The 56,235-nt window shown below is 57.1% G+C and carries 58 protein-coding genes (1 of these 58 only partly in view); 28 read left to right on the forward strand and 30 right to left on the reverse strand.

Annotation, left to right across the window (positions count from 1 at the left end; genetic code table 11):
- The coding region (locus Z946_RS0100005) for a GntR family transcriptional regulator (RefSeq protein ID WP_037968936.1) at positions 1-587 on the reverse strand (587 nt) is incomplete at its 3' end.
- A gap of 478 nt (positions 588-1,065) precedes the next feature.
- Here Z946_RS0100005 and Z946_RS0100010 point away from each other — a divergent pair.
- From Z946_RS0100010 to Z946_RS0100040, 7 genes are all read left to right on the forward strand, one after another.
- The gene (locus Z946_RS0100010) at positions 1,066-2,160 is read left to right on the forward strand and encodes a TRAP transporter substrate-binding protein (RefSeq protein WP_025053697.1); all 1,095 of its coding nucleotides are present in this window, start codon (positions 1,066-1,068) and stop codon (positions 2,158-2,160) included.
- A 112-nt stretch (positions 2,161-2,272) separates the two neighbouring features.
- A complete protein-coding gene (locus Z946_RS0100015; protein WP_025053698.1) occupies positions 2,273-2,863 on the forward strand; it encodes a TRAP transporter small permease subunit in 591 nt (196 codons plus the stop codon).
- A 30-nt stretch (positions 2,864-2,893) separates the two neighbouring features.
- Positions 2,894-4,261: a TRAP transporter large permease gene (locus Z946_RS0100020; protein ID WP_025053699.1), complete on the forward strand. Its 1,368-nt coding sequence runs from the start codon at positions 2,894-2,896 to the stop codon at positions 4,259-4,261.
- Positions 4,258-5,595 carry an amidase gene (locus Z946_RS0100025; RefSeq protein WP_025053700.1) on the forward strand — a complete coding sequence of 446 codons (1,338 nt, stop codon included), beginning with the start codon at positions 4,258-4,260 and terminating at the stop codon, positions 5,593-5,595. The genes Z946_RS0100020 and Z946_RS0100025 overlap by 4 nt, the downstream gene beginning before the upstream one ends.
- Positions 5,596-5,609: 14 nt before the next feature.
- A complete protein-coding gene (locus Z946_RS0100030; RefSeq protein ID WP_025053701.1) occupies positions 5,610-5,804 on the forward strand; it encodes a hypothetical protein in 195 nt (64 codons plus the stop codon).
- Positions 5,801-6,760 carry a 2-hydroxyacid dehydrogenase gene (locus Z946_RS0100035; protein WP_025053702.1) on the forward strand — a complete coding sequence of 320 codons (960 nt, stop codon included), beginning with the start codon at positions 5,801-5,803 and terminating at the stop codon, positions 6,758-6,760. The genes Z946_RS0100030 and Z946_RS0100035 overlap by 4 nt, the downstream gene beginning before the upstream one ends.
- A 20-nt stretch (positions 6,761-6,780) precedes the next feature.
- On the forward strand, positions 6,781-7,650 hold the full coding sequence (locus Z946_RS0100040; RefSeq protein WP_025053703.1) for an NAD(P)-dependent oxidoreductase: 870 nt from the start codon (positions 6,781-6,783) through the stop codon (positions 7,648-7,650).
- 21 nt (positions 7,651-7,671) lie between these two features.
- Here Z946_RS0100040 and Z946_RS0100045 read toward each other — a convergent pair whose 3' ends face one another.
- From Z946_RS0100045 to Z946_RS0100100, 12 genes are all read right to left on the reverse strand, one after another.
- A complete protein-coding gene (locus Z946_RS0100045; RefSeq protein ID WP_025053704.1) occupies positions 7,672-8,469 on the reverse strand; it encodes an ABC transporter substrate-binding protein in 798 nt (265 codons plus the stop codon).
- Complete coding sequence (locus tag Z946_RS0100050) at positions 8,466-9,182, reverse strand: ABC transporter ATP-binding protein (protein ID WP_025053705.1); 717 nt, start codon at positions 9,180-9,182, stop codon at positions 8,466-8,468. The genes Z946_RS0100045 and Z946_RS0100050 overlap by 4 nt, the downstream gene beginning before the upstream one ends.
- Positions 9,176-9,880: an ABC transporter permease gene (locus Z946_RS0100055; protein WP_025053706.1), complete on the reverse strand. Its 705-nt coding sequence runs from the start codon at positions 9,878-9,880 to the stop codon at positions 9,176-9,178. The genes Z946_RS0100050 and Z946_RS0100055 overlap by 7 nt, the downstream gene beginning before the upstream one ends.
- 31 nt (positions 9,881-9,911) lie before the next feature.
- Positions 9,912-10,040, reverse strand: coding sequence for a hypothetical protein (locus Z946_RS21870; protein WP_260168930.1), 129 nt, complete (start codon positions 10,038-10,040; stop codon positions 9,912-9,914).
- 1 nt (position 10,041) lies between these two features.
- A complete protein-coding gene (locus Z946_RS0100065; protein ID WP_025053707.1) occupies positions 10,042-11,349 on the reverse strand; it encodes a c-type cytochrome in 1,308 nt (435 codons plus the stop codon).
- The gene (locus Z946_RS0100070; RefSeq protein WP_025053708.1) at positions 11,350-12,546 is read right to left on the reverse strand and encodes a formate dehydrogenase subunit gamma; all 1,197 of its coding nucleotides are present in this window, start codon (positions 12,544-12,546) and stop codon (positions 11,350-11,352) included.
- Positions 12,547-12,625: 79 nt separating this feature from the next.
- Entirely contained in the window at positions 12,626-13,219 is a 594-nt protein-coding gene (fdh3B, locus tag Z946_RS0100075; protein ID WP_025053709.1) for a formate dehydrogenase FDH3 subunit beta, read from the reverse strand.
- A 12-nt stretch (positions 13,220-13,231) separates the two neighbouring features.
- On the reverse strand, positions 13,232-16,300 hold the full coding sequence (locus tag Z946_RS0100080; RefSeq protein ID WP_025053710.1) for a formate dehydrogenase subunit alpha: 3,069 nt from the start codon (positions 16,298-16,300) through the stop codon (positions 13,232-13,234).
- A 117-nt stretch (positions 16,301-16,417) separates the two neighbouring features.
- The gene (locus Z946_RS0100085) at positions 16,418-16,609 is read right to left on the reverse strand and encodes a twin-arginine translocation signal domain-containing protein (RefSeq protein WP_025053711.1); all 192 of its coding nucleotides are present in this window, start codon (positions 16,607-16,609) and stop codon (positions 16,418-16,420) included.
- Positions 16,610-16,664: 55 nt separating this feature from the next.
- On the reverse strand, positions 16,665-17,270 hold the full coding sequence (locus Z946_RS0100090) for a TorD/DmsD family molecular chaperone (RefSeq protein WP_025053712.1): 606 nt from the start codon (positions 17,268-17,270) through the stop codon (positions 16,665-16,667).
- Positions 17,267-17,890: a DUF3306 domain-containing protein gene (locus Z946_RS0100095; RefSeq protein ID WP_025053713.1), complete on the reverse strand. Its 624-nt coding sequence runs from the start codon at positions 17,888-17,890 to the stop codon at positions 17,267-17,269. Before Z946_RS0100095 ends, Z946_RS0100090 begins: the two co-directional genes overlap by 4 nt.
- Positions 17,887-18,417, reverse strand: a complete 531-nt coding sequence (locus Z946_RS0100100) for a DUF3305 domain-containing protein (protein WP_037968951.1) — start codon at positions 18,415-18,417, stop codon at positions 17,887-17,889. The genes Z946_RS0100095 and Z946_RS0100100 overlap by 4 nt, the downstream gene beginning before the upstream one ends.
- A 408-nt stretch (positions 18,418-18,825) precedes the next feature.
- On the opposite strand from Z946_RS0100100, the gene Z946_RS0100105 reads away from it, so the two are divergent.
- Positions 18,826-20,715: a 4Fe-4S binding protein gene (locus Z946_RS0100105; RefSeq protein ID WP_375782157.1), complete on the forward strand. Its 1,890-nt coding sequence runs from the start codon at positions 18,826-18,828 to the stop codon at positions 20,713-20,715.
- Here the strand turns inward: Z946_RS0100105 and Z946_RS0100110 are convergent.
- Complete coding sequence (locus tag Z946_RS0100110; protein ID WP_025053716.1) at positions 20,709-21,434, reverse strand: cytochrome c family protein; 726 nt, start codon at positions 21,432-21,434, stop codon at positions 20,709-20,711. The two genes, Z946_RS0100105 and Z946_RS0100110, sit on opposite strands and share 7 nt — an antisense overlap.
- 94 nt (positions 21,435-21,528) lie before the next feature.
- Here Z946_RS0100110 and Z946_RS0100115 point away from each other — a divergent pair, with 94 nt between their 5' ends.
- The 4 genes from Z946_RS0100115 to Z946_RS0100130 are packed head-to-tail and all read left to right on the forward strand — an operon-like array spanning position 21,529 to position 23,973.
- Complete coding sequence (locus Z946_RS0100115; protein WP_025053717.1) at positions 21,529-21,720, forward strand: DUF6494 family protein; 192 nt, start codon at positions 21,529-21,531, stop codon at positions 21,718-21,720.
- Positions 21,721-22,776 carry an Mrp/NBP35 family ATP-binding protein gene (locus Z946_RS0100120; protein ID WP_025053718.1) on the forward strand — a complete coding sequence of 352 codons (1,056 nt, stop codon included), beginning with the start codon at positions 21,721-21,723 and terminating at the stop codon, positions 22,774-22,776.
- On the forward strand, positions 22,773-23,477 hold the full coding sequence (locus Z946_RS0100125) for a biotin/lipoate--protein ligase family protein (RefSeq protein WP_025053719.1): 705 nt from the start codon (positions 22,773-22,775) through the stop codon (positions 23,475-23,477). Before Z946_RS0100120 ends, Z946_RS0100125 begins: the two co-directional genes overlap by 4 nt.
- Position 23,478: 1 nt before the next feature.
- Positions 23,479-23,973: a DUF6505 family protein gene (locus Z946_RS0100130; protein WP_025053720.1), complete on the forward strand. Its 495-nt coding sequence runs from the start codon at positions 23,479-23,481 to the stop codon at positions 23,971-23,973.
- A 153-nt stretch (positions 23,974-24,126) separates the two neighbouring features.
- Here the strand turns inward: Z946_RS0100130 and mazF are convergent, their stop codons facing one another.
- From mazF to map, 3 genes are all read right to left on the reverse strand, one after another.
- Positions 24,127-24,453, reverse strand: coding sequence for an endoribonuclease MazF (gene mazF / locus Z946_RS0100135; RefSeq protein WP_025053721.1), 327 nt, complete (start codon positions 24,451-24,453; stop codon positions 24,127-24,129).
- Between the two features lies 1 nt (position 24,454).
- Complete coding sequence (locus Z946_RS0100140; protein ID WP_025053722.1) at positions 24,455-24,697, reverse strand: AbrB/MazE/SpoVT family DNA-binding domain-containing protein; 243 nt, start codon at positions 24,695-24,697, stop codon at positions 24,455-24,457.
- Between the two features lie 100 nt (positions 24,698-24,797).
- Entirely contained in the window at positions 24,798-25,652 is an 855-nt protein-coding gene (gene map, locus Z946_RS0100145) for a type I methionyl aminopeptidase (protein ID WP_025053723.1), read from the reverse strand.
- A gap of 85 nt (positions 25,653-25,737) precedes the next feature.
- Between map and Z946_RS0100150 the strand changes: the two genes are divergently transcribed.
- Positions 25,738-25,944 carry a ParD-like family protein gene (locus Z946_RS0100150; RefSeq protein WP_025053724.1) on the forward strand — a complete coding sequence of 69 codons (207 nt, stop codon included), beginning with the start codon at positions 25,738-25,740 and terminating at the stop codon, positions 25,942-25,944.
- Positions 25,945-25,973: 29 nt separating this feature from the next.
- On the opposite strand, the gene Z946_RS0100155 is transcribed toward Z946_RS0100150, so the two are convergent.
- Genes Z946_RS0100155 through Z946_RS0100175 form a run of 5 tightly spaced genes read right to left on the reverse strand, consistent with a single transcriptional unit; the run spans position 25,974 to position 30,919 of the window.
- On the reverse strand, positions 25,974-26,564 hold the full coding sequence (locus tag Z946_RS0100155; protein ID WP_025053725.1) for a LysE family translocator: 591 nt from the start codon (positions 26,562-26,564) through the stop codon (positions 25,974-25,976).
- 17 nt (positions 26,565-26,581) lie between these two features.
- Positions 26,582-27,505 carry a 2-hydroxyacid dehydrogenase gene (locus tag Z946_RS0100160; RefSeq protein ID WP_025053726.1) on the reverse strand — a complete coding sequence of 308 codons (924 nt, stop codon included), beginning with the start codon at positions 27,503-27,505 and terminating at the stop codon, positions 26,582-26,584.
- Positions 27,498-28,346, reverse strand: coding sequence for a fumarylacetoacetate hydrolase family protein (locus tag Z946_RS0100165; RefSeq protein ID WP_025053727.1), 849 nt, complete (start codon positions 28,344-28,346; stop codon positions 27,498-27,500). The genes Z946_RS0100160 and Z946_RS0100165 overlap by 8 nt, the downstream gene beginning before the upstream one ends.
- An 18-nt stretch (positions 28,347-28,364) precedes the next feature.
- Positions 28,365-30,161, reverse strand: coding sequence for an IlvD/Edd family dehydratase (locus Z946_RS0100170; protein ID WP_025053728.1), 1,797 nt, complete (start codon positions 30,159-30,161; stop codon positions 28,365-28,367).
- Positions 30,158-30,919, reverse strand: coding sequence for an SDR family oxidoreductase (locus Z946_RS0100175; protein ID WP_025053729.1), 762 nt, complete (start codon positions 30,917-30,919; stop codon positions 30,158-30,160). The genes Z946_RS0100170 and Z946_RS0100175 overlap by 4 nt, the downstream gene beginning before the upstream one ends.
- Before the next feature lie 249 nt (positions 30,920-31,168).
- On the opposite strand from Z946_RS0100175, the gene denD reads away from it, so the two are divergent.
- On the forward strand, positions 31,169-32,134 hold the full coding sequence (gene denD, locus Z946_RS0100180) for a D-erythronate dehydrogenase (protein WP_025053730.1): 966 nt from the start codon (positions 31,169-31,171) through the stop codon (positions 32,132-32,134).
- Positions 32,135-32,172: 38 nt separating this feature from the next.
- Here the strand turns inward: denD and ggt are convergent, their stop codons facing one another.
- From ggt to Z946_RS0100200, 4 genes are all read right to left on the reverse strand, one after another.
- Positions 32,173-33,762, reverse strand: a complete 1,590-nt coding sequence (ggt, locus tag Z946_RS0100185; RefSeq protein WP_025053731.1) for a gamma-glutamyltransferase — start codon at positions 33,760-33,762, stop codon at positions 32,173-32,175.
- A 104-nt stretch (positions 33,763-33,866) separates the two neighbouring features.
- Positions 33,867-34,541 (reverse strand): nitroreductase, encoded by a 675-nt coding sequence (locus tag Z946_RS0100190; protein ID WP_025053732.1) that lies wholly within the window; start codon positions 34,539-34,541, stop codon positions 33,867-33,869.
- Between the two features lie 97 nt (positions 34,542-34,638).
- The gene (locus Z946_RS0100195) at positions 34,639-35,730 is read right to left on the reverse strand and encodes a ParB/RepB/Spo0J family partition protein (RefSeq protein WP_025053733.1); all 1,092 of its coding nucleotides are present in this window, start codon (positions 35,728-35,730) and stop codon (positions 34,639-34,641) included.
- Positions 35,714-37,114: an AAA family ATPase gene (locus tag Z946_RS0100200; RefSeq protein ID WP_025053734.1), complete on the reverse strand. Its 1,401-nt coding sequence runs from the start codon at positions 37,112-37,114 to the stop codon at positions 35,714-35,716. The genes Z946_RS0100195 and Z946_RS0100200 overlap by 17 nt, the downstream gene beginning before the upstream one ends.
- Before the next feature lie 519 nt (positions 37,115-37,633).
- Between Z946_RS0100200 and Z946_RS0100205 the strand changes: the two genes are divergently transcribed.
- Positions 37,634-38,845 carry a replication initiation protein gene (locus Z946_RS0100205; RefSeq protein WP_025053735.1) on the forward strand — a complete coding sequence of 404 codons (1,212 nt, stop codon included), beginning with the start codon at positions 37,634-37,636 and terminating at the stop codon, positions 38,843-38,845.
- 36 nt (positions 38,846-38,881) lie between these two features.
- On the opposite strand, the gene Z946_RS0100210 is transcribed toward Z946_RS0100205, so the two are convergent.
- From Z946_RS0100210 to Z946_RS0100220, 3 genes are read right to left on the reverse strand one after another with little or no spacing between them, the layout of a single operon-like run.
- Positions 38,882-40,282, reverse strand: a complete 1,401-nt coding sequence (locus Z946_RS0100210) for a hypothetical protein (protein ID WP_025053736.1) — start codon at positions 40,280-40,282, stop codon at positions 38,882-38,884.
- Positions 40,283-40,311: 29 nt separating this feature from the next.
- The gene (locus Z946_RS0100215) at positions 40,312-40,782 is read right to left on the reverse strand and encodes a MaoC family dehydratase (protein WP_025053737.1); all 471 of its coding nucleotides are present in this window, start codon (positions 40,780-40,782) and stop codon (positions 40,312-40,314) included.
- Between the two features lie 10 nt (positions 40,783-40,792).
- Positions 40,793-41,797 carry an NADP-dependent oxidoreductase gene (locus tag Z946_RS0100220; RefSeq protein ID WP_025053738.1) on the reverse strand — a complete coding sequence of 335 codons (1,005 nt, stop codon included), beginning with the start codon at positions 41,795-41,797 and terminating at the stop codon, positions 40,793-40,795.
- 39 nt (positions 41,798-41,836) lie between these two features.
- Between Z946_RS0100220 and Z946_RS0100225 the strand changes: the two genes are divergently transcribed.
- Positions 41,837-42,490, forward strand: coding sequence for a histidine phosphatase family protein (locus tag Z946_RS0100225; protein WP_025053739.1), 654 nt, complete (start codon positions 41,837-41,839; stop codon positions 42,488-42,490).
- A gap of 7 nt (positions 42,491-42,497) precedes the next feature.
- Here the strand turns inward: Z946_RS0100225 and Z946_RS0100230 are convergent, their stop codons facing one another.
- Positions 42,498-43,496, reverse strand: coding sequence for an NADPH:quinone oxidoreductase family protein (locus tag Z946_RS0100230; protein WP_025053740.1), 999 nt, complete (start codon positions 43,494-43,496; stop codon positions 42,498-42,500).
- Between the two features lie 139 nt (positions 43,497-43,635).
- Here Z946_RS0100230 and Z946_RS0100235 point away from each other — a divergent pair, with 139 nt between their 5' ends.
- The 12 genes from Z946_RS0100235 to Z946_RS0100290 all read left to right on the forward strand — a co-directional run.
- Entirely contained in the window at positions 43,636-44,802 is a 1,167-nt protein-coding gene (locus Z946_RS0100235) for an acyl-CoA dehydrogenase family protein (protein WP_025053741.1), read from the forward strand.
- Entirely contained in the window at positions 44,799-45,914 is a 1,116-nt protein-coding gene (locus tag Z946_RS0100240) for an acyl-CoA dehydrogenase family protein (RefSeq protein ID WP_025053742.1), read from the forward strand. Before Z946_RS0100235 ends, Z946_RS0100240 begins: the two co-directional genes overlap by 4 nt.
- A gap of 3 nt (positions 45,915-45,917) precedes the next feature.
- Complete coding sequence (locus tag Z946_RS0100245; RefSeq protein ID WP_025053743.1) at positions 45,918-46,739, forward strand: SDR family NAD(P)-dependent oxidoreductase; 822 nt, start codon at positions 45,918-45,920, stop codon at positions 46,737-46,739.
- On the forward strand, positions 46,739-47,665 hold the full coding sequence (locus Z946_RS0100250; RefSeq protein ID WP_025053744.1) for an SDR family NAD(P)-dependent oxidoreductase: 927 nt from the start codon (positions 46,739-46,741) through the stop codon (positions 47,663-47,665). The genes Z946_RS0100245 and Z946_RS0100250 overlap by 1 nt, the downstream gene beginning before the upstream one ends.
- 25 nt (positions 47,666-47,690) lie before the next feature.
- Complete coding sequence (locus Z946_RS0100255; RefSeq protein WP_025053745.1) at positions 47,691-48,887, forward strand: acetyl-CoA C-acyltransferase; 1,197 nt, start codon at positions 47,691-47,693, stop codon at positions 48,885-48,887.
- A gap of 54 nt (positions 48,888-48,941) precedes the next feature.
- Positions 48,942-49,955 (forward strand): NAD(P)H-dependent flavin oxidoreductase, encoded by a 1,014-nt coding sequence (locus tag Z946_RS0100260; protein ID WP_420911438.1) that lies wholly within the window; start codon positions 48,942-48,944, stop codon positions 49,953-49,955.
- Positions 49,952-50,602: a histidine phosphatase family protein gene (locus Z946_RS0100265; protein ID WP_025053747.1), complete on the forward strand. Its 651-nt coding sequence runs from the start codon at positions 49,952-49,954 to the stop codon at positions 50,600-50,602. The genes Z946_RS0100260 and Z946_RS0100265 overlap by 4 nt, the downstream gene beginning before the upstream one ends.
- Positions 50,603-50,611: 9 nt before the next feature.
- Positions 50,612-51,643, forward strand: a complete 1,032-nt coding sequence (locus Z946_RS0100270; protein WP_025053748.1) for a phosphotransferase family protein — start codon at positions 50,612-50,614, stop codon at positions 51,641-51,643.
- Positions 51,644-51,652: 9 nt separating this feature from the next.
- A complete protein-coding gene (locus tag Z946_RS0100275; protein WP_174416541.1) occupies positions 51,653-52,465 on the forward strand; it encodes an IclR family transcriptional regulator in 813 nt (270 codons plus the stop codon).
- 390 nt (positions 52,466-52,855) lie between these two features.
- Entirely contained in the window at positions 52,856-54,100 is a 1,245-nt protein-coding gene (locus Z946_RS0100280; protein ID WP_025053750.1) for a branched-chain amino acid ABC transporter substrate-binding protein, read from the forward strand.
- A gap of 85 nt (positions 54,101-54,185) precedes the next feature.
- A complete protein-coding gene (locus Z946_RS0100285) occupies positions 54,186-55,142 on the forward strand; it encodes a branched-chain amino acid ABC transporter permease (RefSeq protein WP_025053751.1) in 957 nt (318 codons plus the stop codon).
- Positions 55,139-56,235, forward strand: the 5' portion of a protein-coding gene (locus tag Z946_RS0100290) for a branched-chain amino acid ABC transporter permease (RefSeq protein ID WP_025053752.1). Its footprint extends 226 nt past the window's final position; only the first 1,097 of its 1,323 coding nucleotides appear in the window; it begins with the start codon at positions 55,139-55,141; its stop codon lies off the right edge, out of view. Before Z946_RS0100285 ends, Z946_RS0100290 begins: the two co-directional genes overlap by 4 nt.

A 56,235-nucleotide genomic window follows, 5' to 3' on the forward strand; every position in this document is an offset into this window, starting at 1 on the left:
GCATCCAGGATCGCGCGATGTTGATGCTGTGCGTAGCTCAACGAATTCTGGAAATCAGGGATCGCCGCCTGATCGCTGAGAAAGGCAGAAGGGGAGGCCAGCGGCAGCAAGTTCATCCGTTGCGCCTCTCGCCGGATCAGGGGGCTGCCCGGGAATTCGGTCAGTAGCTCATGAAACCTCGCGTTCAACTGAACATATTGTTCGAAATCCGGTGCCTGACCGGTCGCGAGGGCCGCGTCAATCTGATCAAGAACCAGCACTGCCTGCGTCATCAGATCGGGGGTTACGCCACGCTCTGCGGCCATCCGCGCGGCAGTACCCTCGATCACGCCACGCAACTCTATCGCATCGGCAATATCTTCTTTGGTAAATGTCGCAACACGGCAACCACCTGTGCTGATCCGCTCCAGAAGGCCTTCAGCAACCAACCGGTCCATCGCCTGTCGCAAAGGGGTGCGTGAGATACCAAGTTGGGCGGCCATCGCCACTTCTGACAACCGCTGCCCTTTCGCAAAATCGCCCGACATCACAAGAGACCGCAAGCCGAGCAAAGCCTTCTCAGATTGCGTAAGACTTCGATTGGGCAAGGGCTGTCTCCTTAACCCGGCAGTGCCGGATCGCTACGTTTACTATGAGTCTCTGTATACAGAATCGCGTAGATACGGCGTGATTCGCCGAGGTAAGCGGATTTTTGGCAGGTTCTGTATACATTTGAAAGAACCCGATTGGCCTGACACGTTACTTCTGGATTTGCTATACGACAGAATATCAATGCATGAGATTTCACCAGCAGTCTTTCGAGCCATATAAATTCCCACCTTATCAGATAGTTAAGTCAAACCCTACCGCGCGCGCTCGGTCGAGGTCGCTCAAGATCGAATTTCAAACCGCCTAAATCGGGACCACTATGCTCAAAAAACACCAAAGTAGCGCTTGCCTAACTTCAGGTTTGAATTAACTTCGCTCCGAGGTCTGGAAAAGCGCGAAGAATACGCGTGGTCCGGGCGTCTAAAAATGGATGTGGCAAAAACAAAAACCGCTGCATCAAATTCCTTGGGAGGAAACATGACAAATACTGTAAACCGCAGAAAATTTCTGCGCGGTTCGGCTGTTGCCGGCGCCGCAGCACTCGCCACGCCTGCCCTTGCGGACGGTCACGGCACGACGATCAAGATGCAGGCAGCCTGGGGCGGCGGCATCTTCTTGGAAAACGCACAGTCGTTTGCGGCACGCGTTAACGAGATGTCCGGCGGTTCATTGACCATCGAAGTTCTGTCTGTCGACGCCGTTGTGAAAACAAGCCAGATGCAGGATGCGGTCCACCGCGGTGTTCTGGATGCGGCGCACTATGTGCCTGCTTACTGGTATGGCAAATCCAAGGCCGCGTCCCTGTTCGGCACCGGTCCTTGCTTTGGCTGGTCATCTCAGGAAGTGCTGGGTTGGGTCCATGCAGGTGGCGGTCAGGAACTCTTTGACGAATTGATGGACAGCCTTCGCTTGAATGTTGTCTCGTTCTTTAACTCGCCGATGCCTGCGCAGCCGCTTGGTTGGTTCCAGGAGCAGATCACAGACGCAAGCCAGATGAACGGCCTCAAGTACCGGACCGTTGGTCTGGCGGCTGACGTGCTGCTTGAAATGGGTATGTCTGTTGTTCAACTGCCCGGCGGTGAAATCCAGCCGGCGATGAAATCCGGCCTGATTGATGCGGCGGAATTCAATAACCCGACGTCTGACCGTGACTTTGGTATGCAGGATGTTTCCAAGCACTACCACCTTGCGTCCTATCACCAGTCGCAGGAATTCTTTGAGGTTACGATCAACAAAGACAAGTTCAACTCCCTGTCGGATGAGCACAAGGCGATCATCAAGAACGCTTCAATGGCAGAAAACTCCGGTTTCTACTGGGGCAACACCAAGCGTTATTCCGATGACCTGCTGAAGCTGCAGGAATCCGATGGTGTTAACGTTTACCGCACGCCGGACAGCGTTATGGCGGCCCAGCTTGAGGCATGGGACAAAGTCACTGCGCGCATCGCAGAGGATGACCCGTTCTTTGCCAAGGTGATGGAATCACAAAAGGCGTACGCCAAGGATGTGATGAACTATCTCAACCTGAACCAGCCTGACTACAAGCTGGCCTACAACCACTACTTCGGTTGAGTTTAGAAACCTGAAAAGACGTCCGGGTGCCCTGTGCGGTGCCCGGACATTTTACGCTTAAGGAAGTGCCACAAAACTTTCGGGCGAAGTCTGTTAGGGGAGCGACAGATAAATGAGATTTGTTCACGCTATCGAAGGCCTGAGCCTTTGGACGGGGCGCGCCTTTGGCTGGTGTATCCTGATCCTGACGCTCTCTGTGTCATACGAGGTTTTCGTCCGTTATGTGCTGAATGCTCCGACGGTCTGGGCCTTCGACATGATGATCCAGATGTATGGTGCCCTGTTCTTGATGTGCGGCGCGTATGCGTTGGCGCAGGACACGCATGTACGCGCCGATGTGGTCTACCGGTTGTTTCCGGTTCGGGTGCAGGCAACGCTCGATTTCGTTCTCTATTTCCTGTTCTTCTTTCCCGGTATCATCGCGCTGGTTTGGTACGGATACGAAATCGCCTCGGACAGCTGGCGGTATAAGGAAGTGAGCTTTAACAGCCCCGCTTCCATCCAGATCTATTTCTTCAAATCCCTGATTCCGTTGGCCGGTGGATTGCTTGCCATCCAAGGTATCGCCGAGCTGGTGCGCTGTATATTTGCCATGCGGTCCGGCGTCTGGCCCGAACGGCTGGCGGATGTGAAAGAAACCGAAGACCTGCTCACCGATGTTGACCTTGACGCCATCCGCGCGGTCTCACCGGGCAAGAAATAAGCCACACGGCAACTTCAGAAAGATAAAAAGATGACAAATCCCGAAGTCGCCCTGTTGATGCTTGGACTGTTCATTGTCCTTGTTCTACTTGGTTTTCCAATCGCTTTTACACTGCTCGCGATGGGCGTGGCCTTTGGCTACTACGCCTACCATCAAGGCGGATCGATCGACAGTTTCAGCGACATTTTCAACAACAATATCTTCTATCTGGTGAACCAGAACACCTATTCGGTGATGGAGAACCCGACACTTGTCGCTATCCCTTTGTTCCTGTTCATGGGCTATGTGGTGGAACGCGCCAACATCGTCGACAAGCTCTTCTTCTCTCTCTACATGGCCGCGCGCAATCTGCCGGGTAGCCTTGCCATTGCCGCTCTTTTGACCTGCGCGGTCTTTTCGACCGCGTCCGGCATTGTCGGGGCCGTTGTCACGCTGATGGGATTGCTTGCTTTCCCTGCGATGGCGAACGCGAACTACAACAAGAGCTTTGCATCCGGCGTTATCTGCGCGGGCGGCACATTGGGAATTCTGATCCCGCCATCGATCATGCTGATCGTTTATGCAGCAATCGCGGATTTGTCGCCTTTGCGTCTTTATGCGGCGGCACTCTTTCCGGGTATGCTGCTCGCGGGTCTTTATATTGTCTACGTGATCGTGCGGGTCTGGATCACGCCTTCGCTGGCACCCAAACCAACGATGGAGGACGTCCCTCCTCCGCGTGAAATCTACTGGGATTTGCTGGTCAGCTTTGTTCCGCTAACCGTTCTGATCGCGCTTGTTCTTGGCTCTATCCTCGGTGGTCTGGCGACACCCGCCGAAGCGGCAGCAATGGGTGCGCTGGGTGGCATGGTGCTGGCGGTGCTGTACCGCTCCATGACATGGACCAAGTTGAAGGAAAGCGTTTTCCTGACGGCCAAGGCCACAGCAATGGTGTGCTGGCTTTTTGTCGGCTCATGGACCTTTGCGTCGGTGTTTTCCTATCTTGGCGGACATGACATCATCGCCGATTGGGTTGGCGGTATGGACCTTGAACCATGGGAGTTCCTTGTCCTCGCGCAGATCATCATCTTCTTGCTCGGCTGGCCGCTGGAATGGTCTGAAATCCTGATTATTTTTGTGCCAATTTTCCTGCCGCTGTTGGAAGTTTTTGGCGTGAACCCCTACTTCTTTGCAATGCTCGTCGCGCTGAACCTCCAGACGTCATTCCTGACCCCGCCCATGGCGATGTCGGCCTATTATCTAAAAGGCGTATTGAAAAAGCAGATCGAGCTGATGGAGATTTTCAGGGGGATCATGCCCTATCTCGGGATCGTAATCCTGACGATGGTGCTGATGTACCAGTTTCCCGGAATCGCGCTTTGGTTCCCTGACTATCTCTTCGGGCCATACATCCCATGATCAAAGACGCCTACACTTTAAGCGCAGCAGAGGCCCTTTCGGCTTGTGCTGCGGGGCGGCTCACGTCTGTGCAGCTTGTTCAATCCTGTCTGGACCGGATCACCGAAACCGATGCCGGCATCAAGGCATGGGCTTTTCTTGATCCGGATGCAGCACTGGCGCAGGCCACAGAATGTGACCGCATTCGCAAGGCGGGGATGCCGCTCGGGCCGCTGCACGGCATTCCGGTTGGTCTGAAAGACATCATCGACACCGCCAGAATGCCAACTCAACGGGGCACTCCGATCTTTGAGGGGCGACAGACCGAAGAGGTGGCGCGGCTGGTCGAGCATTTACGCGAAGCCGGTGCGGTAATCATGGGCAAGACGGTCACAACCGAACTTGCCTTTGTGCACGCCAATGAAACACGTAATCCGCATAATCCCGACCACAGCCCCGGTGGGTCCTCCAGCGGGTCAGCGGCCGCTGTTGCGGCATTCCACGTGCCACTAGCCATCGGAACGCAAACCAACGGCTCCGTTATACGGCCGGCATCGTTCTGCGGGACTTTCGGGTTCAAGCCGACTCGCGGCGTGATCTCGCGCAATGGTTTGCTGCAAACCTCTGTATCGCTAGACCAGGTCGGTTGCTTTGGCCGCACATTGGCGGATGTCGCTTTGCTGACGGATGTCATTGGCAGCTATGATCACCGCGACCCCGTCAGCTTTGCCCGCCCGCGCCCCGACATGTCGGCAGGCGCGGTGGCCGAGGCTCCTGTTACTCCTGATCTTGCCTGGTTCGATCTGCCTTTCAACGATCGGCTTTCGGATGATGCCCGCGAAGGGTTCGACGCAGTGCTTGATATTCTGGGGCCACAAGTCACCCGGATGGCCCCTGCCGACACGCTGTCTAATCTGGTGGCCGTTCAGGCGCGCATTCACGAATACGAGATTGCCCAACATCAGGCAGAGGTCTTTGATACGCACTGGGATCAGATCAGCGATACGCTCAAACCCGTCATCACCCGTGCGCGTCAGATCACCAAAACCGAATATGAAGATGCGCTGGCCGTCAAAAAATCGGCCGAAGATTTCTTTGCCGACTTCTTTGTCGAATTCGACGCAATCATCGCCCCCTCTGCAGCTGGCGAAGCCCCCGTATTCGGCAACGGCACAGGCGATCCTATTTTCTGCACGCTCTGGACGCTCGCAGGCTTGCCTTGTGTGAGCTTACCGCTTCTGGTGGGGGCAACAGGACTGCCGATCGGTGTGCAACTTATCGGCTCCGTTGAAAAAGACGACCGTTTGCTGCGCACGGCACGTTGGTTGCAAACGACGCTCGCGCAAGCGGACTAAAGAAAGGACAGTCTATGTCATACACTGTTAAACTAATCGTCGGCCTGATTGGCACCGCGTTCCTGTGCATCTTCATCGGCGGCCTGTCGCAAAGCATCTCTAGCGGGTTTGCTGGGTTTACCGGCGGTCTGCCCTTCATGATCATCGCGATTATCGTCTGCGGCATGGCCATCTATGATTTCTGGGACGAATGCGTGCGCAAGAAATGAGCAAGAAACGCCTATGGATCACCCGCCGCCTGTCCGACGCAACGCTGGAGCGTGCCGCACGGGATTATGACGTCGTCATCAATCACGAGGACCTGCCCGGCACAGCGGAACAACTGATTGCCGCGAGCGCCGAATTCGACGCCATCATCCCCTGTCATTCCGAACATTTCAGCGCGGATGTCGTGGCGCAGTTCTCCGACCGGCTCAAGATCGTTGCGAACCATTCTGTCGGCGTGGATCATTGTAATCTGCCCGCACTTAAGGACCGTGGCATCGCCGTCACCAACACCCCCGACGTTTTGTCGGACGCCACGGCAGAGCTTGCGATGCTCCTGATGTTGGGTGCCGCACGAAACGCCGTTGCAGGCGACAGGATTGTGCGCAGCGGTGAATGGGACAGTTGGTCACCGGCCTTTATGGTGGGCAAACAAGTCACCGGTTCCCGGCTGGGCATCATCGGGATGGGCCGCGTGGGCCGTGCCTTTGCGGCCAAGGCGCGCGGCTTTGATATGGATATCCACTATTACAACCGCACCGAACTTCCGGCAGATCAGGCACATGGTGCCATCTATCATACAGACGTTGAAAGCTTGCTTGGCGTCGCCGATTTCCTCTCCCTTCATTGCCCTGCGACACCAGAAACGACGAATCTCATGGACAACGACCGCTTTGCCTTGCTGCCACGCGGTGCGGTCGTGGTGAATTCAGCACGCGGTGCGCTTGTTGACGAAGCGGCCTTGCTTGACGCACTGAAAAGCGGTCAGGTCGCCGCCGCGGGTCTGGATTGCTTTCAGGTTGAACCCGGCGGCAACCCGGCCTTTGCGGCGCACGATAACATCTTTATGCTGCCCCACATCGGCAGCGCGACGCGCAAGACCCGCGATGCAATGGGCTTTCGCGCGCTCGATAATCTGGACGCCTTCTTTGCCGGCCAAACACCGGGCGACTTGCTATAAATTTCGAAAAGGACACCACAATGACAAAAGTTGCATTTCTCGGCCTTGGCGTAATGGGGTATCCCATGGCCGGCCATTTGCAAGCGGCAGGCCATGAGGTCACTGTCTACAACCGCACAGCGGCCAAAGCAGAAGCATGGACCAAAGAACACGGCGGCCAAAGCGCATCCACACCGGCAGAAGCTGCCAAAGGCGCGGAAATGGTCATGGCCTGTGTCGGCAATGATGATGATCTGCGTTCAGTATGTCTGGGGGATGACGGTGCCTTTGCCGGAATGAATTCGGGTGCATTGTTCGTCGATCACACGACAGTTTCATCTGCGGTAACGCACGAACTTTATGCAGCGGCCAAAGACAAAGGCATCGGTTTTGTCGATGCACCCGTTTCAGGCGGGCAGGCCGGTGCAGAGAACGGACAGCTTTCCATCATGTGTGGTGGCGATCAGGCCGAATACGACCGCGCCGAGCCGGTGATGAACGTCTACGCCAAACTCTGCCGTCGCATCGGTGACAGTGGCGCGGGACAGCTGACGAAAATGGCCAACCAGATTGCAATCGCAGGTCTGGTGCAGGGTCTTTCGGAGGCGCTGCATTTCGCAACCAAAGCCGGACTGGACGGGCGCGATGTGGTAGAGGTTATTTCACAAGGCGCCGCAGGTAGCTGGCAAATGGCGAACCGCTACGAGACAATGCTCGACGATCATTTCGAGCACGGCTTTGCTGTAGACTGGATGCGGAAGGATCTGGCGATCTGCCTCAGCACCGCGAATGAAAACGGTGCAAGCCTGCCGGTCACGGCGCTGGTCGATCAGTTCTACAAGGATGTGCAGAAAATGGGCGGCGGCCGCTGGGACACATCCGCCCTGTTCAAGCGTCTTCAGGCAACCTGACCGCCTGAGACCTGCTTGGTCCTATGGCTTGGCATTGAAGGTGAACAACGGCTCTGCGTTAATCGTATAGCCGTTGATCAACTCTTTTGCGGTGGCTGACGTCAGCCATGTTTCCAACTGCATGGCCGCATCGTTTTTGACATGTGGATGGCGCTCTGGGTTAACCGGAATATAAGCATATTGATTGAACAGAATCGGATCCCCTGCATAAAGCAGCGCCATGTCCTGCTTGTTGCCAAAATTCAGCCAACTCGCCCTGTCCGCCATGATATAAGCGGCAAGGCCTGCTGCGGTATTGAGGCTAGCCCCCATTCCCGCACCGACAGCATTGTACCAGTCGCCGAACTGCGCCGGGTCAGCACTTGCAGTGGACCACAACGAAAGCTCCTTTTTGTGCGTGCCGCTGTCATCACCGCGGCTGACAAAGGGGGCCTTTGCCTGTTGAATCTTGTCCAACGCGTCTATCGCGCTCTCTGCATCTGCAATTTCTGCCGGATCCGTCGATGGCCCGATAAACACGAAATCATTATACATGATCTCGCGTCTGTGGGTGCCATATCCGTTTGCCAGAAACGCCTCCTCCGCCGATCTTGAATGCACGAGAATAGCGTCAACATCTCCTGCCTGGCCAAGGCGGATGGCCTGACCGGTGCCCACGACAAGCAACTGCACCTCGAGGCCGGTATCCTCTTGAATCGCCGGCAAAAGAACCTCTGACAGTCCTGAATTATGAAAACTGGTGGTTACAGCCATACGAAGTGTTTCAGCACTTGCCTGAAAACCGGCAAGAACCAGAATAATAGCAAGAAAGCGGGTCATTCTATAATATCTCCATTTAGAAAAGCACGGGCTTCGTCACTGCGTTGAGCGGCAAAGAAAGATGGCGCGTCAGCTTGTTCGCGCACAGTGCCATTCAAAAGAAAGATCACGTCGCTTGCAAGGCGCCGCGCCTGTCCAAGGTCGTGTGTTGTCATGATTATTCGCGTGCCCGCGTCAAAGGACGTGTGCAGCAACGTCTCGATTTCGCGGGTGGAACGCCCGTCAAGGTTGGCACAGGGCTCATCCAGAAACAGGACCTGCGGATCACGTATCAAGGCGCGCGCCAAAGCAAGCTTTTGCTGCTCACCTCCCGACAACAGTGTGGCAGGCCGGTCAAGCGCATCCGCCAACCCGATACGTCCCGCCCAATCGCTTACCCGCAAAGCGATCTCCGATCTGCGGACTTTCAAGAGCTGCAACGGAAAGGCAAGGTTCTGCCGCACAGACCGGCGCAGCATGATCGGTTTCTGGAACACATAAGCCTGCGCCTCGCGCGCCTGAACCGGCGTCACCGACCACCGCACAGATCCCCCGGACAACCGCTCGACACCGTGCAACACCTTGAGCAGGGACGTCTTGCCCGCACCGTTCGGCCCCAGCACAATCGTGAAACCTTTATCCTCAAGCTTCAGGTTCACAGGTCCAAGGATACGGGTGCCGCGTCGCTTCAGAACCACATCCTGAAGGGTGACAGACATGGGTTGCTTTACCATCTGCCTTCCCTCTCTGTGCGCGACAGCGCGTGGATCGCGAAATTCAAAACCAGCGCCAGCGCGATAAGCACAAAGCCCAAACCAAGCGCCAAGGCAAAATCACCCTTACCCGTCTCAAGCGCAATGGCCGTGGTCAAGACACGCGTCGCATTGTCGATGTTGCCCCCGACGATCATAATTGCGCCAACTTCGCCGATGGCACGTCCGAAACCCGCCAGTGCTGCGGTCAGCAACGTGCGCCTGCCATCGCGGATCAGGGTCCAGATGCGTTGGCGCTTGGTCGTGTTCATTGAGATCAGCAGATCGTGATATTCCGCCCACAGCTCGCGCATGGCCTGATGTGTCACCGATGCGATCAGCGGCGTGATGATAATCACTTGCGCAATGATCATGGCGGTTGGCGTGAACAGCAAGCCGAAAACACCAAAGGGACCGGAACGCGACAGCAACAGGTAGACGATCAGACCGACGACAACTGGCGGCAAACCGATGAGGGCGTTCAGCGTGGCAATTGTCATACGGCGAAAGCGAAAGCGCCTGATGGCCAGCCATGTCCCAAAGGGCAGGGCGATGATGCAGGCGATCACAAGCGCAGAGAGGCTGACCTGCAACGACCTGAGTGTGATGTTCACAAGATCTGGATCGAGGGTAATGATCAGCCGGAACGCCGCCTGCATACCGGCCCATATTTCATTCATGACGTGGCTACCTGGCCTGTTGCACCGTCACTCAGTCATCCAGACGCACGGCTGACCCGGCGGTCCGGTCCTGACTGGAAAAGCCGACTTGCCCAAGGATCAGATTTGCACCGACAGCGATCACTGCAACGGCCACAAACGCGATAATCATAGCTTTCATCTCAGTTCTCCTCTTGCGCCGTAGCGCTGCGTAAAAAGTCGATCAGATCGTCGCGATCGCTGGGCTTGACGATACGTTGCATCGGCATCTTTGTCCCGGGGATATAGTGATCCGGGCCTATGTCAAACAAAGCATTGATCGTCTCGGCGGACCAGACGATATCCGACCCGTTCAATGTATCGGAATAGGTATAATCCGGCACGGTACCGGCCTTGCGGCCAAAGACTTGGTGCAGACTGGGGCCCGCTTTGCGCGCACTGCCCGCTGTCAATGTATGACAGATCGAACACTTGCGTTTGAACTGCCGCTCGCCGTTGGGCAGGCTTTCGGGTTTTTCCAGAAAACTGCGCGTGGTCCCCTGCATCGGTCCGTGTTCGTCCATCGTATCAACAGGCCAAGAATAGACCGTATCCTCAATCCCGCCTGCATGGATGTTTTCGCCATCAGGGGAAAAGGCCAACGCCCAGATCGGCCCCTGACGCGTCGCACGAAAATCACGTGAGATTTTGAGGGTGTCCGTATCGATCACCATGATATACCCCTGACCGTCCCCCACGGCGAGTTGCCGGCTTGGCGCGTGAAAAGCCATCGAGAGGATCGGCCGCCGGTCGAGCGTGAAATCCGCGATCTGATCACCGGTCTTGGCATCAACGATACGGGTGCCGCCATCAACAGCACCATAAGCGATCCAGTCCGCCGTCACGATCATCCTGTTGATACCAAATCCGTGTTTCACCAGCGTGCGCGATCTGAGAACCGGTGCTGTCCCTTCCCAAATGCGCAATGTGCCGTCCGACGACGCTGAATAGAGCGCGTTTTCGGGACCATAGGCAACAGCGGTCACGTTTGATCGATGCCCCTTTAACACCGTCGGTTGCGCATCGTCCTGCGGCGTATCGCTTTGTGGCATTCCGGAGACGTTCACGAACCCGTCCCAACCCGCACTCGCTACCAAGCGGCCATCGGGCGACACCGCAATGGCGCTCACCTTTCCAAGGTGTTTGGTAACCTCAACTGGTCCGTCATTTCCGGGGTGCCACATCAGCACGCGGAAATCATCGCCACCGGACAGCAACGCCGGTGCCGCATCATAAGACAATGCCGTCACAGCCGCGCGATGTCCCTCAAACCAGCGGGGTCTTTCGCCATCCCAAAGGCCAACAGAATTGTCAAAACTCGCTGTCGCAATCTGGCCGTTCGGGGCCACGGCGATGTCCATAATCGGCCCGCCGTGTCCCTTGAGGGTAAAGAACTCCTGCGCAGCCAGTGGACCGGCCATCAGCAGGGCTATGCACAAACCGCGCAGCATCTATTCAGCGGGTGTTGCGCTTTCGGAGGAGGACTGCTTCTTGGCCTGCACCTCTTCCACCCAAATCGAATGGTGCTCGCGTGCCCATTGCTCTTCGACCTCACCTGACCCCATGGCGTCATAGGCACCTTCCATACCGACCGTGCCGATATAGATATGCGCCAGAATGATCGCCATCAGGACAAAGCTCATCATGGCGTGCCACAGTTGCGCATATTGCATCTCCTCATGCGGAGCGAGCGTTTCGCGCAGTTGGCCAAAGCCCAGAGCCTCCGGTATCCCGAGGCTGTTAAGCTTGGCGAAGGTCGCGGCAAACATGTTCAGCTCGAACGGGAAAAGCAAAGCAATGCCGGAGACCGAAATAGATGTGCCAAAAACGATCACGGACCAGAAGATCAGTTTCTGACCGGCGTTGAATTTCTTGGCGGGCGGGTGCCCTTTGGAAAAGATACCGCCGCCTTTCAGCAGCCAGTTGATGTCTGTCCGGTCGGGCAGATTGTGAATGACCCACATGACAAAGATCATCACCAGCGCGATCATGAATGCCCAAGAGACATTGTTGTGTATCCACTTGGACCCCACCGCGACAGTCGCAAACGCCTCATGTCCAAAAGCAGGGATCAACACCTTGCGCCCGAAAAGCGATATCAAACCGGTAAGGCCAAGCAGGACGAACGATCCCGCAAGCATCCAGTGGCCAAACCGCTCGATCGCCTTGAAGCGCTCGATCTTGCGGCCTGTTTTCTCACCATCGATGCGGATGCGACCGCGGATCAGATAGAAGAGGCCAAGCAGCAAGATTGTGCCGCCCAACAGATAGGCCCCGTATGTCGCAAGAGGACCTTGGCGGAATGTAAGCCACCGCATGCCCCCGTCCTGTATCAGCGTCGTGGAAGCAGGCCCGTCATTGGACGCTGTGATCTTCGCCTCGCCGAACCTGAGCGCACGCCAAAGTTCAGGGTCCGATGCACCGCCCAAAGTTCCGAGCTGTGTGCCAAGACCGGGTGCGCCATCAGGGTCGCCTATGTTGTTCCGGCGGAAACTGTTGTCCACTTCCTCGCCCCGCTGGCGGGCAAGAATATCCTCCAACGTCTGTGCTCCGCCCGTTGCGGAACGGTCAGGCGTCACCGCCTCTTGCGCGTGGGGTGTGGTAACAACGGTCATTGAAAGCAGCAGCGCCATCAGCATGCGAAACATGGGGTTTCCTCTTGTTTCATATCAGCGAAAAAGGGCGACCCGTTTGGGCCGCCCTGATTTTACATTTGGTCAGGGCGTATCAGCCGTCGCGCTGGCCGTATGCCGAACCCCAGCCCCATGCACCGGAACCGAAGCCGCGTGCAACCACACGCTCGCGGTAGATGCCTGAAACGACGTCGCCGTCACCCGCCAGCAACGCCTTGGTTGCGCACATTTCGGCGCAGATCGGCAGCTTGCCTTCCGCGATCCGGTTGCGGCCGTACTTGGCGAATTCAGCGGTGGAATGCGTTTCCTCAGGGCCACCGGCGCAGAAGGTACATTTGTCCATCTTGCCGCGTGAACCGAAGTTGCCGGCCTGCGGGAACTGCGGCGCGCCAAAGGGGCACGCATAAAAGCAGTAGCCACAACCGATGCACAAGTCTTTGGAGTGGAGCACCACCCCTTCCTCGTTCTGGTAAAAACAGTCTACAGGGCAGACCGCCATACAAGGTGCATCGGAACAGTGCATACACGCCACAGAGATCGACCGTTCACCCGGTGAGCCGTCATTGATCGTGACGACTTTCCGGCGGTTAATGCCCCACGGTACTTCGTGTTCGTTTTTACAGGCTGTGACGCAGGCGTTGCATTCAATGCAGCGTTCGGCGTCGACGAGAAACTTTGCTCTTGCCATTGGTTTTGCTCCTTACGCTACCGAGATTTTGCAAAGAGTGGCCTTGGTCTCTTGCATCTGGGTTACTGAATCATAGCCGTAGGTCTGTGCGGTGTTTGTGGATTCACCCAACACATATGGATCGGCACCTTCGGGATATTTGCTCCTCAGGTCTTCACCTTCCAGATGGCCGCCAAAGTGGAACGGCATGAATGCTACCCCTTCGCCGACCCGTTCGGTGACCATGGCCATCACTTTGACCTTGCCGCCTTCGGGGCCTTCGACCCAAACCTGTTCGCCATCGCGCACACCGAGGTTGTTGGCATCACGTGTATTGATTTCGACGAACATGTCCTGCTGCAATTCAGCAAGCCACGGGTTTGAACGGGTCTCATCACCGCCACCTTCGTATTCCACCAAACGACCGGACGTCAGGATCATTGGATAATCCTTGGAAAAGTCGTTCTTCTGGATCGAGGCATACATGGTCGGCAAGCGATAGAACTTGCGGTCCTCGTATGTTGGATAGTCCTCAACCAGATCGCGGCGGTTGGTGTAAAGCGGCTCGCGGTGAACCGGTACCGGATCAGGGAAGGTCCAGACCACGGCACGCGCCTTGGCGTTACCGAAGGGCGCACATTCATGTGCAATCGCAACCCGCTGGATACCGCCCGACAGGTCGGTCTTCCAGTTGATCTTGCTGGCCTTCTCGTTGAAGTCGGAGGGGAACGGCGACATGGACTGTTCGCCGACTTCCTCATCCGCACCCTGTTCGCCCGACGGTTTGGTCAGGCCACTGGCAGCAGCGGTATCTGTTGCTGCCTCTCCGTCATCGGAATTGCCAACGTCACCTTCTTCAACATCCGACAGGCTGACACCTGCGACCTTCGCGATGGAGCGGCGCTCCGCATCGGTAAGCTCGCTGTCCCAACCCAGATCGACCAGCATCTGCATGGTGAATTCAGGATAACCATCCTGAATATCGGACCCTACGGAATAGACGCCTTCGGCCAGCAGATTGTCACCATCACGTTCCACACCAAAGCGCGCACGGAACGTCAGGCCACCCTCGGACACTGGCTTGGACATATCGTAAAGGTTCGGTGTGCCCGGGTGATTCATCTCGGGCGTGCCCCAACATGGCCACGGCATACCGTAGTAATCACCATCCGCCGGTCCACCGACCGCCTGCAATGTTGTGCGGTCAAAGGTATGCTGGTTGGCCATGTGCTTTTTGATCCGCTCGGGGCTTTGACCCGTATAGCCGACCGTCCACATTCCCTTGTTGAACTCACGCGTGATGCTTTCAACATTCGGGGTTTCGTCGTCATCCATCTCGATGTTGCGGAACAAACGATCCGCCCAACCGAACTTGTTGGCGAACTTGGCCATGATGACCTCGTCCGGCAGGCTTTCGAACAGCGGGTCAACCACCTTGTCGCGCCACTGGATCGAGCGGTTTGACGCGGTGACAGAGCCACGCGTTTCAAACTGGGTACAGGCCGGCAGAAGGTAAACGCCATCTGTGCGGTCATGCAGAATTGCAGAAACCGTTGGATAGGGGTCTACGACGACCAGCATATCCAGCTGCTCCATCGCGGTCTTCATTTCCTTCTGGCGGGTCTGCGAGTTCGGCGCATGCCCCCAAAGCACCATGGCACGTACCTTGTCGGGGTTGTCCATGTTGTCCGGATCTTCAAGCACACCATCGATCCAGCGCGATACCGGAATGCCGGTAAGGTTCTGCAACGACTTGTCTTTGCCATCCGCATCTTTGGTCATCGCAAACTGGCTCTTGAGCCAGTCACTGTCTTCTTCCCAAACGCGGCCCCAGTGCGCCCATGCACCAGCGGACAGACCATAATAGCCCGGCAGCGTGTGCGACAGAACGCCAAGGTCCGTGGCACCCTGCACGTTATCGTGGCCGCGGAAAATGTTTGTACCACCGCCCGATGTGCCCATGTTGCCAAGCGCCAGCTGAAGCACGCAGTACGCGCGCGTGTTGTTGTTGCCGTTGGTATGCTGTGTACCACCCATACACCAGATCACGGTGCCGGGACGGTTGTTTGCCATCGTACGGGCAACGCGCTTGAGCTGGGAGCCAGGTGCACCGGTAACGCGCTCGACTTCTTCAGGTGTCCAGCGGTCAACTTCTTCCTTGATCTGGTCCATGCCCCAGACACGCGTGCGGATGAACTCTTTGTCTTCCCAACCATTGTCGAAGATATGCCAAAGGATACCCCAGACCAGCGCCACATCCGTACCGGGACGGAAGCGGACATATTCATCCGCATGGGCCGCTGTCCGCGTAAAGCGCGGGTCACAAACGATCACCGGCGCGTTGTTCTGCTCTTTCGCCTTCAACAGGTGAAGCAGGGACACAGGGTGCGCCTCGGCAGGGTTGCCGCCGATGATAAAGATCGCTTTGGAGTTGTGGATATCGTTGTAGCTGTTGGTCATCGCGCCATAGCCCCAGGTGTTCGCAACACCGGCAACTGTGGTCGAGTGACAGATACGCGCCTGGTGATCCACATTATTCGTGCCCCAATAGGCGGCGAACTTGCGGAACAGATAGGCCTGTTCGTTGTTATGCTTGGCAGAGCCGAGCCAGTAGACAGAATCCGGTCCGCTTTCCTCGCGAATGTTCATCATGCCATCGCCGATCTCGTCGATCGCCTGCTCCCACGAGATGCGCTTCCACTCACCACCCTCTTTTTTCATCGGGTACTTGAGGCGGCGTTCGCCATGGGCGTGCTCGCGTACTGCGGCTCCTTTGGCACAGTGCGCACCAAGGTTGAACGGGCTGTCCCAACCGGGCTCTTGCCCCGTCCAGACGCCGTTGGCGACCTCGGCCACAACGGTACAACCGACCGAGCAGTGCGTGCAGACTGATTTGATCAGGTCTACTTTGCCCGTCGCCGTTGCCGCAGCATTGGCCTGTGTCACGGTGCCACCTGTGGCGGAGATTGCAGCAAGGCCACCAATGGCCAGACCGGACCCGCGCAGGAACGCACGGCGGTCTACAGATTTTTCTGCAATGTCAGATAGTATGCCGGTCCGCTGGGGGCGTCGCGCAACCCCGTTGGTTTTTTTCTTCAGCATTTTTAGTCCTCCCTTGCGTGCTCGGGAAAATTCCCTCGCTTGCTTGGTTATGGTTTGAAACCACGGACAGTCGGGCGTCACGCAACCAGTCGTCAGTGGGTCGTCTAATTCAACGTCCTAGAAGCGGGCGCTGTCGAGGTAAGCGCGGGTATGCGCCGTGTCCTGCATCTTTTCAGATGTCGGATCGACCGGGCTTGCCTCGGCCGAGTTTGCACCTGCGGCCAATGCTACCGCAGCTACTGGCGCGGTCGTACCTGCCAGTTTCAGAAAGTCCCGGCGGCTGGTGCCGTCTTCGCTCTTCTTGGTCATGGGGATGTCTCCCTCCCTTATTGTGGCGGGCATCCCCGCCGGTGATGTCACGGCGTCAGGCCGCGGTCATGCGAAATGCTTCGCGTTCGATATCCATGAATTCCCGGGCAACAGCACCAAGAGACGCATAAAGGATCGAATTCTTGGCCGCCTCCAGATCGGAAAAGAAATGGCCCGCCCATGGGGCGATATGTTTATTGTAGAACGTCTTTTGGTCATCAAGCGGTGCCGGCGTGCCAAAGCGCCCGACGATCATTCCCGCCATCATTTCCATCAGCGACGCGATGTTGTCCTCAGGCTCATAGACATTCGGCGCACGGCTCATTGCTCGGGCCGCCATATCGGAGCGCAGCGTAGCCAGCGGCTTTTCGTTCAGAAATCCGGTCAGGTAATAGCTCGCATAGGGCAGCAGCTCGCCACGTCCCAGTCCGATGAACAATGCGTTGAATTCGCTTTCCACCCGGGCCGGTTTGCTCGCTTTTGCTACCCGTGCAAGTCCCGCGATGGCCTGACCCATCCCGCTGTCGTCTCCGGATAGGCCCGCACATTGGTCAAGCAAAAGCTGGTCCGGCGGACCGGACAGCATCAGCCCCAGAAAGTTATAGAGATCCGCACGCAGGCGGTCTTCTGACGCGATTGAGATATCTTCGGCAGCGTTCACGCGGTTTCCTCAACTCTGAATTTCATTCGGCGTGGGGCAGGGGTCATGATAACCTCGTCCTCCTCGGCATCAGCCACTTCGACCTCACGTTCGACACCGTCATCCTCAGTTGCCAGCGGCTCACCCTGCGCGACTGCGGCAATCACAACTTCTTCTTCTGGTGCCTCGATTTCGGGCGTCTCCTCAACCTCTTCCGCGACAGTCTCCGCCTCTGCCGCTTTACGGGCAACCTCTTCGACGTGCTTCAACATCCCTTTGCCGACTTGATAGGCCGTCTGCAGGTTTTCGACAACCATGGCGGAATCGGTGAAATCCTCGCCGTAGTCGACCAGCATATCGACGTTCGCCAGCACAGGATTGGAACGCCATAGCGTCCGCAACGCACGGCGGCGCAGGGCATCAGGCACGGCCTTCGACATGAAGGCGGTAAAGTCGTCACCTAATTTCAGGCTGTCAGGATCGGGCAGATTGAGCGCGGCAAGAACCTCTTCGTCACTCAGTTCCTCAAGAGCCGCATGTTCATCGGCAAGCGTTTGCGCTTCAAGAACGGCTTGCTCCGCTTCGGCCTCTGCGGCGACGGCAGCGCGGCGGCGGCCCCAGAAATCACCCCCCCGGCTCAATGCACTCTCTCCTTCGATCCGGGTGCACGATAAACATCGGCCACCTGCCGGATACGTGCATCGCCGATCCCGTCTTCGTGGCGGTCCACACGCGCTTTGTCACGGCGACGCTTAATGAATACTTCGTCTTCGTGGTGCTCCTCAACGTAGGCACGCACCCAAGCGATCAGCCCTTCGGTCATCGGCACCTTTTCAACCAACTCTTCGCCGGTATCTGCATAATCCTGCGCCTCATAAGGTGAGGCAGTGACCAGAACCACTTCAAGCGGTTGCCCGTCTGTCCCTTCGCGCATCACGACGTAGATGGCTGGCACCTTGGCCGACAGACCGTGCAAATACGCCTCGGTATCCGTGCGAAACAACTCAAGGGGCAGGGTGGCCGCATGAAACTCGACTGTATCCCCCTCACGGCGCAGCTCTTTCCAATCGGCCGCACCGGCACCCGGTAAGACGGCAACAGCTTTCCACACATGCGCAACCCAGCGCGTAACGCCGGGCACTCTGCGGAACACGACACCCAAAGGCATCGAGATGGATTTTTGCTGTTCGGCTTCCAAGGTGATCCCGTTTTTTTGAGACTTCTGGCCCCATATTGCGATGTTGGGCCAAAATATCAAAGTGCTTTTTCCGGTCGATTTACGCCACCGCATGGAATTGCTGCAGCGCAACGAAGGATTGTTCTTCGTTTCGCCTTTTGAGCATTGGGCTTCGCAGAAAATTGTTTTTCATATTGTAATGATTAGGTTTTTACTTTGCACCTGCAGCATACCGTAAAGGGTTCAAACTGCCCCAGAATTGAGGTTTACCCCACAGGCGAATCGCGGCTAGCCTGTCGTCTGCAGGACTGGCGTTGCGGGTACAAAGGGGAAAAGAAGATGGCCAAAAAGCTTGTCCTATGTGACTGTCTTGGCAGCCAGAGCGTTGATGGCAAAGCCATTGCCGAAGGCTGTGGGTTGAGTTGCTCTCGGGTTTATTCAAGTCTTTGTACCGACCAGATCGAGCAGGCCGCCCGCGAAATCGAAGGCGGCGACGTTATCATGGCCTGCCAACAGGAAAGCACCCGCTTCGAAGAACTCGCCGCAGAGCTGGGCCGCGATATCTCCGGCTTTGTCGATCTGCGTGACAGAGCGGGCTGGGGTGAAGGCAATGCAACCCCCAAGATGGCGGCCCTCGCGGCAGAGGCCGTTCTGCCACTGGCGATGGGTAGATCCGTCGATGTGATCTCGGAAGGCACATGTCTGGTGATCGGTGGCGCGCAAGCGATCAAGGCCGCATCAGAGTTATCCGACACATTGGCCGTGACCGTGTTACTTGACGACCCCGACCTTATTCCGCTGGAGCGAACGTTTGATTGCGTTGTCGGCACGATCAGAAACGCGACCGGTGCGCTTGGCGGGTTCGACATCAAATTCTCCCAGCTGCAAGAAATCATTCCCGGCGGGCGCGGTGCATTTACGCTTGGCGCACCGCTGCAAAATGCCACGTCCGGTTGCGATATCATTCTGGATCTCACCGGCGGCACACCCATGTTTCCCGCGCCGGAAAAGCGCGAAGGATATCTGCGTGCCGATCCAAGCCATGCACCTTCGGTTGCCAAAGCGGTCCTTTCCGCCTCGCAAATGGTCGGCACATTCGAAAAGCCACTTTATGTGCGCCTCGAAACCAGTCTGTGCGCCCACAGCCGCGCGCGCCAATCAGCCTGTTCAAATTGTCTGAATGTCTGCCCTACCGGCGCGATTACCTCTGCCGGTGAACATGTAGCGATTGATCCGATGATCTGTGCCGGATGCGGTTCCTGTTCGGCTGTTTGTCCGTCCGGTGCGATCTCGTATGATGCACCGCCTGTTGAAACCGTGTTCAAGCGGCTGGAAACACTTGCCTCTACCTACCGCAAATCAGGAGGGGAGGGCGCACACCTTCTGGTACATGATGGTGAGCATGGATTGGAAATGATCTCGATCGCGGCGCGCTTCGGCAGAGGTCTGCCTGCCCACGTCATTCCCTTGGAAATTGACGCATTATCGGGCTTTGGTCACGCTGAAATGATGGCGGCGCTGGCTTGCGGTTTTGGTCGCGTGGATATCCTGATGTCTCCAAAGACAGAGCTGGACGTAATAGAGGGCCAACGCGCCATTGCCGCCGCCCTGTCCGGCGACGAAAGCGTGATACGTCTGTTGCAGCCCGCTGATCCCGATGCCTTTTGCGAGATGCTTTACGACACCCCCGTAACCGCCAGCGGATGTGATCCGATCCTGCCGCTGGGCAGCCGCCGCCAGATCACCCGCCTCGCCACAAAGGCACTTCAGCCAGAGGCACCCGTCCTGCCTTTGCCGGACAATGCACCTTACGGGGCTGTTGTCGTCGATACGGACGCCTGTACGCTGTGCCTGGCGTGCGTGTCACTCTGCCCCTCAGGGGCGTTGGGCGACAATCCCGATCTGCCGCAACTGCGATTCCAGGAAGACGCCTGTTTGCAATGCGGTCTGTGCGTGAACGTCTGCCCCGAAGACGCAATCACGTTGAAGCCACAGATGAACCTGACGGACACCGCACTCACCCAACAGGTTCTGAACGAAGAAGAACCGTTCGCCTGCATCGAATGCGGATCGCTTTTCGGATCGAAATCCACCGTCGAAAAGATCACAGAAAAGCTCGCGGGCAACCATTCCATGTTTGCGACGTCGCAAGCCGCCAAGATGATCCAGATGTGCGAGAACTGCCGCATTCAGGCGCAGTACCATTCCACCGATAATCCGTTTCAAGGCGGTGAACGCCCCCGCGTACGGACGACAGACGACTATCTGTCAAAACGCAAGGATCACTGAGATTGAAGCGGCGCACCCAGATCAGCAGGTGCAATAGAGCCGACATAGGCCACAATCGCGTCTATCTCGTCGAGCGAGACCTCAATCGGCGCGATGGGCGACGGCAGGTTTTCGGCAAAGGGTTCGGTCACATCGGCAACCTGCGTGAACGCGGCATGCGGCTTGAGCACATAAAAACTCTCGAACCTGTATTCCCAGTCCTCAAAGGTCCGCAAAAGCCTGAAGGACGGAGTAGAACCAATGGCGTTCATCCGGTTTGTTTCATTCACCACATGGCACCGGCCGCAACTTTGAAGGCTGACCTCTTCTCCCAACGCGGTATTGCCTACAACTGCTGCTGTCTGAACCGTGGCCGCCGACGCAACATCAGCACTGAACAACGCCACCCCTTCGGGCGCGAAGGCTTCAATCGTGCGTTTGCCAACATCCGACAACAACCAGTCTTCGAAAGCATCCGTATGCGGGCCAGCGGTCTTGGCGTACCGCCACAACCTGTCCCCTTGCTGGAAAACGGGCGTCCCTTCCGGGCCGAATTCCGCATCACCGCCATCCGGCGTCACCGTGATGCGTATACCGGTTTTCAGCGAAAAGCGCGGCAACAGATGTTTGTGAAGACCGGTTTCGATCAACCCTTGCGGGACCTGCAAATCAAAAGCCTTGTTCTGGGCGACAACCGGGCCACCTATCAGGCTTGCCACAAAGGTCAGGTACTTCAGCATACGCTCCGCTCCTTACGCGCAGATGTGTTTGCAAGTCAGCCTAGAGCCGTTAGGGTCAGCACGTCAATTTTTCCGAATATTCAGGAGCACCACCATGAGCGACGAATTTAACATGTCGATGCGAAAGTTTCTCAAGCAGGTGGGGGTGACCTCCCAACAGGCGATCGAGGAAGCGATGCGCAATGCAGACGCCACCGAGGGCAAAACCTTCGACGCAAAGATGGTGCTGACAATTGACGGCATCGCGCTTGAACACACAGTCACCGGCAAGATCGAGGGCGCGTGAATGGCGCTTACCCGCGAAGACGTTCTGGCCTGTCTTAAAGGCATCACTGCCCCTTCCGGTGTGGATCTGGTCGAGGCCGGTCTGGTCCGTGCCCTGAACGTGGATGAAGGCGCTGTGCGCTTCGTCATGGAAGTGGACAGCCCCGAACCGTTCATGGACGCCAAAGCCGCAGCCGAAGCGCAACTGGCCGCACTCGGCGCGACTTCTGTCTCCATCGTGATGACGGCACACAGCAAGAAAGCACCGCCACCCGATCTCAAACCGAACCGTGCGCCCGAACCCGCAGGCCCGGAAAAAGTGCCGGGTGTGGACCGCATCATCGCAGTGGCCTCCGGCAAGGGCGGCGTGGGCAAGTCAACCGTCGCGGCCAATCTGGCCTGTGCGCTGGCTGCCGAAGGACGGCGTGTCGGATTGCTTGATGCGGATGTGTACGGGCCTTCACAGCCGCGCATGCTGGGCGTTTCGGGACGTCCGCAAAGCCCTGATGGCAAACTCATCCTGCCCCTGCGCAACTACGGTGTGACGATGATGTCCATCGGCCTGATGACCAACGAGGATCAGGCCGTAGTCTGGCGTGGTCCGATGTTGATGGGGGCCTTGCAGCAGATGCTGACACAAGTGCAATGGGGCGCACTGGATGTGTTGATCGTGGATTTGCCGCCCGGCACGGGTGACGTCCAGATGACGCTCGCGCAAAAGGCACATCTTGACGGCGCGGTTATCGTCTCGACCCCACAGGACGTGGCCCTTCTGGATGCCCGCAAAGGCATCGACATGTTTAACCAGATGGGCACACCCATCCTTGGCATGATCGAAAACATGAGCACGCACATCTGCTCTCAGTGCGGTCACGAAGAACATGTGTTCGGGCATGGGGGCGTAGCATCAGAGGCAGAAAAGCTGGGCGTGCCTCTGCTTGCCGAAATCCCGTTGCATCTGGACATCCGGCTGGCAGCTGACGGCGGCGCACCCATCGTGGTTTCCAAGCCCGACAGCACGCAGGCGCAGGCTTTCCGCACCGTTGCGAAATCCCTGATCGAAGCCGGCAAAGCATGAGCACTCCGAGCTTTCCACCTGTCTTTAGCGGCCTTGCCGTCGAAGGGGCGATCGACCCGTTCGACAAGGCCTGCATGGAAGCCGTGCGCGGATGCGATGCGGGGCTGGTTGTCTATAATCTGGGCCGCAACACACTCGAAGGCGCAATCGTCTTTGCCCCCGAGGTCGAGCTGGCGGATGCCATGACAATGCTGCCCCTGTGCGGTGTCGGATTTCAAAACGCTTTGGGTGCACTGGCTCCACCAGAAGTCGCTGTACATCTCGACTGGGACGGAGGGCTGCGCATCAACGGCGCGTCCTGTGGCCGTCTGCGCGTTGCAGCATCGGACAACGATCCGGAGGCGGAGCCGGCATGGCTGGTTGTCGGACTAACCCTACCGCTTTGGCCCGACAGCGATGCGCCCGGCGACACCCCCGACCAAACCGCACTTTATGCCGAAGGCTGTGCAGATGTTCAGGCAGACGACCTGCTGGAAAGCTGGGTCAAACATACGCTTGTGGGTATCAATACCTGGCTGGATCAAGGCTCCGGCCCGCTGCACAAGGAATGGCGCGGTTTGGCGCATGGTATCGGCGAAGACATCGAAATGGCCGATCTTTCCGGCACCTATCTGGGTGTCGACGAACGCTTTGGCATACTGCTGCGCGATACGGAAACCACCCACCTGATCCCCCTGAGTACCCTGTTGGAGGCGACATAACATGATGCTGGCCCGCGCAATCCACTTTGATGAAAGCGACCGAAACGTGTTCCACATGCCCGCCCGCACCGGTGAATGGTGCATTTCGGGCGGCTTTGAATTCTCCAACTGGTCAGAGGCCGATCTGAGCGGCAAGGCCCGTCAGGCTTTCAGCAATGGCTGGCTGGGTGTCGAAACCTTCGGCCGCGTGACCTTTGTCGCTGTCACCCAGATTGAACCGGCCGAGTTCGAACAGCTCAAGACGGACCTCGCCGCGCACTTCGTGCAGATGTACGGTGCCCCCTCGATCGAAGCCGCCACCGGCGTTGCCGAAGACGAACTGCGCCATATGGTCGAACTATGCGACGGTCAGGACCCCAACACCTTGCTGACAGTCGCACGCGAATTGACGGACGCAGGCGTCAAGGAAGGCTTCCGCAGCATCGAAAAGCGCGACGCAGGACTGGATCAATTCGCGATCCACGGCTCCCTCGACGAAGATCCACACCACCACTGAGACTTTCGGGCGAGAAGTCGGAGGTTTGGTTGGCGGGCTTCGCGGTGAAAAGTAACATAAGATAGATTACAAGTTTCCACGAGACTCTTCGAAATTTTTGGGGTGTATCTTTCAGTACCATCCCCGACAGAAGCATCCGCCATTAAGCCAGCCTCAGCCTCGAACCAAAGCTATGGACTTGGCACGGACTTCTTCAAGCTCGGCTAAAGTAACCTTGCCTTTCCGCTTGGCGTTTCTGACTTTCCAGTCCAGACTTTTTATCTGATCGGCAAGTGCTGCGCTGACCGGCGATCCCTGGATGATCACTTCAAACGGATACCCCTTCACTTTGGTCGTCATCGGACAGCAAAGCATCAGGCCAATCTTGTTGTATTTCGCCGGGCTCAAGACAAGCGCCGGACGGTGACCGGCTTGCTCGTGTCCTGCTTGCGGATTGAACTGCAACCAGACAATGTCACCGGCATCCGGGATGTAAGCCATGTCAGAGCGTTTCTTGACCCAAAGGCTCGCCCGTTTCGATCACCTCGTGAACATTCTCACTTGTGATCCCATCCAACAAATCATCCAGCAGAAACTCAGGCGATTGATCCGGCTCGATGATGATGCGCCCGTTTTCTTCGCGCACATCAACAGGCGTGTCGAGCGTCAGCTTTGCCGCCTGCATAACAGCGGCAGGTATCCGGACAGAGGCACTGTTGCCCCATTTCTTAACAATCACACGCATTTGTCATCCCCTAGGTCTGCCGAAATATAGGAGTGAGGCGAAGAGGTGTCAACATTGTCGATACATTGGTAATATATCATCTCTTTTGCACGACTAGCGGCTAGAAAGCGTCTCCGCTGATCTCAACACCCGGTGCATGCAGACCCTTTGCTGACTGTGTAAAAATCTCGCACCCATCTGCGGTGACACCGATGGAATGCTCGAACTGGGCAGACAGGGATTTATCACGGGTAACCGCCGTCCAATCGTCTGCCAGCATCTTCACTTCGCCAGTACCCAGATTGATCATCGGCTCGACCGTAAAGATCATACCTTCGCGTAATTCCGCACCATCCCCCGCCTTGCCGAAATTCAGGATATTCGGGGAATCGTGGAAAACCTGTCCGATACCATGACCGCAAAAATCGCGGACAACCGAACATCGTTCGGACTGCGCAAACGACTGGATCGCGTGTCCGATATCACCCAGGTGCGCGCCGGGTCGGACGGCCCTTATCCCCTGCATCATCGCCTCGTGCGCGATCTTAATCAGCCGCTCTGCCGCGCGCTTCGGTTTTCCAACGACGTACATGCGGCTTGAATCTCCGTACCAGCCATCGCAGATCAAGGTCACATCAACATTGACGATATCCCCCTCCCGCAGCTTCTTTTCATTCGGAAAGCCGTGGCAGACGACATGATTGACCGAGGTGCAGCAGGCGTATTTGTACCCCTGATAGCCAAGCGTCGCTGGTGTCGCATTATGTGCGGCGGCAAAATCCAACACGTAGGTGTTGATCTCCGCAAGCGGTACATTGGCGCGGATCAGATCGGCCACTCCGTCCAGACAGGCAGCGGTCAAAGAACCTGCGCGGCGCATCCCTTCAAAGGCATCAGGCCCATAAAGCTTGATACTCGCGGATCTGCGCGCGTTCTTCGCGGCAGGCGCAAGCGGAACGTTGATATAGCTGTTCATTTGCCACCCTAATTCTTTACTGCGACGGATTGTGTGATATACGAATCGTGTATGTTTCGTATATTCACCTTGAGGAAGCGCATCAATGGGCATCGTAAAAATTGGCGACGGGCTGCACGAAGATATCCGCAAGGCCAGCACTGTGATGTGCCGGTCTATCAATGCGCAGGCTGAGTTCTGGATAAAGGTTGGCATGCTTGCTGAAACAAACCCGAACATGACGTTCAACCAGATTGTCGCCCGGGAGCTTAAGGGAGCCGATGTGACCCTACCGGATGTTGCGGCAGAATAAGCAGCCATCGAAGTGGATCTTGCTTGAACTCACCCTGACGCCAGCAGCGCCACACAGACCACTAAGAGCAGCGACACAGCCATTCCGATGTTGATCACCTGCTGGGTACGTTGGCTGAGGTTCATGCGGCGCACGCGGGCACCGGCCGCGAGCCAGATCAGGTGCACCGGCACCCATATCAGATTGAAGAGCACCAGCTTCGCGACCACTTCAAGCAAAGGCGAGTGCGGAAGAAACGCAAACCCAGAAAAGAGCGTTGTCGCGACGACATAGGCTTTGGGATTGATGAACTGTAAAGCCAGCCCGTTGCGAAACCCGAGCGGAGCCTCGGCGGGCGCAAATCCGATCTTGGATCCCGCACTCGCGATACGACAGGCGAGGTAAACCAAGTAGGCCACCGAGGCAAAAAGCAGAACGGTCCGCAATGAGGGTACGGCAAAAACCACGGCGGCCAAACCGGACACCACCATCATCATCGTGATGAACCCGCCCAGACAAAGCCCCGCCACAAAGCGAAACCCTGCACGAAACCCGAAGGCCGCACCAATCCCGGCAGTGGTCAACACGCCGGGCCCGGGCGTGATTAGCAAAAAGAAAACGGCGATGACAAACTCAATCATCCGCCATTACGCCGGTTCTAAAGATGCGCACATTCAGGCACAGCACTGATCACAGTGCCGTCCTTGAGGTGCTGCAAAAGATTATCGACTGTCAGTGCCCCCATGGCGCTGCGTGTCTCGACAGTGGCGCTTCCCACATGCGGCAGCAGGACGGTGTTTGGCAACGCGCGCAAGGCTTCCGGCACCTGTGGCTCGTTCTCAAAGACATCCAGTCCGGCCCAGCCCAGCTTGCCCGTCTCCAGCGCTTCGATCAGTGCTTGTTCATCGACAACAGAGCCACGGCTGACGTTGATCAGGGTACCCTTAGACCCAAGTGCTTCCATGACTTCGGCATTGACGATCTGGTGCGTGCCCGGCCCGCCCGGCGTAATACAAATCAGCACATCGCTGTCATGCGCCATCTCGGTGAGGTTTTCGTAATATCTGTACGCAACATCTTTGCGGTTGCGCGCATGGTAGAGCACTTTCGTATTCCACGGTGCAAGCTTTTCGGCAATCGCCTGGCCGATCCGGCCCAGCCCAACGATACCGACCGTTTGATTGTCTACACTGCGGGTCAGAGCCGCATTGCCCCCCGTTTCCCACGCACCCGATCGTACGTAAGCGTCATCGCGTAGCACCTCACGGTAACACGCCAGCAACAACAATATGGCCGTGGTCGCAACCTCTTCGTTCAGTACGTTGGGAGTATGCGTCACAATGATGCCGCGCCGCGCGGCTTCGTCCGCATCAACGGCATCATAGCCAACACCGTACCCGCTGATCACCTTGAGGTTCGGAAGCCGCGCCATCAGATCGGGGTCAATGCCTGCATGTCCATTGGTCACGACATGGGTGATCTTCTCCGGCTCGAAATCATCCAGCTGTCGGATGGTAAACGCTGCGGCCAGCCGCGTGCGCATCTCTTCGGTGATGCCGCCAATTTGCAATAGATCAGGCATCGATATCCACCCTTTGCCGCTGATGCCCAAGGCCTTCTATCGTCAGATCCATAACATCCCCCTTCTTGAGAAACACAGGTTCCGGTTTCATCCCCAGCGCCACACCCGGCGGCGTACCCGTAGTTATCACATCCCCCGGATGCAGCGTGAACAGCGTGCTGAGATGCGCAATAATCTGCGCGACCGTGAATATCATGGTCGAGGTATTGCCCGTCTGCCGCCGCTCCCCATTCACATCAAGCGCCATATCAAGGTTCTGCGGATCACCCACTTCGTCGCGCGTCACCAGCCATGGACCCGTCGGACCGAAAGTGTCGCAGGATTTCCCCTTGGTCCACTGCCCCGTCAGGTTGTTCTGGAAATGCCGCTCCGATACATCATTGACGATGCAATAGCCCGCCACGTGATCCAAGGCCTCCGCTTCAGCGACATACTTCGCCGTCTTACCAATCACGACACCCAGCTCGATCTCCCAATCGGTATGGGTCGATCCGCGCGGCATGACGACATCGTCATAGGCACCAACAATCGCTGAATTGGCCTTAAAGAACAAAATCGGATGTTCGGGAATGGCGGCCCCTGTTTCCGCCGCATGATCGGAATAGTTCAGACCGATGCACAGGAACTTGCCGATGTTACCAACACAAGCGCCGATGCGCTGCTCACCCTCGACAATCGGCAGCTCGGACGGGCCCAACGCCCGCAACCTGTCCAATGTGGCGTCGTCCAGCACATCCCCTGTGATATCATCCACATGGCCGGACAGATCACGCAACAATCCTGCATTATCCAGCAGCCCCGGCTTCTCGGCCCCATGCTCACCGTATCGCAATAGTTTCATAGCCTTATCCCCTCAAGATCAGTGATTGTCGCGCGGCTCAAACTTACGCGCAATATCACGGTACTGGTCGGCCCCCTCAAGGGTCATGCCGTGATCCAGACGCCCGACTTTCTCGCGGAATATCTCCTGCCACGGCGTCTGGCTGGCAGGCATATCATAGCCGCCGTTCGCCAGCAGTTTTGCAGCGCGGTCATTCAGCTCTTCCAGCGGCACCAACATGTCCACCGTCCCTTTGCCCAAATCGACGCGCACGGCATCGCCAGTCTGCAACAAGGCCAGCCCGCCACCATCCGCCGCTTCGGGAGAGGCATTCAGGATCGACGGAGAACCAGAGGTCCCGGACTGCCGCCCGTCACCAATACACGGCAATGCCTCAACGCCCTGTTTAATTAGGTAGGACGGGGGACGCATGTTCACGACCTCCGCAGCACCGGGGTATCCCTTGGGCCCTGCCCCACGCATGAATAAAATGCACTTTGCATCGATATTTTCAGCCGGATCATCAATGCGGTGATGGAAATCCTCTGGTCCGTCAAAAACGACCGCCCGACCTTCGAACGCATCAGGATCATCAGGATTGGAGAGATACGTTTGCCGGAACGCAGGCGAGATCACAGAGGTCTTCATAATCGCGCTGTCGAACAGGTTGCCGGTAAGGTTCAGGAACCCCGCCTGTTCTTTCATAGGGTCACTCGCAGGTTTGATAACGTCCCTGTTCTTGGATCGCAAAGCCTCGCAATTCTCGGCCATCGTTTTGCCATTGGCGGTGATGGCCTGCGGATGTGGCAGCAATCCACCTGCAATCAGCTCACCGACAACGGCAGGTACACCACCCGCCTGCTGATAATCCTCGCCCAGATACTTGCCGGCCGGCTGCATGTTCACCAGCAGCGGCACATCATGCCCGTGCTTTTGCCAGTCGTTGTTATCCAGCGGCACATCCAGATGCCGCGCGATCGCATTAAGGTGGATCGGCGCGTTCGTAGAACCGCCAATCGCCGAGTTGATCACGATGGCATTCTCGAAGGCTTCACGTGTCATCACATCAGACGGACGCATATCTTCCCAGACCATTTCAACGATCCGTTTACCGGTCTCGTAGCTGATCTGTCCGCGTTCGCGGTAGGGCGCAGGGATCGCGGCCGACCCGGGCAGTTGCATGCCCAAAGCCTCGGCCAGCGAATTCATCGTGGTGGCCGTGCCCATGGTGTTGCAATAGCCGACCGAAGGCGCAGAGGCGGCAGCAATTTCCATGAATTCATCCGTATCTATATCACCCGCCGCAAGCTGTTCACGTGCCTTCCAGATCACCGTGCCAGACCCTGCCCGCTCGCCTTTCCACCAACCGTTCAGCATTGGTCCAACGCTCAGCGCAATCGCAGGAATGTTCACCGTCGCCGCCGCCATCAAAAGTGCAGGCGTGGTTTTATCACAGCCGATGTTCAACACCACACCATCAAGCGGATAGCCGAAAAGCGTCTCTACCAAGGACAAATATGCAAGGTTCCGGTCCAACGAAGCAGTTGGCCGTTTGCCCGTTTCCTGAATGGGATGCACCGGAACTTCGATGCACGTACCGCCTGCCGCGATAATTCCGTCGCGCACGCGTTTTGTCAGCTCGATGTGGTGTCTGTTACAGGGCGAAAGGTCACTTCCCGTCTGCGCAATTGCGATTATCGGCTTGCCCGATTGCAGCTCTTCGCGCGTCAGCCCGTAGTTCAGATACCGTTCCAGATATAACGCGGTCATCTCTAGGTTATCGGGGTTCATGAACCATTTGCGCGACCGCAAATCGTCTTTGGTGATCTTTGTCATTGGCCTGACCAGCCTCCGTCTATGATATGGGCATGCCCGGTGGTAAAGGCACTCTCGTCGCTGGCTAGGTAGATAACCAACGCTGCTATTTCTTCGGCGCGCGCGACACGCCCCATGGGCTGCCGCGACACAAATTGTTCCATTGCCCTGTCGTAACTGCCCAACTCTTCGCCAAGTGCTGTTACACGGTCATGCCAACTGGGGCTTTCGACCGTGCCGGGGCAGATGCAGTTGCAGCGGATGCCGTCCTTGATGAAATCCACAGCGACCGATTTGGTCAATCCGACCACCGCCGCTTTGGTCATGCCATAAACAAACCGGTTCGGCGCGCCGATGACCGACCCTGCGGCAGACGACATATTGATGATAGATCCAGTGCCGCGTGCCACCATCCCGGGCAGTGCGGCCTGGATCGTGCGCATCATGGATTTCACATTCAGGTCCAAGGCAAATTCTATCTCTTCGTCTTTTGCGTCCAGAACGCTGCCGTGATGCACAAATCCGGCGCAATTGAAAAGAACTTCAGGGGTTGCGCGCGCCACGCCGTCTTTCACGCTTTGGCCGTCACAAACATCCAGTTCGAACACCTCGATACCGCTATGGCCCTCGTCCCGCAGCGTCGCCAGCGCTTTGCTGTTCACATCACTCGCAAATACGCGGGCCCCTTCTTTCGCGAGCGCAATCGCACTTGCGCGCCCGATGCCCTGCCCTGCGGCGGTCACAAGCGCGCGCTTTCCTTCAAGCCTTTGGCCTACCACGTTAAAATCCTTCTCCCCCCGCACAAACGCTAAAATCCCTGCTTGTATGATGCCACAGATCTCATCCCATGACGTGACACCAGACCCTTTGACGAATGCGGTCTGTTAGCGCTTAAACAGTAGCGTAAGTCAGGGGCCGCGATTTGACCATATGCTCCCTGCCCCGCTTTTAAAAAGGACGGCTTGGCACATGCGCCCGCCAGCGCCTATCGTGGTGACAGCAAATGATACTCAGGCGGAGCGGCTGACATGACGAAAATACTTATTTTGGGCGGTGGCGGGATGATCGGCCAGAAACTGGCACGCCGGATTGTCGACCATGACATCTTCCCGGCCGCCGATGTAACTTTGTTTGACCGCGCCTTCCCCCCCGCTGGCGTGCCTGCGAAAACCGTCGTCGGTGATATATCCGATCCCGCCACTGCCCGCATGCTTGCTGCCGAAAGGCCCGATGTCGTCTTCCACCTTGCTGCCGTAGTATCCGGTCAGGCCGAGACCGAATTTGAACTAGGCTGGAACGTCAATATGATGGCGATATGGCACCTTCTCAGCGCTTTGCGCAGCGAACATCTGGCGTCAGGAAGCAGCTACCGTCCGCGCCTTGTCTTTACATCCTCCATCGCCGTCTTCGGCGGCCCCTACCCCGACAAGATCGGCGATGATTTCCTGTCCGCCCCGCAAACCAGTTATGGCGCGCAAAAGGCAGCCTGTGAAATGATGGTCGGAGATTTCAGCCGCAAAGGTTTCATTGACGGTCTGTCTCTGCGCCTCCCCACAATCTGCGTACGCCCCGGCAAAGCGAACGCCGCCGCGTCTTCGTTCTTCTCAGGCATCATTCGTGAACCATTAAACGGCGTCGAAGCCGTGCTTCCGGTGGCCGATACCGTGCGCAACGTCCACGCCAGCCCGCGTGCCGCAGCGCGATTTTTGACCCATGCGGCCAAGTTAGACACTGATCTTCTAGAAGGAAGGCGCGCGCTCAACCTGCCCGGCTTCAGCTGCACCGTGGCCGAACAAATCGAAGCATTGCGCCGCGTGGCAGGTCAGGACGTCGTCGATCTCGTCAAACATGTTCCCGATCCCGCCATCATGGCGATCGTCAACACCTGGCCGCAAGACTTCGCCCCCGACCGTGCACTATCGCTCGGCTTTGAGGCCGAAAGCAGCTTCGACGAGATCATCCGTGTCTACATAGAAGACGATCTGACAGGCTGAAGCCCAACCAACCAAGCACGATACTTAGTGCGGCAGGCTCAATACCCCATCGCGCAACCGTCTTTGCGTGGATCAGAGCCTGCAATCAGCACACCGTTCTCGTGGTCAATCTCGATGATTTGCCCGCCACCATGCGGTGACTTGGTAAAGCCAACTTTGTGACCCTTCGCCGCCAACCCGTCCAGCACATCCTGTCCCAGCGTCGGCTCAATCTCCAACACCTCGTCAGGACGCCAGAACGCGCGTGGACTGTCCAGCGCCTCCTGCGGATCCATGCCGAAATCGACCATGTTGGTTATCACATGCGCATGGCCCGTCGGCTGGTACTGCCCCCCCATGACGCCAAAGCAATACTTGGGCTTGTCGCCCTGCATCGCCATCGCGGGAATGATCGTATGCAACGGCCGCTTGCCGCCCTCAATCGTGTTTGGATGTCCCGGCAAAACCCGGAAACCCGCACCACGGTTCTGCAGGGTAATCCCCGTCTTATCTGTCACAATGCCGGAACCGAACCCCTTGAAAACCGAGTTGATGAGCGACACAGCCATGCCGTCACGATCGACACAGGACAGATAGATCGTATCGCTTTGGAAATTCGGATCGGCGGATGGCAATTCTGCATTCCGCTTTGACGCATCAATCGTCGCCGCCAACCCTTTGGCCCACGCTTTATCAATCAACGCCTGCACATCGGCACCCATGGTCGCCGGATCGCCCACATGCGCATCCCGAATGGCGTAACCGATACGCGACGCCTCGATCTCCAGATGGAACCGCTCAACCCCATGCGGATCAAGCGCGGACAAATCGAACAGCTCCAGCATATTCAGGATAATCTGCGCCGTGATGCCAGTGCCATTCGGCGGCAGCTCTGCCAGATCAATTCCGCGATACGCGGCGCTTACCGGCGTACAGGGATCAGCGCTGTGACCTGCCAGATCTTCCTCGGTCATAACGCCGCCGCGCGCACGCAACTCTGCCACGATATCGGCCGCAACCGCGCCCTCATAGAACCCTTTGGCCCCCTGCGCCGCGATGGTCTTCAACGTGGCCGCAAGCGCAGGCAGCTTGTGAATGCTTCCCATCTTGGGCGCCGTCCCACCAACCAGATAATGCTGGCCCCCTGCCCCCTGAGCAGTCAGTTTGGGTACACATTCCGTCCAATCGCTCCAGACACGGGGATAAACGACAAAACCATGCTCCGCTGCGGCAATCGCAGGCTGCAAGGCTTCTTCCATGCCAATGGTACCATGGGATGCCAACAGGCTTTCCCAACACTTCACAACACCCGGAACCGTTACTGCATGCGGGCTGGCATCATCCATCTCGGACCAGCCCTGACCCATCAGCATTTCGGTCGACAACGCCGCCGCCGCACGCCCCGAGGAGTTCAAACCATAAAGCGCCTGTCCCGGCTTTGAGATCAGCGCGAAACCATCCCCGCCGATTGCTGTCATCGCCGGCTCGACCACCGCAAGAACCGCCGCCGCAGTCACGCCTGCATCTACCGCATTACCGCCCCGCTTGAGCACATCAAGACCGGCTTGTGTCGCCAGAGGGTGCGACGTGGCCAATGCACCGTTTGCAGCATAAATCGGAGAGCGTTTGGGGTCGTGAAAGTCGCGCATGATAGGATGTCCTTTTATTTTAAGGTCAAACTAGCCTGTCTTTCAGACGAAAACAGTAACAGAAAGAAAAAAGGTTCATTTTCTTTTGTATTCAGACACTTAACTCAATCAAAGCCTATAAATGTTGCCACGTCATCTACGTCACGGCGGGTCGAAACGACTCCGTTCGCGGCAAAATCTTCATCAGGCCAACCAAGTGCCACACAGGTCATAATCACTTCGCTGTCAGGAATGTTCGCATGCTCGCGCACGACGGGGGATTGCATGATCCCCTGCCCGTTGATCACCGCGCCAAGGCCCCGCGACCAGGCGGCCAGCACCAGACCATAGGTGACTGCCCCCAGATCGAAATGCGCAATCGTGCCGCCATCCAGTGATTTGTCAAAGGTCACCACGATAGAAACCGGTGCGTCGAACTGTCGAAAGCCCCGCATGACCCAATCCTGACGCCGCTCTTTATCCTCCCGCTCGATCCCCATTGCCGCAAAAAGCTGTTTGGCGATACCGACCTGACGGTCGCGGTGTGGCCCCTCATACGCACCGTGATCGACGATCTCGCGGACCGGCGGCACACCCGACATCATGCGTGTTGAGTTGCCTTCCCGCACGTTCTCCAACGGCTCCCCTGTCAGCACGTGCAAATGCCAAGGCTGTGTGTTCATTGAAGACGGGGCGCGGTTGGCCAGTGCGATGATTTCCTCCAGCAGCGCACGTGGCACCGGCTTGTCCTGAAACCCGCGGATCGACCGCCGTTCCTGCATCGCTTGATCTAGGTTCATTTTTTCAGGCTCTCTTTTGTAGGTTTCCCCGAAGCTAGCCTTTGGCTGTTTTTCGCGCCAGCCCTGCACACTGGAATGACGCGCCGTCACAAAAGCGTCACGACCCGCCCTTCTCCAGTTTCTCCTGAATGTCGCGCATCAGCATTTCCATCAGCCCGTCAGACACACCTTTGCCGCTGAAGCGAATGACATACCCGCTGCTGTCGCTTTCCTTGCGCATCGTGACGCCGGTCGATGTGTGTAGTGTGTCAGTTCCGGACCAGCCCGGTTTGGGCAAGGCGACGCGCGGTCGGCCGCCCCTTTTGGGATCAGTGGTCGCGTCGCCCTGCTCCGACAGAACAGCATCAATCAGCGCCCATTCGTTTTTGGCATCTGCGGCTGTTTGGGCGCCCAGAACCTCGCGCAATCGCGGCTCTGCACCTGCCCGTAATCCTTGCGCCAGACGCAATCCGTCCTTTTCGCGCAGAGCTTCCGGGAAATGCAGCAGATCGCCCAGCAATTCAAAGATCATCGCAAAGGACCGTATCTTGCTACGTTTCGCTTTCGACGCGGCAGCGAACATCTCAGCTACGGCAGCTTCGGTGTTCGCAAAAGCCCCCTGCTGTGCGGCGATTGCGGCAATCCTGCCCCTCTCAAAGTGGCTCAGGTCCTGCCGGATTTCGTTTTCCTCAACCATCGCAACAAACGCACCGCCCATTTGGTCGGGGTCACGGACAACGGCGTTTATACGAGCAAGCTTTTCATGCCCGCCACGGGCATAGAGGTTCTGTTGTGCCACAAGCCTGCGATAGCCCGACAACAGACCGTAGCGTTTAGCATTTGTTGAACCTTTGACCTCATAAACTTCGATCGGCAAACGGACGCCATGAAGACTGATGGAATACTCAAGCTCTTCCAACGCTTCCTTGTCCAACACCGTGCGGTCCCGGGGAATTGAAACCGGTTCAATCTCATCAAGCGCGATTTGCCGGATCACCCTGCCCTGCTCTTCCGCATCGCGGTAGGCCGCCGCCTGCGCTTCGTCCCGCCGCTGGTCAGGAGTGCCAGATTCAAACGCGTCAGCCGTATCTGCCGCAACCTGCGCAATCGGAGCGCCAAGGTGCTTCATTGGGGTTTCGCGGCGAAACTCCGCCTCGATCCTGTTCATGTCTTCGGCCGACGGGGCCTCCAGCTTACGTCTCTTTGCCATCCTCAGCCTCCTTCTTCGCCGCCTCAAGGTCCCGCCACCACGTCCCCAGCAAGACTTCCTTCACTTCCGCCCACGTCCGGTCAAAGGCTTCACGGCCCCGCACATAGGTATCACGGTTGAACTCCCGATAGTCCGCCTCGTAAATTCCGTTCACCTGCTCACCTGCCTGCCCGACCATCGCCGTAATTTCCTGCCGGTAGGTGGTCATGAAATCACCGAAGTAGGCCTGAATGACATTTGCCAAATCGGTCTGCTGGCTGGCGTCAAACCGGGTTATCAAGGCGCGTACAGCATCCCATTCAAACTTCATTTCAGGCAGCCCGTCCTGCCGCCTTATCCGGTTCTCACCCTCTTCGATGCTGGCAAATGTGGAATAGAGCATGTCGAAAAAGCGACCCGTCGAGTCGAACTCAAGAAAGGATGCACCCAAGGGGACCAACAGAATATCCGCCGCGGCCAGGGCGTTAATCGTGAGATAGCCGAGGGCAGGCGGCGTATCGATCAGAACGATGTCGTATTCGTCGAGGATACCTTCGGATTCCAGTGCATTGGTCAAAGCATCCCAAAGGGGCCAGGACCGGACCTGCATACGCCAGACAGGGACCTGAAATTCGGCCCAGTAGAGGTTCAATTGGGCCCCAATCAGATCAATATTGGGCCAGTGGGTTTCTTGGATGAGGTTTCGCGGCGAAACCTGCAAGCTTTCGGTCAGGGTTTCGTCGAATGGCAGCTCTACCGCACCGCGCGCACGTCGAACGGTATTTTCACTTTGTAGATGCCGCGCGAAATCCTTTGCCATCAAAGGGAACGCAGTCGACCATTCATCGGGTACTGTACCGCCCATGATGGACGTGAGCGATCCTTGGGAATCGAGATCGATAACCAGAACCTTGTAGCCATCCAATGCGGCGGACATGGCAAGGTGTGCGCAGGTCGATGTTTTGCCCACACCGCCTTTGAAATTGGCAACAGATACAACTTTCGCTGGAAGCCCTTCCGGCCGCCACGATTTGTACTGCTTGTTCGATGCACCTTCAGTCGCAAAATGTTCACGAAGTATCAGAACTTCCGAAAGCGTGAACCACTTGCTGCCTGCTTCACCCGTTCCCTGAGGAAGGTCAGGATGGGACTTGAGTACCCGCCGTAGATGCGCCGGAGCCACATCTATCAGGTACCGGCAGATTTCCCAGGTCGAGAACCTACGCAGATGCTTTTTGCCGTCAGGGGAATATCCACGCTTTGCCAGATCATCACGGCCCTTCGCAGCGAAAGCTGCGGCTTTCGCGAATCGCGCCGTGTCGATAGGATCAGACAAACCGGCCGCCGCTTTTGCGGGATCGATGTTGAAGTAGGGCGGGGGAGGGGGTTTGGGTGTAGAAGCCATAAATCCTCAATCATGTGCGCGTCTTTTGCGGCTATCGCCTGTTTTATGACACATCGTATCTTTGATGTTAATCTGGAATGAGCAAACTCAGTCTTTTCCATAAGATTCTTAACGAGACCACACAGACATATTGTAAGAATCTATGAGTTCTTTAAGAACTTTGCAGCTGAAAAAATCATTCTAAGCAGTGGATTACGCGATTTTGGGGTCCTGAATACGGTACGAAAGGTCACCAAACGCAGGACGAAAAGGACCCGTTTACAGTTTCAAGAGTACCGATTCGCGGGTTGAACCGTACCGATCTGCGGTTTCACGCAAAATAGGCTCTCAAAGCTTCCTGTTAGAGCCTTATAGCTGTCGATGGCAAAACGGTGATCCCGTAAATTGGCACCTTTCGTCTGGCCTGTGACGCTGAAGGGCTCCTGCATATAGGTACCTAGAGGACGCTTGCTTGCGGGTGCCTTTTCGCGCATGGTGGTTCCATAGACTGGATAAAAATCCAGCGGGCAGGACGGTGACATGGCAGTACAGCAAAAAGATCGTTTCAGTGATATACCCAAAGACAAGCTGACCGGCGTTCTGAGGCGCGGGTCGGTCAAAAAACATGTTGCTGCGATCCATGTGTCGGGAAAGCTGTCCCTCCTCCAGCGGAAACTGAGCAATGTTCTGTTGCTAAACGCCTATGACACTCTGACCACGTCCCAAGTGCATATGATTGATGCCCGGACGCTGTGCCTGATGATTGGATACAACTCCAATGATATGGACACGCTCAAGGCGTCTCTGCGCGGCCTCGCAGAGACTGTTGCCGAATGGGATATGCTGGATGACCAAGGGCAACAGGAATGGGGTGTTTCCAGCTTGTTGAGCTATGCCAAGCTGAAAGGTGGTGTCTGTGAATATGCCTATTCACCAGCGCTGGCCGCAAAACTGAATGACCCCAAGGTATTTGCCCTGATCAATTTGAATATTCAGCGGCGGTTCACCAGTGGGCACGCATTGGCGCTGTATGAAAACTGCTATCGCTTTGTGCGCACGGGAAGCACGGGCTGGTGGTCGCTTGACCTGTTCCGCCGACTGATGGGGGTGGAGGACAGCGAGTATTACGCAGTGTACAAACATCTCAACGCGAAGATTATCAAGCCGGCTGTGGCAGAGGTGAACAAGACCTCGAACATCGTGGTGGTGCCGGAGATCCGCAAACGTGGTCGGGCAGTCACAGATATCCGGTTCAGGATTTCAGAGAACCCGCAGCTTGCGATCCTTGATCTGGACGACGGGGCAGGGGTGCGCCGGTCTGATGTCTATGCCCGTCTTCGCGCATTGGGGGTCAGCGATCGTCTGGCGCGGCAATGGATTGCTGAGCATGGAGAGGATCATCTTGCAGGCAAGATTGCCTATGTCGGCAAACAGCGCGATGTTAAAAATCCGGTCGGATATCTGTCAGCAGCGTTGCGCGAGGATTATGCGGAGGAGGCGGCGACGGCGCCTGTCTCTTCGCAAAGGGCACGTATTCTGGAGCGGGTGCGTGACCTTGTGGCGGCGCGCACGCCGACGCAAAGGGACGCGGATCGCAGGTTGTTTATGTCGATGATCGAGGATGATGCGGCGAGGGCCGACTTTGAGCGCCATGGCTGGATGTCCGCGCTTAATACAGTCTCTATTAAGGGGTTCTGGCAGGAAATGGTTCCGGACAGCTTTGCTGATCTGGGGGATGATGTTCAGGGCTAACAGACCACCGTTGCTTGGATCTCGGTGCCCTGAAATTCACGCAGTGGCGCTGTTTGAAAGAATGCGGGGGATGTTGCCCACAGCGGCCTTTGCTGCCGGTCCAAACCGCGAGAGCATATCCACCATTTCCTTGTCAGACGGATCGTAGCCGAACATCAGATGGTTCATCGCTTGCAATCGCGTCTTGTCCATCCAGTCTTTGACGGGGGGCACCTTGGACCAGGCACCCTGGTTCATCATCGCGGGCAACATTTCTGCAATGTACTGCGCAGGTGTATCGTGAAAATTCACGGTATGAGTACAGGCTGCACGTATTGCATCATCGGGCACCTTCGCCTCGAGAAAAGCTATGAGGGCGGCGCCGAACAGGGGCTGGAACGGGCGGATCAGGTTAAGATTGATTGTGTCGCCGTCAAAGACCGGAGGCTGGGCACCCATGACAACCCCCGCTGTTGCGGTGCAATCTATGAAAAGAGAGTTGTCGGGCAAATCGGCGGTGCCCTCTTTCAAGGTCATCTTGCCGTTTTCGATATGCGTGACATGACCCATGCGCACCACGTTCTTGATAGTGGACAGCATGCTGATCTCGCGCGGGGAGGCAACGGCGGCATGAAATTTGGTTGGCGTGATGGCGGTGTCTATGCGGTGCCAGACGCCGCGCGCTTCCATCGCGGCGCAGTATTCATCAACAGTAGAGACTGATCCGAGCGTTTCCAATTCCCCCAGAAATGCGCCGACGACGGTGCTGAACAAGGCGGGATGGTTCAGAATGTGTTCGCGGTTGAACAACCAGTAGTCATTGGGACGGACCCAAGTGATTTTATCGGGATCGACACCTTGTTCCAGAAGCCAGACAGCGGCATCCATGCCGGTTTTGCCCGCGCCGATGACTGTGAAGTGATCGTGGTTTGCGGCACATGCCGGCAGATCGTTGATCGGGATCAGCGTCGCGTCAGTGGCGATGTCAAACTTCGGCGTATGGGTCGCCGGGATGCTGCCCATGTCGCCCCATCTGCCAGCATGGACGATCTTTTTGGCCACATTGATTTGTGTTTCTTTGCCGGTGACGAGGTGACGCACCAGACCGTCACCCAGATGTTCGGACATACGAAAGTACGTCACGCGGCCGGTGGGCAGGTAGGTGTTTTCCATCAGATCGTGGAAGTAATGGAGGATCTCGGACTTGGTCGACAGCTCGTAATGAGGGGCGAGGTGGTCTTGATCCGCGGTACGCTTTGGCCCGAGCCGCCGCGAGTTCACGCCATAGAAGCTGGCGGACTGGTGCAAGCGCACGAAAGGATAAGCGTCGTTCCAGTGACCACCGGGCGCATCCCGCCGGTCGACGATTGTGACTGTTGCATCGGTTTCGGCAAGCAGTACGTCCAGAAAAGACAGGGCGGTCGCCCCCGCGCCAGAGATCAGATAGTCGGTTTGCATGGGGGCGTCCTTTTGTTGTTGGTGCGCGCCTAGTCCTTGAAGACGGCTAGCCCCAGCCACTCGGCGACAAGGGCAGGGGTTTCGTTGCCCTCAATCTCGATCGTGAGGGTGTTTGTCCGCAGCATACTGGTGGCATCGCGGGCTTTGGCATCCACAAGGGTAAAGCGGCCCCGCAGACGGCTGCCCGCGACGACGGGCATCAGAAAGCGAAGCTTGTTCATCCCGTAGTTGATGCCCATGACCTGACCTTCCATCATGGAGAAACAGTCATATGCAAAGCGGCTGGCCAGAGACAGCGTGAGGAAGCCGTGGGCGATTGCCCCGCCGAAAGGTGTTTCTTTGGCGGCGCGTTCGGGATCGACGTGAATCCACTGCTCGTCATGCGTTGTCTTGGCGAATTCATCGATCATCTTCTGATCGACCGTAATCCAGTTTGAGACGCCGACCTCGGTGCCGATAAGCTTTTGTGATGTCTCGATTGCGGTTGCGAGTGATGACATTGGTGCCTCCTCAGGACGGGTCAGCGGCGACACGGACCAACCGCTTGCCCTTGTTGTCACCAGCAAGCAGACCGATCAAAGCCTGCGGTGCGTTCTCAAGCCCCTCGACGATGTCTTCGGTGACCTTGATCTGGCCGGTGCCCACCCAATGCTGCATGGCGCGGACGCATTTGGCGTCATTATGGGCGAAATCCATCACGATGAAACCTTCCATCTTGAGGCGTTTAACCACGATCACACCGGGCAGGTTGCGCGGGCCGGTAGGGTTGTCGGTGTCATACTGGCTGATCGCGCCACAGCACACAACGCGGCCCTTTTCATTCATAAAGTTGAGCGAGGATTCGAGGATTTTGCCGCCGACGTTATCGAAGTAGACATCAACGCCGTTAGGGCAGGCCGCGGCCAATGCCTTGGACAGACCCGCCTCGCGGTAGTCGATGCAAGCGTCAAAGCCCATCTCGTCTTCGACCCATTTGCATTTTTCGGGGCCGCCCGCGATCCCGACGACACGACACCCGAGCGCTTTGGCGATCTGGCCGACGTATCCGCCAACGGAGCCCGCAGCAGCCGAGACAAGGACGGTTTCGCCTGCCACCGGATTACCGATGGACATCAGACCGTGATAGGCAGTTTTGCCTGCAATGCCGTAAACCGACATCAGATGGGAAAGTGTCTCTACCTTGGGGAGCTTTTCCACTCTGTGCCCCTTGGCGACGATGTAATCGGACCACGTGGCCTCAGCTGCTACGATATCACCGACGCTGATTTTCGGGCTGTTGCTTTCGACAACTTCGCAGATGGCATAGGTGGGCATCGGATCACCGGCCTGAACGGCGGCGCGGTAGGTCGCACCTTTCATCCATGAACGGTTGGCCGCATCAATCGACATCAGAATGACTTTGAGCAGCACTTCACCGTCGCCCGCTTTTGGCATGTCCGCTTCGACAAGTTTGAAGTGGTCGGGCGTCAGTTCGGCGGTGGGGAGTTCTGCGATCTGTATCTGGCGGTTTTGCATGGGATGTGTCCTATTGCTGGGAAATTAGAGGAGAGAGTTATGTCTGGTCGTCAACATCGGTTTCAGCCGCCAAAGGGTGCGGCGGATTTGCTGCTCATCCGGCATGGTGAGACGCAGGAAGCGGTGCGTGGTCAGATGTTTCCGCTGGTCGATGGGCAGGGTGATCCGTCGTTGTTGCCGGTCGGAGAAAAGCAGGCGCTGCGTGTTGGTGAGCGCCTGAAAGCAGAACCTATTTCGGCGATTTACGTGACCAAGATGGTGCGGACGCATCAGACGGCGGCCCCTTTGGCGGCGCATCTGGGGTTGGCACCAAGGATCGATCCCGATTTGCATGAGGTATTTTTGGGGGATTGGGACGGGGGCGAATACCGGTTCCGCGCCGCTGAGAACGACCCTGCGTTTTTGCGTGCCCGCGACCGTGAGGAATGGGGAGAGATCCCCGGCGCGGAAACCACCGCCGCGTTGCAGGCAAGGGTCAAGCGCGGGTTGCAGCGGGTTGCCGCTGCGCATGCGGATGAACTGGTTGCGGTTGTGGTGCATGGCGGTGTTGTTTCGGCAGCTTTGGCGATTGCGACAGGGTCGCCCGCGTTTGCATTCAATGGTGCGGACAACGGGTCGATCAGCCGTCTGGTGGTGGGACCAAACGGCATGATCCTGCGCGGTTTTAACGATGTGACCCATCTTCGCGACTGACACGTCGCTAGTCCATCGTCACCACAACTTTGCCCAGAACCTTGCGGTCTGCCAGCAGGTTCAGGGCATCTCCCGCCTGTGCCAAGGGATAGCTGGCCGAGATGCGCGGCTTGATCTTGCCTTCGCCATACATGCGGAACAGATCGCCCATGTTTTCGGCGTGGTTTTGCGGCTCGCGAGCGGTATGGGCACCCCAGAATACGCCGACAATCTGACAGCCCTTCAGCAATGTGAGGTTCAGCGGGATTTTTGGAATACCTGCCGGGAATCCCACAACAAGGAATCGGCCTTTCCATGCCAACGCTCGCACAGCCGGTTCAGCATAATCACCGCCAACAGCATCATAGACAATATCGACACCATCGCCGCCAGCGGCTGCTTTGATCTGGTTGGAGAACTCTTTTTGCGCGGCTCTGTCCGACATATCGCGGGAGTAGATGATCGTTTCATCCGCACCGAGGTCACGGCAGAATTGCGCTTTTTCCTCTGACGACACCGCGGCAATTACGCGTGCACCCGCTGCTTTACCCAGTTCGATCGCGGCGACGCCCACGCCACCTGCGGCACCGAGAATCAGCAGGCTGTCGCCTTCTTTAATGCCTGCACGATCTTTCAACGCGTGGTGCGACGTGCCGTAGGTCAGCACAAAACACGCGGCCTCTTCATACGGCATATTGTCTGGAATTTTGATAACACGGTCGGCATCGGCCACCACATGTGTGGCGAAGCCGCCAAAGCCGGTCATACCCAACACACGGTCCCCAACCGATAGGTTAGAGACACCTTCGCCCACAGCCTCGACCTCGCCTGCGATCTCTCCGCCCGGAGCGAAGGGACGGGGCGGTTTCATCTGGTACATGTCGCGAATGATAAGCGTGTCCGGGAAATTAACGCCTGCAGCATGCACGCGGATGCGCACCTGCTTTTTGCCCGGCTCCGGCGTTGGCATGTCTTCTAGCACCAATGTTTCAGGGCCACCGACTTCTTTGCTCAGCATCGCTTTCATGGTTTGCATCCTCCCGTTTGCGTTTCGTTGGAAAGTGAGACGTGGCGTCGCGTCTTGTCAATCGCAATTCGGGTCGCCATTCTGCACAGCGGAATGGATGTCCGCAAACTGACGTGACGTCCCAAGGGAGGATTTTGAAATGACAGCGAACAGCATAGAGGAATTCCGTCTGGAGCTACGCGAGTGGCTTGAGGCGAATTGCCCGCAAGAGATGCGCGACGGCGGTATTGTGGAAGATGCGATCTGCTGGGGCGGCAAGGATTGGGTATTCTCATCCGATGCGCAGAAGGTCTGGTTGGAGCGGTGCGCGGCCAAGGGATACACTGTACCAACATGGCCGGTCGAATACGGCGGCGCTGGCATGAGCCGCGATCAGGAAAAAGTATTTCACGAAGAGATGGGCCGTATCGATGCGCGCTCGCCTTTGCAGAGCTTTGGCATCTGGATGCTTGGACCTGCGTTGCTGCATTTCGGGTCGCATGAACAAAAGCTGCATTATCTTCCGCCGATTGCCCGCGGTGAAGTGCGTTGGTGTCAGGGCTATTCCGAGCCGGGTGCGGGATCCGATTTGGCGAACGTCCAGACCAAAGGCGAGGACAAGGGCGATCACTGGTTGGTGAACGGGCAGAAAATCTGGACCTCATACGCGGACAAGGCTGACTGGATTTTTGCACTGGTGCGCACGGATCGCGATGCACCCAAGCACAAGGGGATTTCATTTCTGCTGTGTGACATGGAGCAGGCAGGCGTAGAGACGCGGCCGATCAAGATGATCTCGGGTATTTCCCCATTCTGCGAGACGTTCTTTACCGATGCGGTGATTCCGAAGGATCAGATTGTTGGCGAAGAAAATCGCGGTTGGGATGTGGCGAAATATCTGCTGACCCACGAGCGCGAGATGATTTCCGGTGGTGGTGCGGGGCTGTCCGGCGGTGGTCGTGCCTTGGGTGCGGTGATCTCTGACACCATCGAAGAGATGGATGCGACCTTGCGGGCTGATGCGATGCGTTGCGAGATTGACGCGCTGTCGATCGGGCTGACGCTGGAGCGGTACAAGGATCAGGCCGAAGCGGGGCAGGGCGCGGGCGATGCGTCTGCGATGCTCAAGTATATGGGTACAGAGTTGAACAAGCAGCGGCACGAGCTGATGATGTCTGCGGGCGGGTCCGATGCGCTTGAGTGGGACGGTCCTTTGGGCAACCGCGCAGGCGACTGGCTGCGCACGAAAGCGAATTCGATTGAAGGGGGCACATCCGAGGTGATGCTGTCGATTGTATCACGACGTGTATTGGGGTTGCCGGCATGAGCAAACTAGTGATGAGCGAAGAAGAGACGATGCTGGCCGACATGGCGCGCGGGTTTCTTGATGGTGCTGCACCTGTCTCTAAATTGCGCGAAATGCGCGACAACGGCGTGACGCATGACGCAGCGCTATGGAAAGAGATGGCAGACATGGGGTGGGCCGGCGTGCTGGTCCCCGAAGATGCGGGCGGGTCCGATATGGGGTTCGCCGCCGCGAATGTTATTGCACGCGAGATGGGCAAGACGCTGGCGGTGTCGCCGTTTATATCGACCGCTGTGATTGCTGCGACAGCGCTGCGGCAGGTCAGCGATGCGCGCGCCAAAGAGGCGCTAGGCCGGATTGCAGCGGGTGATGCGACCTACGCGCTGGCGGTGGATGAAGGGGTCAAGTTCGACCCTGATGCGACACAGATGGAAGCCAAAGCGGATGGCAATGGCTTTCGCTTGAGCGGGAAAAAGCAGTTTGTTGTAGACGGCGCGCTGGCGGACCGTTTGCTGGTGCTGGCCCGCACGGCCGAGGGGCTGACCCTGTTTGATATTCCGGCGGACCGTGCGGGTATCGAGCGGACAGCGTCCAATATGATCGATGCCCGCGATACGGCGCGGATCGAATTCAGTGATGTTGAAGCGACCGGGGACGATGTTCTGGGAACTGTGGATCAGGCGATGACGGTTCTGAAACCTGCGCTTGAGGCTGGTCAGGCGGCATTGGCAGCAGAGCTTGCCGGATTGTCTGCGGGGGCCTTCGAAATGACGGTTGAGTACCTGAAAGAGCGCAAACAGTTCGGTGTCGAAATCGGACGCTTTCAGGCCTTGCAGCACCGCGCGGCACATTTGTGGTGCGAGACCGAAGTCACGGCGAGCGCGATCCTGAACGCGGGGCGGATGCTGGACGAAGATCCGGAAAATGCGGGCATGGCCGTGTCGCTGGCGAAGGCCAAGGCAACTGCGACAGCCAAGCTTGCGGTGATCGAAGGCGTACAGATGCACGGTGGTATCGGGATGACCGATGCCTATGACATGGGTTTTTACATGAAACGCGCACGGGTCGGGGCGGAATGGTTAGGGGATTACTCTTACCACGCCGAACGGGTCGCCGCAGCGAGAGGATTCTAAACGATGGATATTCAGTCTCTATTCGGACTTGAAGGTAAGGTGGCGTTGGTCACTGGTGGTGCAACGGGCATCGGGCGGATGGCCTGCGAAGCGCTGGTGCGTGCGGGTGCGACCGTACTGATGGCCAGCCGCAAGGAAGGTGCCTGCGAAGCCGTGGCCGAAGAATTGAACGCGCTGGGTGCGTCGGGCAAGGCCATCGGGTTTGTTGGTGATGTCGGGACCGAGGAAGGCATCGACGCGTTGGTTGCAGCGGTCAAGGAACGCTCGGACACTCTACACATCCTGATGAACAACGCGGGTATCACCTGGGGTGCGCCACTGGGCCAGTTCCCGCATCATGCGTGGGAAAAGGTGATGAACGTCAATGTGGCGGGCATGTTCGACCTGACGCAGAAGCTCTTGCCGATGTTGATTGCATCAAGCACGGCGGATGATCCTGCGCGCGTGGTGAATGTCGGCTCTGTTATGGGGCAGCGCGAGATGGGTGACGGTGCCTATTCCTATTCCATGTCGAAAGCGGCAGTGCATCACATGACGCGTATTCTGGGCAAGGAATTGGCCGGTCAGCATGTCACTGTGAACGCGCTTGCGCCGGGACCGTTTGTGTCGCGGATGACAGCGTTTGCTACAGCGGATGAAGATACGCGTGGCAAGGTTGGCAAGGACGTGCCGCTGAAACGCGTGGGACGCGACGAAGACATTGCGGGCTGCATGTTGTTCCTTTGTGGGCAGGGTGGCGCTTATGTCACTGGGGCAGTCATTCCGGTGAGCGGCGGCATCAACGTGATGTCGGGTCCGAACATCTTTGAACAGGCGCTGCACTGATGGCTGATATCCGTTTTGATGACCGCGTTGCGATTGTAACGGGTGCAGGCACAGGTCTGGGGCGGTCGCACGCATTGGGTCTGGCCGCGCGCGGTGCCAAGGTTGTTGTCAACGATCTGGGTGTCGGGCGTGACGGGTCCGGCGCGTCTTCAGCAGCGGCAGAGGCCGTCGTGGAAGAGATCAAGGCGATGGGCGGTGATGCAATTGCCCATGGGTGCGATGTGTCAGACGAAGACGGTGTGACGGATATGGTGGCACAGGCCATCGCCGCATGGGGTCGCGTCGATATCGTGGTGAACAACGCGGGTATCCTGCGGGACAAGACGTTCTCCAAGATGGAGATGTCGGATTTCCGTAAAGTCGTTGACGTACATCTGATCGGCTCTGCCAATGTGGCGCATGCGTGCTGGCCTATTATGCGCGAGCAGAAATACGGAAGACTTGTGTTCACGGCTTCTGCATCGGGGCTATACGGGAATTTCGGTCAATCGAACTACGGGGCTGCAAAGGCCGCGATGATGGGCTTGATGAACGTTCTGCATCTTGAAGGCGCGCGCGACAACATCCGTGTCAACACGTTGGCCCCTACGGCTGCGACGCGCATGACCGAAGAGTTGTTGCCCGCCGAAGCGGCAGCACTGCTGGCACCTGAAACGATCACGCCAGGTCTTTTGTATCTGGTGTCGGAGGACGCGCCATCGCGTACGATCCTTGGGGCGGGTGCGGGCAGCTTTGCCTTGACCAAAGTGTACGAAACACCCGGCATTACCTTGTTGGACGACGAGAATACGCCAGAGGCCATCGCTGCGCGATTTGCGGAAATCGCAGCGACAGAAGGTCAGGAAGAACTGACCGATGCCTTTAGCCAGACCAAGAAATACGCCCTGAATGCAGCCAAGGCCCGCGGCCTGAAGCTGGACTGGTAAACAGAATTAACCAAGGAGAGACACCATGCGTGACGCAGTCATCGTATCCACAGCAAGAACCCCGATTGGCAAAGCCTATCGCGGCGCATTCAACAACACCACACCACAGGAACTGGCGGGTCACGCCATCGCCCATGCGGTCAAACGCGCAGGTGTCGATCCGGCAGCGGTGCAGGACGTGTTGCTGGGCGCTGCGCTGCAACAGGGCCATTCAGCGGGCAATATCGCGCGGCAGGCTGCCGTGCGCGCGGGCCTGCCGGTCACTGTCGCGGGCATGTCAATGGATCGCCAATGCGCATCCGGCATGATGGCGATTGCCACGGCGGCCAAGCAGGTTGTCATGGACGGTATGGATGTTGTTGTTGGCGGCGGCGTCGAGAGTATTTCGATGGTGCAAACGCCAGAGATGCGTGTGAAGGCCGACAAATGGCTGATGGAGCACAAGCCCGAGATTTACATGTCGATGCTGGAAACAGCAGAGACAGTCGCGGAACGCTATAACGTCAGCCGCGAGCGTCAGGACGAATACGCAGCGCGTTCACAGGAAAACACGCACCTCGCGCAGGAAGCGGGCAAGTTCGATGACGAGATCGTGCCGCTGACCTCAACGATGATGATCCAGGATCGCGAGACCAAGGAAATCTCCTCGCACGAGGTGACGCTTGAAAAAGACGAGGGCAACCGCCCCGGCACATCCGCCGAAAACCTTGCCGGCCTGAAGCCGGTGCATAAGGATGGCATGCACATCAAGGAAGGCAAATTCATCACCGCAGGTAACGCATCGCAGCTGAGCGATGGTGCGTCTGCGTCTGTTGTGATGGAAGCGAAAGCGGCCGAGAAAGCGGGCTTGCAGCCGCTGGGTCGTTATGTCGGTGTAATGGCCGCTGGATGTGAGCCGGACGAGATGGGCATTGGCCCGATCTATGCTGTGCCGAAACTGCTTGAAGCGCACGGATTGAAGATGGACGATATCGGTCTGTGGGAGCTGAACGAAGCTTTTGCGGTTCAGGTCATCCAGTCGCGTGATGTCTTGGGAATCCCTGACGAGCTGCTGAACGTGAACGGCGGCGCGATCTCCATTGGTCACCCTTACGGTATGTCCGGTGCGCGGATGGTGGGCCATGCCCTGATCGAAGGTAAACGCCGCGGCGCGAAATACGTGGTCTGCACCATGTGTGTGGGTGGCGGCATGGGTGCTGCGGGCCTGTTCGAGGTTCTGTAGCCCTTGCGATTTGCAAACAAGAGGGGCGGTTTCACCCGCCCCCTTACCGTCAACATGAACATCTTTGGAGGCTCCATGGCCCGTGACGATTCCCATCTGCCGAAGGCGCTGCAAGGCTTGCGGATACCGCTGATCGCATCGCCGTTGTTTATCATATCGGTGCCGAAACTGGTGATCGCCCAGTGTAAGGCGGGGATCGTCGGGTCGTTTCCGGCGTTGAACGCGCGTGAAGGAGAGGGAGAGCATCCACTGCTCGACACATGGTTGACCGAAATCAAGGAAGAGCTGGACCGGCACAATCAGGCCAATCCGGACCGGCCAGCGGCGCCTTATGCGGTGAACCAGATTGTGCACCGGTCCAACGGGCGGCTGGAGCGTGATCTGGATATTTGTGTCAAACACGAGGTACCGATCTGGATCACCTCACTGGGCGCGCGGGTCGAAGTGAACGAGGCCGCGCATTCCTGTGGCGGGATCGTTTTGCACGATATCATCAACAACCGTTTCGCCAAAAAGGCGATTGAAAAAGGGGCTGACGGTCTGGTGGCTGTGGCGGCGGGTGCCGGTGGCCATGCGGGCCAGCAATCCCCCTTTGCTCTGGTACGCGAAATCCGTGAATGGTTCGACGGGCCGCTGGCTCTGTCCGGGTCAATCGCGACCGGTGAGAGCTTGCTTGCCGCGCGGGCGATGGGGGCTGATCTGGGCTATACCGGATCGCCGTTTATTGCCACGGACGAGGCGAACGCGGATCAGGGATACAAGGACATGATTGTGGACAGCGGCGCGGAGGACATCGTCTATTCGTCGCTCTTTACCGGTGTTTGGGGCAATTACCTGAAAGGATCGGTCGAGGCGGCGGGCATGGACCCCGACAACCTGCCACAGGCGGATGCATCCTCAATGAACTTTGGTCAGGACCGCGAAAAGCCCAAAGCGTGGAAAACGATCTGGGGTTCCGGTCAGGGGATCGGGGCAATCAAATCCGTCGGACCGGCGGCTTCAATCGTGGACCGGATGGCGACGGAGTATCAAGCCGCAGGCAAGAAGCTGGCGGCGGAGTTTTCGTGAGCGAGCTTCTGGTCATCCGGCACGGGCAGGCGTCATTCGGACATGATGACTATGACGTGCTGTCCGATCTGGGGCACCAGCAAGCGGAGGCGGTGGGTGCGTTGCTGCGCGAGATGGCGTGGGTGCCGGATCGGCTGGTGACAGGCACGCTGAAACGGCAGCGCGATACGCTGACCTCAATGGGTTTTGCCGGAGGTGGCGAAGAACATGCAGGCTTCAACGAATACGACTTTGGCGATTTGTTGCAGGCGCGGTTCAGGGGCGATGTGCCTGATCTGGTCAAAGGCGACCGGCGCACGCATTTCCGCACGCTTCGTGAAACCGTATTCGAATGGCAGGACGCGTCCTTTGACGGTGCATCCGAGACCTATGCGGAATTTGCAGCACGTGTTGAAGCGGCGCGCGCATTTGCCTGCGATACCGATGCCAAGCGTGTGCTGGTGGTGTCATCGGGGGGCGTGATCGGACAGATGACCGCCGTCGCGCTTGGGGCCGACAGGCGGCACATGATGGAGCTGAATTTGCAGATCAAGAACACGGCGATGACACGGTTTGTGTTCAATGGTGCGCGGTGTTCCTTGAATGAATTCAACGCAACGCCGCATTTTATGACGCCAGAAGGCGCCAAGCTGTTAAGCTATAGCTGAGGGACGACTATGAGCACTGATACACAAACATTGGATGAAGCGGCGGTCGCCAGCTATCTCAAAGAGAACCTGCCCGGTTTCGAAGGGCCGATGGACGTAACCAAGTTCCAGACGGGCCAGTCCAACCCGACCTTCATGCTGAAAACACCTGCGCACAACTATGTGCTGCGGCGCAAGCCGCCGGGGGTTTTGCTGAAGTCCGCGCATGCGGTGGACCGTGAATACCGTGTTCAAAAGGCATTGCAGGGATCGGATGTGCCGGTCAGCAAGATGCATCTGCTTTGTGAAGACGACGACGTCATCGGGTCCATGTTTTACATCATGGACCATGTGCCGGGCCGCAACTTTAACGAGCCTGAGATGCCGGGACTGACGCCTGCGGACCGGACGGGTGTGATTGACGATATGAACCGCGTTCTGGCCGCCTTGCATGAGGTCGACATTGATGCTGTCGGGCTGAGCGATTACGGCCCCGAGGGGAACTATTTCGAACGGCAAGTCGGTCGCTGGTCCAAGCAGTACCGCGCATCCGAGACACAAAAGAACCCTTCAATGGATGCCTTGATGGTGGAACTTGTTGAAGCCCAGCCCGAAGATGACGGGCAGCGCACGCTGGTGCATGGGGACTACCGTCTCGATAATATGATCTTTGATGCGGAGACGACCGATTGCCGTGCCGTGCTGGATTGGGAGCTGTCGACTATTGGACATCCGTTTGCGGATCTGGCCGCCGTCATCATGCAGTGGCAATTGCCGTCAGGTACCGAAGGGCGCGGGATGGGCGGGTTGGACCGTGCAGCCCTTGGCCTGCCGTCTGATGAAGCCTTTATTGCGAAGTATTGCGAGCGGCGTGGCTTGAATGGCATCGACAACTTTGGCTACTACCTAGGTTTTTGTTTCTTCCGTATGGCGGGTATCATTCAGGGTGTTTTGAAGCGCGGGCTGGACGGGAACGCATCGAACCCTGAACGGGCGCTGAAGTTGGGTGAATTTGTGCCGGTGTTTGCCCAGCACGGCCTAGACGCCCTGCGGCGCGGATAGTTTCGCCTGATGGATGATTTGGAGGCAAATGCAGGTGAGGGCGCGGACGGTAAGGACCGTAACTTTGTCACGGCACTTGCCCGGGGTCTGGAGGTTTTGCGGTGTTTTCGCGATGGCGAAGTCAGCCTGAGCAACAGTGATTTCTCTGAACGCACCGGTCTGCCCAAGGCGACAGTGTCGCGGCTGACCCATACGCTTTGCGCCCTGGATTATCTTGTGGCTGATCCGCGTGGCGGGACATACCGGTTAAGCGCAGGTGTCCTGCATCTGGGGTTTGGTCTGCTGTCGGGAATGGATATCGGCGACCGTGCGATGCAGGAAATGGAAAAACTGCGTGATGGGCCGAATTCCAGCATCACCGTAGCGCTGGCAGAGCAACATCAACTGGATGCAGTTTATCTCGCGACCTGTGTTTCCTATGAGAGTGTCACGCTGGCCATACGCGTTGGTACAAGGCTGCCAATTTTCCATTCTGCAATTGGTCAGGCGATTCTGATCGGCATGAGCACCGATGCCCGCGAGGCCGTGTTCGATATCGCCGCGCGCCGCGATCCGCAGACCGAGGCGGACGGGCGGGCATGGTACGCGCAGGCGCTTGCGATCTACGAAGAAAAGGGTTTTTGTGTCGGCTACGGAAGTTGGCGCAAGGATGTGAACGGCATTGCCGTACCGGTGTTTTCGCTGGGTGGAAAACGCGTTTTTGGTCTGAATGTCGGGGGGCCGTCCTATCGGGTGAAACCCAAGCAACTGGAAACCGTTTATGGCCCGCGGCTGATAAAGGCTGCAGAAACCCTGAGTATCCGGCCCTTCCAAAAACCATAGCGGCAAGATGTTCCGCACTGCGGAACAACGGCGTGCAGGTGGCCCTTTGAGATTCGCGTAAGACGGGTTGGATTTCCAGAAATATGGATAGCATCGCATTGCCAGAAAAAGGGCGGATACCTGCATAAATTTTGCCCTGTATGTCGCTTTCAAAATGAACAGAAACTTCAATTATTTCAATCAATTCAAGGCTTCATACAAGGCTTTCGGCTGCCGCTTTTTGCGGCAGGGCAATCGGGCCGTGTGCGGGGGGCGGATAGACACTTGGTTGTGACGCAGGGTTACAGAGCGTCTGTGCCCTTGACTTTGACAGGGGGTATGCAACTCTTTCGCTTAGCTAATGACCCTGAACAGATCAATCGGGGCGCAGCTTATCCTAGGGAGGAACACATGAAGAAGATTACCAAACTTGGCGCGGTGTCCGCGCTGTCATTGATCATCGGCGCCACTGCGGCATTTGCCGAAGATATCAAGATTGCGTTTATTGATCCGTTGTCCGGCCCGTTTGCCAGCACGGGTACAAATGGCCTGCACCAGTTCGAACATGCCGTGGATTTCATGGTAAACGACGAAGGTGGCGTTCTGGATGGCCAGACCATGGAAGTTGTCGGTTTTGACAACAAAATCAGCCCCAAAGAATCACTGATCCAGCTTCAGGTCGCGATTGACCAGGGTATCCGTTATATTGTTCAGGGTAACTCCTCTGGTGTTGCGAACGCGCTGACCGAAGCGATCGACAAGCACAACCGCCGCAACCCCGACAGCCGCGTCCTGTTTCTGAACTACGCTGCTGTTGATCCGGCGCTGACCAATGACAAGTGTAACTTCTGGCACTTCCGGTTTGATGCAAACGCAGACATTAAAATGGACGCGCTGACGGATGTCATTGCAGCAGACGACAGCATCAAAAAAGTTTACATCATCGGGCAGGACTATTCGTTTGGTAAGGCTGTATCCGCTGCCGCGAACAAGATGCTGGGTGAAAAATCACCTGACATGGAAATTGTTGGTGACGAACTGCACCCGATCGGCAAAGTTAAGGACTTTACGCCATATGCGCGCAAGGTTGTGGCCTCTGGTGCGGATGCCGTGATCACAGGTAACTGGGGTTCGGACATGCTGGGTCTGGGTAAGTCGATCATCGAAAATGGTTTCGAAGGTCCGATTTACACGTATTATGCGGCCGGTTCCGGTATGACGGCGGCCTTTGGTGACAGCGCCAAGGATCGTATCCGTCTGATCTCTCAGGGTGCCATCAACCCTATTGGTTCTGACCGTGCACGGGACGCATACAATTCGTTCCTTGAGCGTCACCCCGATGGCAACATCGACCAGAGCCGTATCTACAACACAATCGGCATGTTGGCAGAAGCGATCAAAGAAGCCGGTACAGCAGATGATGTTGTCGCCGTGGCGAGTGCGCTGGAAAGCATGGAGTACGAATCCATGTGGGGCGGTAAACTGTTCATGCGTCCACAGGATCACCAGTTGATTCAGGACATGCATATTGGTGTTCACACAGATGAGGACATCGAGTTCCCCTACGACAGCTCGACGTTTGGTGTAAAAACTGAATCGACAATCGAGATGGCGTCTATGGACAGCCCGACAACTTGCGAGATGAAGCGCCCATAAGCGCTTGATCCTGTCCCGCTGCGGTCGTGCCGTGGCGGGACAATTGTCTAATCTGAACACTCACTGCTAACCTTTTGGGGGACCGATGGAACTCATCCTCGTCAATTTGATTGACGGGCTGGTGACGGGATTGCTGCTTTTCATGCTTTCCGCCGGCCTGACGCTTATCTTCTCTATGATGGGCGTGCTGAACTTCGCCCATGCCAGCTTTTATATGCTGGGTGCCTATTTCGCCTATTCCATCAGCCTTGCTGTTGGCTTCTGGATGGGCCTGCTAATTGCACCGCTGATTGTCGGTCTGCTGGGAGCAGGTGTTGAAAGGTACGGGTTAAGACGTGTTCACCAATATGGTCACGTGCCTGAACTGATCTTTACGTTCGGTCTGGCGCTGTTGATCGAAGAATTGGTCCAGTTCATCTGGGGCAAGAACCAGATGCCATATGATGTGCCGGATGTTTTGAACTTCACGGCCTTTGCCATCGCTGGAAACTCCATCCCGGCATATAAGATTTTCATGATCTTTATCTCGGTCAGTATCTTTATTGGCCTGCTTTATATCCTGACCAAAACGCGTGTTGGGATGATCATCCAAGCCGCACTGAGCTATCCGCGGACGGTTGAAGCGCTGGGGCATAATGTGCCGCTGATCTTCATGGGTGTGTTCGGTGTCGGAACAGCGCTGGCCGGTGTGGCGGGCGTGATTGCGGGGCCGGTGCTGGGTACATTCCCGGGCATGGCTTTCGTTCTCGGCTCCATCGTTTTTGTGACAATCGTTATTGGTGGTCTCGGTTCGCTTTGGGGGGCGCTGGTGGCGTCCTTGCTGATCGGCTGGATTACGACATTTGCCAAATCATACAACATCGCGATGTCCGATATTCTGAACGGGATCGGCATCTCGACTCCCGAGAATATGAGCGAACATCCATTGCGGGATTTGTGGACGGTGACCAGCCCTCAGATTGCTGACATCCTGCCCTATATCCTGATGGTGTTGATCCTGATCTTCCGTCCTGCGGGCCTTTTCGGAAAGCGTGAATCATGACCGACGAGATGACCAAAGACCCCAAAGGGCAAATCACAACCGACCCCAGCAAGCCCGCACAGCGGATGCGCGCAGGGTCGATGACCATTACATTGGGTCCGTGGATTATCGCAGGCATTGCGCTGATGCTGATGCCTTTCATCTTCACGTCCAATTCCGCGCTGACAATCATGAACCAGATGTGGATCACGGTGATTTTCGCGCTGGCCTATAACATGTTGCTGGGTCAGGGCGGGATGCTGTCCTTTGGCCATGCGGTTTACATGGGTCTTGGCGGCTTCTTCTGTATGCACATCATGAATTACGTCGAAGACTACGGCGTTGCCTTCCCGTTGCCGCTGCTACCGCTCTTTGGTGGGTTGTTCGGCATGGGGTTTGCGATGCTTATCGGGTCATTCTCGACCTCGGGCGCAGGCACACGCTTTGCGATGATCTCGCTCGGGGTGGGTGAACTGATTGCCGCCTGTTCGGTCATCATCGTCGCCTTCTTTGGCGGTGAGGAAGGTATTTCGGGCGACCGGACCTATGGCCTGCCGTTCTTTGGTGTCGAGTTCCTGAAACAGATCGAAGTCTACTATCTGATTTCCTTCTGGCTGATGTTATCGGCGGCGCTGATGTATCTGTTCTCGCGTACTCCGGTTGGCCGGATGGCCAACGCGGTCCGCGACAACCCCGAGCGCGCGCAGTTCCTTGGATACTCCGCACGATGGGTCCGCTTCTACAGCTTCTGTGCCTCTGGTTTCTTCTGCGGCATCGCGGGTGGTCTGTTCGCCATCAGCTATGAAATCCTGACCGAAGAGAACCTGAACGCGGCTTCATCGGGTGTAATCCTGCTGGTGACCTTCCTTGGTGGTGTGGGCTTCTTCTTTGGCCCCATCATCGGCGCGATTGCCTTTACCCTGCTGCAAACGGTGCTGAGCCTTCAGACAGAGTTGTGGTCGATCTATGCCGGTGCATTGTTCCTTGCTACGGTGATGTTCTTTCCGGGTGGTTTGGCGGGTCTTTTGATGATGCACGTGCCAGCCATCAAGCTGGGTAAGGCGAGCGGATTGATTATGCCGTATATCAAGACACTGATCCCTGCTGCTATTGG

Origin of the sequence: Sulfitobacter noctilucicola (assembly GCF_000622385.1) — a bacterium.
Lineage (GTDB): Bacteria > Pseudomonadota > Alphaproteobacteria > Rhodobacterales > Rhodobacteraceae > Sulfitobacter > Sulfitobacter noctilucicola.

What these genes read in the sequence shown, in the direction of transcription:
- fdh3B (WP_025053709.1), bottom strand. Translation starts at nt 13,219, where the DNA reads ATGGCAAGAGCAAAGTTTCTCGTCGACGCCGAACGCTGCATTGAATGC.
- Z946_RS0100015 (WP_025053698.1), top strand. Translation starts at nt 2,273, where the DNA reads ATGAGATTTGTTCACGCTATCGAAGGCCTGAGCCTTTGGACGGGGCGC.
- Z946_RS0100170 (WP_025053728.1), bottom strand. Translation starts at nt 30,161, where the DNA reads ATGACAAAGATCACCAAAGACGATTTGCGGTCGCGCAAATGGTTCATG.
- Z946_RS0100215 (WP_025053737.1), bottom strand. Translation starts at nt 40,782, where the DNA reads ATGTCATCACTCGCAACCGCAATCGAGACATCACAAAAGCTTATCGGC.
- Z946_RS0100040 (WP_025053703.1), top strand. Translation starts at nt 6,781, where the DNA reads ATGACAAAAGTTGCATTTCTCGGCCTTGGCGTAATGGGGTATCCCATG.
- Z946_RS0100070 (WP_025053708.1), bottom strand. Translation starts at nt 12,546, where the DNA reads ATGTTTCGCATGCTGATGGCGCTGCTGCTTTCAATGACCGTTGTTACC.
- Z946_RS0100065 (WP_025053707.1), bottom strand. Translation starts at nt 11,349, where the DNA reads ATGCTGCGCGGTTTGTGCATAGCCCTGCTGATGGCCGGTCCACTGGCT.
- Z946_RS0100280 (WP_025053750.1), top strand. Translation starts at nt 52,856, where the DNA reads ATGAAGAAGATTACCAAACTTGGCGCGGTGTCCGCGCTGTCATTGATC.
- Z946_RS0100210 (WP_025053736.1), bottom strand. Translation starts at nt 40,282, where the DNA reads ATGCAAACCGACTATCTGATCTCTGGCGCGGGGGCGACCGCCCTGTCT.
- Z946_RS0100125 (WP_025053719.1), top strand. Translation starts at nt 22,773, where the DNA reads ATGAGCACTCCGAGCTTTCCACCTGTCTTTAGCGGCCTTGCCGTCGAA.
- Z946_RS21870 (WP_260168930.1), bottom strand. Translation starts at nt 10,040, where the DNA reads ATGAAAGCTATGATTATCGCGTTTGTGGCCGTTGCAGTGATCGCTGTC.
- Z946_RS0100205 (WP_025053735.1), top strand. Translation starts at nt 37,634, where the DNA reads ATGGCAGTACAGCAAAAAGATCGTTTCAGTGATATACCCAAAGACAAG.
- Z946_RS0100050 (WP_025053705.1), bottom strand. Translation starts at nt 9,182, where the DNA reads ATGGTAAAGCAACCCATGTCTGTCACCCTTCAGGATGTGGTTCTGAAG.
- Z946_RS0100240 (WP_025053742.1), top strand. Translation starts at nt 44,799, where the DNA reads ATGAGCAAACTAGTGATGAGCGAAGAAGAGACGATGCTGGCCGACATG.
- Z946_RS0100270 (WP_025053748.1), top strand. Translation starts at nt 50,612, where the DNA reads ATGAGCACTGATACACAAACATTGGATGAAGCGGCGGTCGCCAGCTAT.
- Z946_RS0100035 (WP_025053702.1), top strand. Translation starts at nt 5,801, where the DNA reads ATGAGCAAGAAACGCCTATGGATCACCCGCCGCCTGTCCGACGCAACG.
- Z946_RS0100285 (WP_025053751.1), top strand. Translation starts at nt 54,186, where the DNA reads ATGGAACTCATCCTCGTCAATTTGATTGACGGGCTGGTGACGGGATTG.
- denD (WP_025053730.1), top strand. Translation starts at nt 31,169, where the DNA reads ATGACGAAAATACTTATTTTGGGCGGTGGCGGGATGATCGGCCAGAAA.
- Z946_RS0100160 (WP_025053726.1), bottom strand. Translation starts at nt 27,505, where the DNA reads ATGCCTGATCTATTGCAAATTGGCGGCATCACCGAAGAGATGCGCACG.
- Z946_RS0100010 (WP_025053697.1), top strand. Translation starts at nt 1,066, where the DNA reads ATGACAAATACTGTAAACCGCAGAAAATTTCTGCGCGGTTCGGCTGTT.
- Z946_RS0100190 (WP_025053732.1), bottom strand. Translation starts at nt 34,541, where the DNA reads ATGAACCTAGATCAAGCGATGCAGGAACGGCGGTCGATCCGCGGGTTT.
- Z946_RS0100020 (WP_025053699.1), top strand. Translation starts at nt 2,894, where the DNA reads ATGACAAATCCCGAAGTCGCCCTGTTGATGCTTGGACTGTTCATTGTC.
- Z946_RS0100195 (WP_025053733.1), bottom strand. Translation starts at nt 35,730, where the DNA reads ATGGCAAAGAGACGTAAGCTGGAGGCCCCGTCGGCCGAAGACATGAAC.
- Z946_RS0100155 (WP_025053725.1), bottom strand. Translation starts at nt 26,564, where the DNA reads ATGATTGAGTTTGTCATCGCCGTTTTCTTTTTGCTAATCACGCCCGGG.
- mazF (WP_025053721.1), bottom strand. Translation starts at nt 24,453, where the DNA reads ATGGCTTACATCCCGGATGCCGGTGACATTGTCTGGTTGCAGTTCAAT.
- Z946_RS0100100 (WP_037968951.1), bottom strand. Translation starts at nt 18,417, where the DNA reads ATGCCTTTGGGTGTCGTGTTCCGCAGAGTGCCCGGCGTTACGCGCTGG.
- Z946_RS0100110 (WP_025053716.1), bottom strand. Translation starts at nt 21,434, where the DNA reads ATGCTGAAGTACCTGACCTTTGTGGCAAGCCTGATAGGTGGCCCGGTT.
- Z946_RS0100220 (WP_025053738.1), bottom strand. Translation starts at nt 41,797, where the DNA reads ATGCAAAACCGCCAGATACAGATCGCAGAACTCCCCACCGCCGAACTG.
- Z946_RS0100115 (WP_025053717.1), top strand. Translation starts at nt 21,529, where the DNA reads ATGAGCGACGAATTTAACATGTCGATGCGAAAGTTTCTCAAGCAGGTG.
- Z946_RS0100030 (WP_025053701.1), top strand. Translation starts at nt 5,610, where the DNA reads ATGTCATACACTGTTAAACTAATCGTCGGCCTGATTGGCACCGCGTTC.
- Z946_RS0100055 (WP_025053706.1), bottom strand. Translation starts at nt 9,880, where the DNA reads ATGAATGAAATATGGGCCGGTATGCAGGCGGCGTTCCGGCTGATCATT.
- map (WP_025053723.1), bottom strand. Translation starts at nt 25,652, where the DNA reads ATGAACAGCTATATCAACGTTCCGCTTGCGCCTGCCGCGAAGAACGCG.
- Z946_RS0100250 (WP_025053744.1), top strand. Translation starts at nt 46,739, where the DNA reads ATGGCTGATATCCGTTTTGATGACCGCGTTGCGATTGTAACGGGTGCA.
- Z946_RS0100085 (WP_025053711.1), bottom strand. Translation starts at nt 16,609, where the DNA reads ATGACCAAGAAGAGCGAAGACGGCACCAGCCGCCGGGACTTTCTGAAA.
- Z946_RS0100225 (WP_025053739.1), top strand. Translation starts at nt 41,837, where the DNA reads ATGTCTGGTCGTCAACATCGGTTTCAGCCGCCAAAGGGTGCGGCGGAT.
- Z946_RS0100200 (WP_025053734.1), bottom strand. Translation starts at nt 37,114, where the DNA reads ATGGCTTCTACACCCAAACCCCCTCCCCCGCCCTACTTCAACATCGAT.
- Z946_RS0100275 (WP_174416541.1), top strand. Translation starts at nt 51,653, where the DNA reads ATGGATGATTTGGAGGCAAATGCAGGTGAGGGCGCGGACGGTAAGGAC.
- Z946_RS0100150 (WP_025053724.1), top strand. Translation starts at nt 25,738, where the DNA reads ATGGGCATCGTAAAAATTGGCGACGGGCTGCACGAAGATATCCGCAAG.
- Z946_RS0100235 (WP_025053741.1), top strand. Translation starts at nt 43,636, where the DNA reads ATGACAGCGAACAGCATAGAGGAATTCCGTCTGGAGCTACGCGAGTGG.
- Z946_RS0100230 (WP_025053740.1), bottom strand. Translation starts at nt 43,496, where the DNA reads ATGAAAGCGATGCTGAGCAAAGAAGTCGGTGGCCCTGAAACATTGGTG.
- ggt (WP_025053731.1), bottom strand. Translation starts at nt 33,762, where the DNA reads ATGCGCGACTTTCACGACCCCAAACGCTCTCCGATTTATGCTGCAAAC.
- Z946_RS0100130 (WP_025053720.1), top strand. Translation starts at nt 23,479, where the DNA reads ATGATGCTGGCCCGCGCAATCCACTTTGATGAAAGCGACCGAAACGTG.
- Z946_RS0100025 (WP_025053700.1), top strand. Translation starts at nt 4,258, where the DNA reads ATGATCAAAGACGCCTACACTTTAAGCGCAGCAGAGGCCCTTTCGGCT.
- Z946_RS0100080 (WP_025053710.1), bottom strand. Translation starts at nt 16,300, where the DNA reads ATGCTGAAGAAAAAAACCAACGGGGTTGCGCGACGCCCCCAGCGGACC.
- Z946_RS0100165 (WP_025053727.1), bottom strand. Translation starts at nt 28,346, where the DNA reads ATGAAACTATTGCGATACGGTGAGCATGGGGCCGAGAAGCCGGGGCTG.
- Z946_RS0100120 (WP_025053718.1), top strand. Translation starts at nt 21,721, where the DNA reads ATGGCGCTTACCCGCGAAGACGTTCTGGCCTGTCTTAAAGGCATCACT.
- Z946_RS0100045 (WP_025053704.1), bottom strand. Translation starts at nt 8,469, where the DNA reads ATGACCCGCTTTCTTGCTATTATTCTGGTTCTTGCCGGTTTTCAGGCA.
- Z946_RS0100245 (WP_025053743.1), top strand. Translation starts at nt 45,918, where the DNA reads ATGGATATTCAGTCTCTATTCGGACTTGAAGGTAAGGTGGCGTTGGTC.
- Z946_RS0100140 (WP_025053722.1), bottom strand. Translation starts at nt 24,697, where the DNA reads ATGCGTGTGATTGTTAAGAAATGGGGCAACAGTGCCTCTGTCCGGATA.
- Z946_RS0100255 (WP_025053745.1), top strand. Translation starts at nt 47,691, where the DNA reads ATGCGTGACGCAGTCATCGTATCCACAGCAAGAACCCCGATTGGCAAA.
- Z946_RS0100260 (WP_420911438.1), top strand. Translation starts at nt 48,942, where the DNA reads ATGAACATCTTTGGAGGCTCCATGGCCCGTGACGATTCCCATCTGCCG.